This window comes from Nocardiopsis valliformis DSM 45023, assembly GCF_000340985.1.
GTDB classification, from domain to species: domain Bacteria; phylum Actinomycetota; class Actinomycetes; order Streptosporangiales; family Streptosporangiaceae; genus Nocardiopsis; species Nocardiopsis exhalans.
This window is the reverse complement of record NZ_ANAZ01000009.1, coordinates 1-57,071: the sequence shown is the minus strand read 5'-3', so window position 1 is coordinate 57,071 and position 57,071 is coordinate 1. Positions and strand designations below refer to the sequence as shown.

48 protein-coding genes and 1 tRNA gene are annotated in these 57,071 nt (G+C 70.2%); 19 read left to right on the top strand and 30 right to left on the bottom strand.

Going from position 1 to position 57,071, the window contains the following annotated elements; translation table 11 throughout:
- The first annotated feature begins 185 nt into the window (after positions 1 to 185).
- Complete coding sequence (locus tag D457_RS0110275; RefSeq protein ID WP_017580580.1) at positions 186 to 1,553, top strand: serine/threonine-protein kinase; 1,368 nt, start codon at positions 186 to 188, stop codon at positions 1,551 to 1,553.
- A gap of 9 nt (positions 1,554 to 1,562) precedes the next feature.
- On the opposite strand, the gene D457_RS0110270 is transcribed toward D457_RS0110275, so the two are convergent.
- The 4 genes from D457_RS0110270 to mca form a co-directional block, all read right to left on the bottom strand.
- Positions 1,563 to 3,599, bottom strand: coding sequence for a thioredoxin domain-containing protein (locus D457_RS0110270; RefSeq protein WP_026116516.1), 2,037 nt, complete (start codon positions 3,597 to 3,599; stop codon positions 1,563 to 1,565).
- Positions 3,600 to 3,707: 108 nt separating this feature from the next.
- Complete coding sequence (locus D457_RS0110265; protein WP_017580578.1) at positions 3,708 to 4,421, bottom strand: GntR family transcriptional regulator; 714 nt, start codon at positions 4,419 to 4,421, stop codon at positions 3,708 to 3,710.
- Between the two features lie 128 nt (positions 4,422 to 4,549).
- Complete coding sequence (locus D457_RS0110260; RefSeq protein ID WP_017580577.1) at positions 4,550 to 4,873, bottom strand: hypothetical protein; 324 nt, start codon at positions 4,871 to 4,873, stop codon at positions 4,550 to 4,552.
- A gap of 5 nt (positions 4,874 to 4,878) precedes the next feature.
- Entirely contained in the window at positions 4,879 to 5,757 is an 879-nt protein-coding gene (gene mca / locus D457_RS0110255; RefSeq protein WP_026116514.1) for a mycothiol conjugate amidase Mca, read from the bottom strand.
- A gap of 156 nt (positions 5,758 to 5,913) precedes the next feature.
- On the opposite strand from mca, the gene D457_RS0110250 reads away from it, so the two are divergent.
- The 3 genes from D457_RS0110250 to D457_RS32290 all read left to right on the top strand — a co-directional run bounded on the left by D457_RS0110250 (position 5,914) and on the right by D457_RS32290 (position 7,769).
- Positions 5,914 to 6,330 (top strand): DUF4307 domain-containing protein, encoded by a 417-nt coding sequence (locus tag D457_RS0110250; protein WP_026116513.1) that lies wholly within the window; start codon positions 5,914 to 5,916, stop codon positions 6,328 to 6,330.
- Between the two features lie 148 nt (positions 6,331 to 6,478).
- On the top strand, positions 6,479 to 6,979 hold the full coding sequence (gene greA, locus D457_RS0110245) for a transcription elongation factor GreA (RefSeq protein WP_017580574.1): 501 nt from the start codon (positions 6,479 to 6,481) through the stop codon (positions 6,977 to 6,979).
- 184 nt (positions 6,980 to 7,163) lie between these two features.
- The gene (locus tag D457_RS32290; protein ID WP_039831159.1) at positions 7,164 to 7,769 is read left to right on the top strand and encodes an RDD family protein; all 606 of its coding nucleotides are present in this window, start codon (positions 7,164 to 7,166) and stop codon (positions 7,767 to 7,769) included.
- A gap of 18 nt (positions 7,770 to 7,787) precedes the next feature.
- Here D457_RS32290 and D457_RS0110235 read toward each other — a convergent pair whose 3' ends face one another.
- The gene (locus tag D457_RS0110235) at positions 7,788 to 9,158 is read right to left on the bottom strand and encodes an SH3 domain-containing protein (protein ID WP_017580572.1); all 1,371 of its coding nucleotides are present in this window, start codon (positions 9,156 to 9,158) and stop codon (positions 7,788 to 7,790) included.
- Between the two features lie 161 nt (positions 9,159 to 9,319).
- Positions 9,320 to 10,474: an FIST signal transduction protein gene (locus tag D457_RS0110230; protein WP_039831157.1), complete on the bottom strand. Its 1,155-nt coding sequence runs from the start codon at positions 10,472 to 10,474 to the stop codon at positions 9,320 to 9,322.
- Between the two features lie 136 nt (positions 10,475 to 10,610).
- Between D457_RS0110230 and D457_RS0110225 the strand changes: the two genes are divergently transcribed.
- Positions 10,611 to 12,032, top strand: coding sequence for a sigma 54-interacting transcriptional regulator (locus D457_RS0110225; RefSeq protein ID WP_017580570.1), 1,422 nt, complete (start codon positions 10,611 to 10,613; stop codon positions 12,030 to 12,032).
- Positions 12,032 to 13,141 (top strand): VWA domain-containing protein, encoded by a 1,110-nt coding sequence (locus tag D457_RS0110220; protein ID WP_017580569.1) that lies wholly within the window; start codon positions 12,032 to 12,034, stop codon positions 13,139 to 13,141. Before D457_RS0110225 ends, D457_RS0110220 begins: the two co-directional genes overlap by 1 nt.
- A 180-nt stretch (positions 13,142 to 13,321) precedes the next feature.
- Here the strand turns inward: D457_RS0110220 and D457_RS0110215 are convergent, their stop codons facing one another.
- Positions 13,322 to 14,620: a sensor histidine kinase gene (locus D457_RS0110215; protein ID WP_017580568.1), complete on the bottom strand. Its 1,299-nt coding sequence runs from the start codon at positions 14,618 to 14,620 to the stop codon at positions 13,322 to 13,324.
- A 76-nt stretch (positions 14,621 to 14,696) separates the two neighbouring features.
- Complete coding sequence (locus D457_RS0110210; RefSeq protein ID WP_017580567.1) at positions 14,697 to 15,389, bottom strand: response regulator transcription factor; 693 nt, start codon at positions 15,387 to 15,389, stop codon at positions 14,697 to 14,699.
- Positions 15,390 to 15,481: 92 nt separating this feature from the next.
- Between D457_RS0110210 and D457_RS32285 the strand changes: the two genes are divergently transcribed.
- Positions 15,482 to 16,414: an LCP family protein gene (locus D457_RS32285; RefSeq protein ID WP_017580566.1), complete on the top strand. Its 933-nt coding sequence runs from the start codon at positions 15,482 to 15,484 to the stop codon at positions 16,412 to 16,414.
- A 24-nt stretch (positions 16,415 to 16,438) separates the two neighbouring features.
- On the opposite strand, the gene D457_RS0110200 is transcribed toward D457_RS32285, so the two are convergent.
- Entirely contained in the window at positions 16,439 to 17,248 is an 810-nt protein-coding gene (locus tag D457_RS0110200; protein WP_017580565.1) for a GntR family transcriptional regulator, read from the bottom strand.
- An 8-nt stretch (positions 17,249 to 17,256) separates the two neighbouring features.
- Complete coding sequence (locus D457_RS0110195; protein WP_017580564.1) at positions 17,257 to 17,988, bottom strand: GntR family transcriptional regulator; 732 nt, start codon at positions 17,986 to 17,988, stop codon at positions 17,257 to 17,259.
- A 319-nt stretch (positions 17,989 to 18,307) separates the two neighbouring features.
- Between D457_RS0110195 and D457_RS0110190 the strand changes: the two genes are divergently transcribed.
- Positions 18,308 to 18,550 carry a hypothetical protein gene (locus tag D457_RS0110190; RefSeq protein ID WP_017580563.1) on the top strand — a complete coding sequence of 81 codons (243 nt, stop codon included), beginning with the start codon at positions 18,308 to 18,310 and terminating at the stop codon, positions 18,548 to 18,550.
- 237 nt (positions 18,551 to 18,787) lie between these two features.
- Here D457_RS0110190 and D457_RS0110185 read toward each other — a convergent pair whose 3' ends face one another.
- From D457_RS0110185 to D457_RS0110175, 3 genes are all read right to left on the bottom strand, one after another.
- Positions 18,788 to 19,933, bottom strand: coding sequence for a cystathionine gamma-synthase (locus D457_RS0110185; protein ID WP_017580562.1), 1,146 nt, complete (start codon positions 19,931 to 19,933; stop codon positions 18,788 to 18,790).
- 452 nt (positions 19,934 to 20,385) lie between these two features.
- Entirely contained in the window at positions 20,386 to 21,114 is a 729-nt protein-coding gene (locus tag D457_RS0110180) for an acyltransferase (protein WP_017580561.1), read from the bottom strand.
- Positions 21,115 to 21,258: 144 nt separating this feature from the next.
- Positions 21,259 to 22,626 carry a cystathionine beta-synthase gene (locus tag D457_RS0110175; RefSeq protein WP_017580560.1) on the bottom strand — a complete coding sequence of 456 codons (1,368 nt, stop codon included), beginning with the start codon at positions 22,624 to 22,626 and terminating at the stop codon, positions 21,259 to 21,261.
- A gap of 318 nt (positions 22,627 to 22,944) precedes the next feature.
- On the opposite strand from D457_RS0110175, the gene D457_RS0110170 reads away from it, so the two are divergent.
- The 3 genes from D457_RS0110170 (at position 22,945) to D457_RS0110160 (ending at position 25,761) form a co-directional block, all read left to right on the top strand.
- Positions 22,945 to 24,015 carry an SGNH/GDSL hydrolase family protein gene (locus D457_RS0110170; protein ID WP_017580559.1) on the top strand — a complete coding sequence of 357 codons (1,071 nt, stop codon included), beginning with the start codon at positions 22,945 to 22,947 and terminating at the stop codon, positions 24,013 to 24,015.
- A gap of 46 nt (positions 24,016 to 24,061) precedes the next feature.
- Positions 24,062 to 25,282, top strand: a complete 1,221-nt coding sequence (locus D457_RS0110165; RefSeq protein WP_017580558.1) for an acetyl-CoA C-acetyltransferase — start codon at positions 24,062 to 24,064, stop codon at positions 25,280 to 25,282.
- 227 nt (positions 25,283 to 25,509) lie between these two features.
- Entirely contained in the window at positions 25,510 to 25,761 is a 252-nt protein-coding gene (locus D457_RS0110160) for a DUF4287 domain-containing protein (protein ID WP_017580557.1), read from the top strand.
- A 145-nt stretch (positions 25,762 to 25,906) separates the two neighbouring features.
- Here the strand turns inward: D457_RS0110160 and D457_RS0110155 are convergent, their stop codons facing one another.
- From D457_RS0110155 to pruA, 3 genes are all read right to left on the bottom strand, one after another.
- Entirely contained in the window at positions 25,907 to 26,794 is an 888-nt protein-coding gene (locus D457_RS0110155) for a Bax inhibitor-1/YccA family protein (RefSeq protein ID WP_017580556.1), read from the bottom strand.
- A 215-nt stretch (positions 26,795 to 27,009) separates the two neighbouring features.
- Positions 27,010 to 27,936, bottom strand: a complete 927-nt coding sequence (locus D457_RS0110150) for a proline dehydrogenase family protein (protein WP_017580555.1) — start codon at positions 27,934 to 27,936, stop codon at positions 27,010 to 27,012.
- A 203-nt stretch (positions 27,937 to 28,139) separates the two neighbouring features.
- Positions 28,140 to 29,765, bottom strand: a complete 1,626-nt coding sequence (pruA, locus tag D457_RS0110145; protein ID WP_017580554.1) for an L-glutamate gamma-semialdehyde dehydrogenase — start codon at positions 29,763 to 29,765, stop codon at positions 28,140 to 28,142.
- 221 nt (positions 29,766 to 29,986) lie between these two features.
- Here pruA and D457_RS0110140 point away from each other — a divergent pair, with 221 nt between their 5' ends.
- Entirely contained in the window at positions 29,987 to 31,786 is a 1,800-nt protein-coding gene (locus tag D457_RS0110140; RefSeq protein WP_017580553.1) for a PucR family transcriptional regulator, read from the top strand.
- 60 nt (positions 31,787 to 31,846) lie between these two features.
- On the opposite strand, the gene D457_RS0110135 is transcribed toward D457_RS0110140, so the two are convergent.
- From D457_RS0110135 to D457_RS0110105, 7 genes are all read right to left on the bottom strand, one after another.
- A tRNA-Leu gene (locus D457_RS0110135) sits at positions 31,847 to 31,920 on the bottom strand.
- 146 nt (positions 31,921 to 32,066) lie between these two features.
- On the bottom strand, positions 32,067 to 33,443 hold the full coding sequence (locus D457_RS0110130) for an NAD(P)/FAD-dependent oxidoreductase (RefSeq protein ID WP_017580552.1): 1,377 nt from the start codon (positions 33,441 to 33,443) through the stop codon (positions 32,067 to 32,069).
- Between the two features lie 494 nt (positions 33,444 to 33,937).
- A complete protein-coding gene (locus D457_RS0110125) occupies positions 33,938 to 34,948 on the bottom strand; it encodes a Ppx/GppA phosphatase family protein (protein ID WP_017580551.1) in 1,011 nt (336 codons plus the stop codon).
- Positions 34,945 to 35,547 carry a DUF501 domain-containing protein gene (locus D457_RS0110120; protein ID WP_017580550.1) on the bottom strand — a complete coding sequence of 201 codons (603 nt, stop codon included), beginning with the start codon at positions 35,545 to 35,547 and terminating at the stop codon, positions 34,945 to 34,947. Before D457_RS0110120 ends, D457_RS0110125 begins: the two co-directional genes overlap by 4 nt.
- Positions 35,548 to 35,624: 77 nt before the next feature.
- The gene (locus tag D457_RS0110115; protein ID WP_026116512.1) at positions 35,625 to 35,999 is read right to left on the bottom strand and encodes an FtsB family cell division protein; all 375 of its coding nucleotides are present in this window, start codon (positions 35,997 to 35,999) and stop codon (positions 35,625 to 35,627) included.
- A 177-nt stretch (positions 36,000 to 36,176) separates the two neighbouring features.
- A complete protein-coding gene (eno, locus tag D457_RS0110110) occupies positions 36,177 to 37,460 on the bottom strand; it encodes a phosphopyruvate hydratase (protein WP_017580548.1) in 1,284 nt (427 codons plus the stop codon).
- Positions 37,461 to 37,562: 102 nt separating this feature from the next.
- Positions 37,563 to 38,114, bottom strand: coding sequence for a TetR/AcrR family transcriptional regulator (locus D457_RS0110105; RefSeq protein ID WP_017580547.1), 552 nt, complete (start codon positions 38,112 to 38,114; stop codon positions 37,563 to 37,565).
- Between the two features lie 141 nt (positions 38,115 to 38,255).
- On the opposite strand from D457_RS0110105, the gene D457_RS0110100 reads away from it, so the two are divergent.
- Entirely contained in the window at positions 38,256 to 39,473 is a 1,218-nt protein-coding gene (locus tag D457_RS0110100; protein WP_017580546.1) for an FAD-dependent monooxygenase, read from the top strand.
- Between the two features lie 162 nt (positions 39,474 to 39,635).
- Positions 39,636 to 41,087, top strand: coding sequence for an FtsW/RodA/SpoVE family cell cycle protein (locus D457_RS0110095; protein WP_017580545.1), 1,452 nt, complete (start codon positions 39,636 to 39,638; stop codon positions 41,085 to 41,087).
- 203 nt (positions 41,088 to 41,290) lie between these two features.
- Here D457_RS0110095 and D457_RS0110090 read toward each other — a convergent pair whose 3' ends face one another.
- The 3 genes from D457_RS0110090 to cysC all read right to left on the bottom strand — a co-directional run bounded on the left by D457_RS0110090 (position 41,291) and on the right by cysC (position 44,571).
- Complete coding sequence (locus tag D457_RS0110090) at positions 41,291 to 42,061, bottom strand: phosphotransferase family protein (RefSeq protein WP_017580544.1); 771 nt, start codon at positions 42,059 to 42,061, stop codon at positions 41,291 to 41,293.
- A gap of 105 nt (positions 42,062 to 42,166) precedes the next feature.
- The gene (locus D457_RS0110085) at positions 42,167 to 42,952 is read right to left on the bottom strand and encodes a MazG family protein (protein ID WP_017580543.1); all 786 of its coding nucleotides are present in this window, start codon (positions 42,950 to 42,952) and stop codon (positions 42,167 to 42,169) included.
- Positions 42,949 to 44,571, bottom strand: coding sequence for an adenylyl-sulfate kinase (gene cysC, locus D457_RS0110080; RefSeq protein WP_017580542.1), 1,623 nt, complete (start codon positions 44,569 to 44,571; stop codon positions 42,949 to 42,951). The genes D457_RS0110085 and cysC overlap by 4 nt, the downstream gene beginning before the upstream one ends.
- A gap of 472 nt (positions 44,572 to 45,043) precedes the next feature.
- On the opposite strand from cysC, the gene mfd reads away from it, so the two are divergent.
- Entirely contained in the window at positions 45,044 to 48,664 is a 3,621-nt protein-coding gene (gene mfd / locus D457_RS0110075) for a transcription-repair coupling factor (protein ID WP_017580541.1), read from the top strand.
- 125 nt (positions 48,665 to 48,789) lie between these two features.
- Here mfd and D457_RS0110070 read toward each other — a convergent pair whose 3' ends face one another.
- A complete protein-coding gene (locus D457_RS0110070) occupies positions 48,790 to 50,412 on the bottom strand; it encodes a cell division protein PerM (protein ID WP_017580540.1) in 1,623 nt (540 codons plus the stop codon).
- Positions 50,413 to 50,634: 222 nt separating this feature from the next.
- On the opposite strand from D457_RS0110070, the gene D457_RS0110065 reads away from it, so the two are divergent.
- A complete protein-coding gene (locus tag D457_RS0110065) occupies positions 50,635 to 51,204 on the top strand; it encodes a DUF1707 SHOCT-like domain-containing protein (RefSeq protein WP_017580539.1) in 570 nt (189 codons plus the stop codon).
- A 139-nt stretch (positions 51,205 to 51,343) separates the two neighbouring features.
- On the opposite strand, the gene sucD is transcribed toward D457_RS0110065, so the two are convergent.
- The 3 genes from sucD to D457_RS0110050 all read right to left on the bottom strand — a co-directional run bounded on the left by sucD (position 51,344) and on the right by D457_RS0110050 (position 54,194).
- The gene (sucD, locus tag D457_RS0110060; protein WP_017580538.1) at positions 51,344 to 52,222 is read right to left on the bottom strand and encodes a succinate--CoA ligase subunit alpha; all 879 of its coding nucleotides are present in this window, start codon (positions 52,220 to 52,222) and stop codon (positions 51,344 to 51,346) included.
- Between the two features lie 15 nt (positions 52,223 to 52,237).
- Positions 52,238 to 53,419 carry an ADP-forming succinate--CoA ligase subunit beta gene (sucC, locus tag D457_RS0110055; protein ID WP_017580537.1) on the bottom strand — a complete coding sequence of 394 codons (1,182 nt, stop codon included), beginning with the start codon at positions 53,417 to 53,419 and terminating at the stop codon, positions 52,238 to 52,240.
- Between the two features lie 364 nt (positions 53,420 to 53,783).
- On the bottom strand, positions 53,784 to 54,194 hold the full coding sequence (locus tag D457_RS0110050; protein WP_017580536.1) for a cobalamin B12-binding domain-containing protein: 411 nt from the start codon (positions 54,192 to 54,194) through the stop codon (positions 53,784 to 53,786).
- Positions 54,195 to 54,342: 148 nt separating this feature from the next.
- Here D457_RS0110050 and D457_RS0110045 point away from each other — a divergent pair, with 148 nt between their 5' ends.
- From D457_RS0110045 to D457_RS0110035, 3 genes are all read left to right on the top strand, one after another.
- On the top strand, positions 54,343 to 54,693 hold the full coding sequence (locus D457_RS0110045) for a hypothetical protein (RefSeq protein WP_017580535.1): 351 nt from the start codon (positions 54,343 to 54,345) through the stop codon (positions 54,691 to 54,693).
- Between the two features lie 69 nt (positions 54,694 to 54,762).
- Entirely contained in the window at positions 54,763 to 56,232 is a 1,470-nt protein-coding gene (locus tag D457_RS0110040; RefSeq protein WP_275040994.1) for a DNA-3-methyladenine glycosylase 2, read from the top strand.
- Entirely contained in the window at positions 56,229 to 56,822 is a 594-nt protein-coding gene (locus D457_RS0110035) for a methylated-DNA--[protein]-cysteine S-methyltransferase (RefSeq protein WP_017580533.1), read from the top strand. The genes D457_RS0110040 and D457_RS0110035 overlap by 4 nt, the downstream gene beginning before the upstream one ends.
- The last annotated feature ends 249 nt before the right edge of the window (positions 56,823 to 57,071 follow it).

The window sequence follows — 57,071 nt, the reverse complement described above, 5'->3', positions numbered from 1 at the left end:
TCACATTCTCCGCCCCACCATTCACATGGCGCACAGAACCCGAAGGGGCTCCTCCAGTTTCCATGCCCCGAAGGCATCGAGACTACCCGGGGAGGGGATCATATCCACGGAAGTCAACGTGAAGGCGCAGATGGTGTATTAGTGGGCAACGAACGCGTATTCACCCCCAACAGACCGAGGCGGAAATGAGCCAACCGGAGGCCTTCGGACGTTACCGTGTCATCCGGCGCCTGGGTTCCGGTTCCTTCGCCACCGTCTGGTTGGCTCAGGACGATCTGCTGAACTACCCGGTGGCCATCAAGGTACTAGCCGAGAACTGGGCGCACCAGATGGACATCCAGCACCGGTTCCTGGAGGAGGCGCGCATCCTGCGCCAGACCGACTCCACGTGGCTGGTCGCGGTCCACGACGTCGACGTGCTGCCCGACGGCCGCCCCTACATGGTGATGACCTACGCCGACCAGGGCAGCGTCGCCGACCTCATCCACAGAGGTCAGCTACCCTTAGACGAGGCGCTGCGACTGCTCACGGAGATCGGCCAGGGCATCACCGTGCTGCACGGCCACGGCACGATCCACCGGGACATCAAACCGTCCAACGTACTGCTCCAGTCCTCCCCTGTAGGCCAGCGCGTGCTGGTCGCCGACCTCGGTTTCGCGAAGGCGATCGACGAGGCCTCCGGCTTCACCGCGGCAGCCGGAACCCCCGGGTACATGTCCCCCGAGCAGAGCATCCCCGGCGGTGACCTGGACGTTCGCTCCGATGTGTACTCGCTCGGTGCGGTCGCCTACGAGCTCATCACCGGACGGCCGCCCTCCCGCCCGCCGGCAAAAGTCGCCCCTGGCCGGATTCGGCCAGGTTTGCCCCCGGCACTTGACGAACTGATCCTGTCCGCGCTGTCCGTGGACCGGGAGAGCCGCCCGGCCGACGCCAAGACCTTCACCGACCGGGTCAGGGCGATCCGTATGGCGCCCCACCTCCCCGAGGCCGCCCCCTGGTGGCAGCGCTACCGGATGCCCTGGCAGCGGGCGGGCGTCCTCACCGCGGCCTGCGTGCTCATGGCCACCGGGGTGAGCGCCTCCCTCGGCGCACCCGGCATGTCCCTGACCAGCGTCCGCAACGCCACCCAGGAGATACGGGTGGATGTGCCCTCGGTGTGGGCCCGCGAGTTCCACACCGACCACGAGGCCCGCGAGTCCGTCGCCGAGGCCGGAGCCGCCCCCGGGCTGCTCGCGGCCACCGACACCGACGAATGGCACTCCACCGACGTCCCGGCCTACGGGGTGTACGCCACGGTGGTGCCGGGCGCCCCCGGCCTGAGCAGCGTCGCCGACACCCAGCCCTGCGAGGGGCAGCCGGAGGAACGCGCCATCAGCAACGACGGCTGGGAGGGCACGGCCTGGGAGTGGCGCGAGTGCCACGACAACGGGGCCTTCACCTCTGTGGCCGTACACCCGCCGGGCACCCCCAAGACCGTCTACCTGGAGATCCGCCAGCCCGACTACCGCCCGGACGTGGTCGACGAGATCATCGACCGCATAGAGCTCACGTAGCCCTTGGTCTCAGTCCGCGGCCAGCTGGGCTCTGAGGTCCTCGGGGGTGGTGACGGGGAGCTTACAGACGAAGCCCTCGCAGACGTAGGCCGTGGGCTTCCCCTCCACCTGAGTGCGTTGTTCCAGCAGAGGCACTCCCCCGCTTTCGGTGCCGTCGCCGCGGGACAGGACGGTGCCCAGAGGTGCCCAGCGCAGGACCGTACGGACCAGCTCCTCGGTCTCCGGGGCGCCCGGCTCGCCCACTACGGCGACGGCGCGCGGGCCGGTGAGCAGCGCCTCTCCGGTGGCCAGGCCCCAGCCGGCGAAGCGGGGCGCCTTCTCGGCCAGCAGCGGAACCACGGACAAGGCGCCCTCGGCGGCGTTGCGGTGGCGTTCGCTGCCGGTCAGCGCCGCGTAGGACAGCAGCGCGGAGGCGGCGGCGAAGCGGCCCGAGGGAGTGGCGTTGTCCGTGGGGTCCTGGGGACGGCTGAAGAGCTTCTCGGCGTCGTCGGCGGTGTCGTAGAACCCGCCCTCGCCATCGCCAAAGTGTTCCAGGACGGTGTCCAACAGCCCGCCGGCCTCACGTACGTAGCGGGCCTCACCGGTGACCCCGTGCAGGGCGATCAGCCCCTCGGCGAGGTTGGCGTAGTCCTCCAGCACACCTGCGCTGGGGCCGGGGCGGCCGTCCCTGGAGGTGCGCACCAGGCGCCCGTACCGCAGGTGGGTGCCCAGGACCAGGTCCGCGGTCTCCCGCGCCGCCCGGATCCACGCGGGCCGCTCCAGCAGCGCGCCCGCCTCGGCCAGTGCGGCGATCGCCAGGCCGTTCCAGGAGGCCACCACCTTGTCGTCGCGGGCGGGCGGGATACGGTCCTCGCGTGCGGCGAGCAGAGCGGCGCGCACGCGGTCGTAGCGTTCGGGGTCGTCGGGGTCCTCGCGGAGCTGGAGCACGGAGGAGCCGCGCTCGAAGGTGCCCTGCCCGGTCACCCCGAACAGGCTCGCGGCCCAGGCGCCGTCCTCCTCGCCCAGGACCTCGGTCAGCTGGGCGGGGGTCCACACGTAGTAGGTGCCCTCCTCGCCCTCGCTGTCGGCGTCCAGTGCCGAGGCGAACCCGCCCTCGGGTGTGCGCAGGTCGCGCAGTATCCAGTCCGCGGTCTCCTGGGCCACCCGCAGCAGCAGGGCCCGCTCGCCGGCCTCGGCCGGGTCCGTCCCCACCGGCCGCCGGGCCAGGCGAGTGTAGGCGCGCAGCAGCAGGGCGTTGTCGTAGAGCATCTTCTCGAAGTGCGGGATCACCCAGCCGCTGTCCACCGAGTAGCGGGCGAAGCCTCCGCCGATCTGGTCGTACATGCCGCCCCGGGCCATGGCCACGGCGGTGCCGCCCGCCATCAGGGCGGCGGGAGTGGCCTCGTCCGCGCTCTGGAACGGGAAGGTCCGCTCGTGCTGCGCGATGAGGAAGGACAGTAGCATCGACGGCGGGAACTTGGGCTCGTCGCCGTAACCGCCGTTGACGGCGTCGTAGTCGCGGATCAGCGCTTGCACGGCCAGGTCCAGGTCGGCGGCGGTGGGCGGCAGGGAGGTGGCCAGCCTACGCGGGGCGCCGAGCGCCTCCACCACGCGTTTTCCCTGGTCGAGGAGGTCGGCGCGCTTGTCCCGCCACGCGGCGGCCACTCCTTCGCACAGGCGCTGGAAGTGGTCGCGCGGGAAGTAGGTTCCGCAGTAGAACGGGGCGCCGTCGGGGGTGGCGAACACGGTCATCGGCCAGCCGCCCTGGCCGGTCATGGCCTGGGTGGCCTCCATGTACACGGCGTCGACGTCGGGGCGCTCCTCCCGATCGACCTTGATGTTGACGAACAGGGCGTTCATCCGACTCGCGGTCGCCATGTCCTCGAAGGACTCGTGGGCCATCACGTGGCACCAGTGGCAGGCCGCATAGCCCACGGAGATCAGGACGGGGACGTCGCGGCGGCGGGCTTCGGCGAAGGCCTCCTCACCCCAGGGCCACCACTCCACGGGGTTGTCGGCGTGCTGCAACAGATAGGGGCTAGTCGCGTCGCTCAGGCGATTGGGCATGGTTCCACTGTGCCACTTCGCGAACGGTCCCGTTCAGTTGTCCACAGACCGGAATCGGGACGCCGGCCGGAGTGCCGTGGCGGCTTCGCGGGCGACGTCGGCTTCCGGTTACTTGCGGGTGCGGGAGCGGGTGCGGGTGACGTCCACCGGGTCGAAGCACTCCCAGGCCTCGGCGATGGCCAGTGTGGGTTCGAGCCCGGCGGCGATGTGTGCGCGGTAGAGCTCGGCGGCGCCCTCGCTGTTGCGGACCTGGAGCAGCTCGTACAGCCGGACGTGCTCCTCGCGCTGCTCACGGGTGTCGCGGTGCTTGGTGAGGTGGAAGAGCCACTGCACGCGGGAGTTGAGCGGGGCCATCATCTGCTGGAGCAGGGGGTTGCCGCAGGCCGCGAGTACCGCGCGGTGAAAGCCCGCGTTGGCGGCGGCGGTCGCGGAGTCGTCACCGGCGGCGAGCGCGCGGGCTGCGTCGTCGAGGAGTTCACGCATCAGGCGCAGGTCGGCGTCGGTGCGCCGGGTGGCGGCCAGGCGGGCGGCCAGTGTCTCCAGCTCCTCGCGGACCTCGAACAGGCGCACGACGTCCTCGCGCGACCAGCTGGCCACCATGGCACCCTGCCGCGGGACCAAGACGATGAGGCCCTCGGCCTCCAGCAGCCGCAGCGCCTCGCGCAGGGGCACCCGGGAGACACCGAGCTCGGCGGCCGCGTCCCGCTCGGTGATGCGGTGCCCGGGGGGCAGCTCCAGGTCCATGATGCGTGACTTGAGCTGCTCGTAGGCCCGTTCGGTCAGGGACGGGGCGGTCGGGGCAGGGGAGGACTCGGGCGCCATGTCCCCATGGTAGGCCCAGAAACGGGACCGATGAGGGGTACTGCCCGGGCCGGAAAAGCGGACCGGGGCGGACCAAATCCGCGCCCGTGGAACCGCCCCCGCGGGTGCTGGGCGGGGGCGGGCCCGGGTCAGGCCTTGGTGGAGGTGTCCTCGGCGGAGGACCCGCCGGCGGCGGCCTCCGACCCGGAAGCCTTCTCCTGGCCGCTCTCCTCCGTCGCCTCGGTGCTCTCGGTGCTCTCGGTGCTCTCGGTGGCCTCCTGCTCGGCGGCCTCCTGCTCGTCGGCACGCGCCGAGACACCGCGCAGCTTGCCCAACATGTTGCGCATCAGGAAGTACAGGCACACGCCGATCGCGAAGATGGCGAGGAAGCCCATGACACCGGGCGTGACGGTGTCCTTGTCCAACGAGAAGCCGTCGGCCAGCACCGTTGCGGACGTGAGAAGGGTGTTCATACCGCTCATACTCTCATTGCCTCGCGGACACCCGCGAAGAGGTCCTTCTCCGGGACCTCGGTGTCCACGAGCGAACGGACCAGGTGGTAGTCCTCGGTCGGCCAGGCCTGGCCCACGACGTCGTTGGGGACGGCGAACCAGAAGCCGTTCGGGTCGATCTGGGTGGCGTGGGCCTTGAGCGCCGCGTTCGCGGTGTCGAAGTACTCACTGCAGTGCACGCGGGTGGTGATCTCCCAGCGCGGCCGGTCGCGCTCCTTGATGCGCTCCATCCACTCCGCGAAGGGGTTGTCCAGGCCGCGCTCCTCGAGGATCTCGGCCAGCGCCTCGAAGCGCTCGGGCGGGAACGAGACGAAGTAGTACAGCTTGAGGGGCTGCCAGGGGTCACCGGTACCCGGGTAGGCGTCGGGTTCGGCGGCGGCGTCGAAGGCGTGCATCGACACCTTGTGGGTCATGATGTGGTCGGGGTGGGGGTACCCGCCGTTCTCGTCATAGGTGAGGATCACGTGCGGACGAAACCGGCGGATCGCCGCCACCAGCGGTTCGGCCGCCTCCTCGACGGGAAGGGTCGCGAAGCAGCCCTCCGGCAGCGGGGGCAGCGGGTCGCCCTCAGGCAGACCGGAGTCGACGAAACCGGCGAACTCCTGCTCGACCCCGAGGATCTCGCGGGCGCGGTTCATCTCCTCACGGCGGACCTCCGCGATGTTCTCGCGGATCTCCGGACGTTCCATCGCGGGGTTGAGGATGTCGCCGCGTTCGCCACCCGTCATGGTGACGACCAGCACTTCCGCACCCTCCTCCACGTAGCGCGCCATGGTGGCGGCACCCTTGCTGGACTCGTCATCGGGATGGGCATGAACGGCCATAAGACGCAGGCGCTCGGACAACGGAGGCTTCTCCTTGGCTCGGTCGACGGCCACTGAACGCGGCTGTCCGACGCCACCCCGGGTCACGGCGTGGACGACTCACGTGCGGGCCGCGTAGGGGGGCTGTCAGGTCGGGGATATCTTAGACAACACCGTCCCCTTGCTCGGAGATTCCCAATGTCAGCGACCCCGGAAGATGATGCCGTGAACAGTGCCGACACCGCGCCAGCGCTACGCAAGCGCCACGGCAACGGGCCCGTCTTCTTCGTCGTCGCCACGATCTTCGCAGTGGCCGTCAGCGTCGGCTGGGGCTTCTCGGTGATGAGTTACACCGGCCTCAGCGGCGGCGTGTACCACCAGGTGATCACGGTCTCCGCACCCTCAGAGAGCGAAGCGCGCATCTCCTTCGAGGTGAACAGCAAGAACGGGGCCGAGTGCCTCCTGCGCGCCCTCGACAACCAGATGGTCGAAGTGGGCGAGGTCCGGGTCGAAGTGGAGGGCGGGAACCGAATGGTCAATCAGACCGTTGAAACGGTTCGTCAGGCTTCCACGGTAGAAGTGGCCTCATGCAGGGAACAAGGTTCGCAAGACTGATCCACCGAACCTTCCCCTGTCGGACACAGGTACCAAGGCGGAACCCCCGGGAACGCAGCCACCGATGCGTGATCGCGCACAGTGATATTCTCGTAAGTTCAGCTCTGGCCGCCTGGTGGCCATTGCTACTAGTACACAAGGAGTTCCCGTGACCCAGACCCGCGATGACAACGTCACCTGGCTCACCCAGGAGGCGTATGACCGGCTCAAGGGAGAGCTGGACCACCTGTCGGGGACCGGGCGCATCGAGATCGCGGAGAAGATCGAGTCCGCCCGGGAAGAGGGCGACCTCAAGGAGAACGGCGGCTACCACGCCGCCAAGGAGGAACAGGGCAAGATGGAGGCCCGTATCCTCCAGCTCACCGAGATCCTGCGCACGGCGCGGGTCGGCGAAGCGCCCCGCACCGAGGGCGTGGTCGGCCCCGGCATGACCGTCACCGTCAAGTTCGACGGCGACGAGGAGGAGGTCACCTTCCTGCTCGCCTCCCGTGAGGAGAGCGGCTCCCCGATCGACGTGTACTCCCCCAAGTCCCCGCTCGGTGCCGCCATCAACGGCAAGCGCGTGGGTGAGACCGTCAGCTACAACCTGCCCAATGGCAAGAGCCTCGGCGTCGAGATCATCGAGGCGGTTCCGTACAGCGGTTTCTGACGCACCGGCGTTCGGGCTAACCAGGTGTGAAGTTACGACAGGGGCGGCTCCGGCCGCCCCTCGTCGTTGTACCCGAAAGGTTGTGGAGTGCCCTGGGCCCCGGGAGTCGGCTCCGCTGGGTAATCTGCTCTCGAACCAGCTCCCGCACTTGGTGACCTTCTCGACTCTAGGAACTGGCGGCCGTATGTCCTCGCCCTACTGGAACCCCCAGCACCCCAACCAGGGCGGCCAGCCACCGCAAGCCGGTGGTTGGTCCTATGGCGGGCCGCACCCGGGCGGTCCCGTTCCGCCGCACGGCCCGGTCGGACCGATGGACCAGGGCCCGGAACTGCGTCCGGCCGGGTTCGGCCGTCGGCTCACGGCCCGCATCATCGACTACATACTGGCGTTCATCACGGCGACGGCGTTCTTCGTCATCATGATCATCGTGGTCACGGCGCTGACCGGAAACTCGGAGTTCACCGACGCCGAGGGCGACCTCTGGACCTTCCTGCTCTTCTTCGGCTGGGGCCTGCTGCTGTTCTTCTACGACTGGCTCTACCTGGTCACCTGGGGCCGCACCATCGGCAAGATGATGCTCGGCATCAAGGTGGTCAACGCCGAGGACGGCGGCAAGCTCGGCCAGGGCCAGGTGATCGGCCGGTCCGCCGTCTTCTGTCTGCCGCAGTCCGTGCCCGGCCTGGGCCACCTGTTCTCGGCCGTGGAGTCCATGACCATGCTTGGTGACGACCGTGAACGAACCCTGCACGACCGGGTGGCCGGGACCCTCGTGATCCGCACCCGCGCCTGAACCCGGCTCTCGGGCCAACTACTCGACGACACATTCCGGGGCCTCGGAACCGCCGGTGGTGAAGGCCGCCGGGACGTAGTGGCCGTCACCGACGCGGTACCAGACGTCGGTGGTCCCGGAGGGGCCGCTTGCCTGGTCACCCGTGGTCTTGCAGGCCACGTCCACGTTGGCCTTGTGCGCGGCCAGCCCCACGGTGTCGTACTCGGTCCCCGGCCCCTCCCGCACGATCACCGGGTCGCTCTGGCTGGCGGTGACGATCTCGGCACGGGCCCGGTACTCGGCGGTCCACAGGTAGTCCACCTGTACCCACCCGTTGGTGGGCAGCTGGAGGCCCTGGTTGAAGGCGCCGTCGGCGAGGTCGATGCCCGCGGGGTTCTGCACCCGGCGCCCGAAGCCGTCCAGGCCGCTGTTGTGGCTCTCGGTATAGGCGGCCTGGGCCTGGGGACGGCCGCGGTCCAGGTCGCGCCAGGACTCGCGGTCCTCGTTCCAGTGGTCGTCGGTGATGTTCCAGGGGCCCACGTCCCACACCGGCAGGTACGCGCAGCGCGGGACGTGGTTCTCGGTGTCACCGCTGGCAGCGGGGCCCAGGGCGCCGGTACTGCACACCCGGACGGTGTACTCGCCGCCACCGCGGTTAGACAGCCCCCGGCGGGAGGGCAGGGCGACGAAGTGGTCATCGGGGCGGACCTTGTGGCCGTTGGCGGTGGTGTTGCCGACCAGCCCGATACGGGTGGCGAAGAGGCGGGCGGAGAAGGGCTGCGGGACGTCGTCCCCGGTGACCTCCTCGGAAACTTCCCCGGAAGCCTCCTCGAGCTCCTCCTCCGGATCCGGCGCTCCCCCGGGACCCTCGATCGGGCGGACCCGGACTTCGGTGACCGCGGTCGGCTCCTCCGCGCTCCCGTCCGCACCCTCGTTCCCCGGGCCGACCTCGACCCTGAGCCGCACCTCGACCCTGAGCTGGACCTCGGTGACCGTCTCGGGCAGGGTCACCCGGCCGCCGCCCGGAGAGGTCGGGTACCACTCGGTCCACATGCCGTCGGCGCGCACCCCGCGGGCCTCCGTGAGGACGTCCTCCTCGTCCCCGGTGACGCGCACGTCGACGTCGATGGTGTCGGTGGATCCCTCCAGGGCTTGCTCGGGGAAGGTCGCCAGGCCCGTGCGGCGCTCGGCTGTGTCCAGGCGCGGGGAGGCGCCGAGACCAACCGGCTCCGCGCCGTCCAGGCGCAGCTCCCCGGACTCCAGGGACAGTCCGATCCGGTCGGCGGAGGCCAGGTCCTGCTCCAGCCAGGCGGACTCGGCCAGGGCCGCGGTGGGGGTCGCCAGCGGGGCCAGCAGGGCGAACGCCCCGAGAGCCGCGAGGGACGTGGTGGTGCGCCGGTTGTCGGCCATCGTTCCTTCTCTCACCAATCACGCAAAGTGATAAATGCCTTCACTCTTAGTAATCACCCTAATGTGGGCACACTCAAGGAGCTTGTGCCGGGTGTTGGTGATCCGACGGTAAAAGTCCGACTTGGGCGAGTAGTGACGAAGGTGATCCGGACGAAGGTGAATCAGGGGGCGAAGGCCAGCAGGCAGGCGGTGAACCCGTGCACGTGGTTGACCCCGGCGACCGGGCCGATCTCCCCCGCCGCGAAGAAACCCGCCACCGGGCCGACGCCGAGGATCCGGCGGACCGCGAGGACGTCGTGGTCGGCCTGGGCGAACAGCGTCTCGCCACGGCCGTTGCAGGAGAACAGCAGCCCCGCGCCCACCGCGTGTTCGGCGCCGAACTCCGACAGTCTGCGGGCCAGGTCCTCGTCGGCGGTACCGGCGTCGCGGACCTGGAAGCGGACCGTCTGGCCCACCTCCACCATCTCGCCGATGGTGAGCGCGCCCAGGTCCGGGTCCGCGCCGCTGAGCGTCCGGATCAGGAAGTCGCCCTGCTCGTGGTGGTCGGCATACTCGTCCATCGCGATACCGATGTGCAGCCCGCGCGCGGCCAGCTCGCGGTCCTCGTCGGAGAGCTCCTCCACCAGAGTCTCCAGCCGCTCGTAGGCGTTGATCCCGGCCAGCTCCAGCACGAGGTTGCCCTCGGCCTTGGTGACGGTCATGCTCGGCCCGACCGGACGGCAGCCCTGGCTCACCACCGTGCCCAGCACCCCGTCACCACCGATCAGCACCCCGATGGCCCCGTTCTCGGCCACCTCGCCCTCGCAGAACAGCCGCACCGAATCCTCACCGCGCATACCGTCGGCCATGCCCCCGACCAGCGGCAGCCCGTCCAGGGCCGCGGTGGTCTCGCGGACGAACGCCTGGGTGGGGAACTCGTAGGGGTTGGTGAACAGGATCCCGGCCCGGTCGCGCGGGGTGGGCTCGCGCATACCCACCACGGCCAACTGGTCGCCCTCGATCACGGTGTCCAGTCGGAAGGGGGTCAGCTCGACCCCGGGCAGGCGGGCGCTCCAGACGCTGACCGCGCCCTGGCCCTCCACCCCCCGGCCGCCACCGACCACCCCGGTGGCGCTGCACCCCAGGGTGAGCGCGTCACCGGACAGCTCCATGACCCGTTTCCCGGCGAGGGTGACCTCCTCCGGGTCCGCCCCGCTGACGAAGAAGCAGACCAGGTCGGCCGGGCCGTCCATCTGCTCCAGGGCTTGCAGAACCGCGCGCTCGGCCGCGTTCACGAGGTCGGCCCCCGTCGTCAGAGCATCGCCGAACCTAGCCACCAGCCGCCACCCCCGTCTTCACCGGCCGCCGTGGCCGGGCCTGGGAACCTTGCCGTCCCATTCTTCCATCCGGACTCCAAACAGGGGCTTTCCTCCAGCTGGCCCCTCAAACGCCCCGGGGCCTACACTCCCTCACGTGACCCATGCCGCACACGCCCCCGGCGGGCTCCCGCACACACGCGCCGCGCTGCGCGACTCCGGCCACGTCCACCGCTCCACGGCCGCCGAAGTGCGGGAGAACCTGCTGGCCCGGATGGCCTCCGGGCAGCCCCGCTTCCCCGGGGTGCACGGGTTCGACGACACCGTCCTGCCCCAGCTGGAGCGCGCCCTGCTGGCCGGGCACGACGTGGTCCTGCTGGGCGAGCGCGGACAGGGCAAGACCCGGTTGATCCGCACGGTCGCCGGGCTGCTCGACGCTTGGTCGCCAGCGGTCGCGGGCTGCCCGGTCAACGACCACCCCTACTCCCCGGTCTGCCCCTCGTGTGTGCGGCGGTCGGCAGAAGAGGGCGACGAGCTGCCGGTGACCTGGCGGCACCGCGACGAGCGCTACGGCGAGAAGCTCGCCACCCCCGACACCGGTACGGCCGAACTGATCGGTGACGTGGACCCGGCGAGACTGGCCGAGGGGCGCTCCCTCGGCGACCCGGAGACGGTCCACTTCGGCCTGCTGCCGCGCGCCAACCGGGGCGTGTTCTGCGTGAACGAGCTCCCCGACCTGCCCGCGCGCGCCCAGGTGGCCCTGTTCAACGTGCTGGAGGAGCGCGACCTCCAGGTGCGCGGGTACACCCTGCGCCTCCCCCTGGACCTGCTGCTGGTGGCCAGCGCCAACCCCGAGGACTACACGAGCCGGGGCCGCATCGTCACCCCGCTCAAGGACCGGTTCGGCGCCCAGGTGCGCACCCACTACCCGCCTGACCTGGAGCACGAGCTCGCCCTGATCCGGCAGGAAGCGGACCTGCCCGAGGGCACGACCGTCCCCTCGCACCTGGTGGAGACGGTCGCCCGTTTCACCCGGCTGGTGCGCGCCTCCAACCGGGTGGACCAGCGTTCGGGGGTGTCCGTGCGCTTCTCCGTGGCCGCCGCCGAGACCGTGGCCGCCTCGGCGCTGCGCCGGGCGGCGATCGTCGGCGAGGACGTCCCGGTGGCGCGGGTCTGCGACCTGGCCGGGGTGGCCGAACCACTCCTGGGCAAGGTCGAGTTCGAGACCGGCGCGGAGGGGCGCGAGGCGTCGATCCTGGAGACCCTGCTGCGCCGGGCGGTGGCCGAGACCTTCCGGGCCCGGCTGGGCGAGGCCGACCTGGAACCGCTCAGCGACCGCTTCTCGGGCGGGGGCACGGTGGAGACCGGAGACCTGGTGAGCTCCGCCGAACTGCTGCGCCGGGTGGGCGCGGTGCCCGGGTTGGCGGGGTTGATCAAGCGTGCGGCGCCCGAGGAGGCGGACGGACCGCCCTCTCCTGGACTGGCCGCGGCGGTGGTGGAGTTCGCGCTGGAAGGGCTGTACCTGGAACGGCGGCTGTCCAAGGACACCGCGCCCGACGGGGGTGTCTACCGCTTCTGATGAGGTTCCGGTACCGGGCGTACATGGGTGGCCCCGACCCGCTGGCCGACCCCGATCCGCCTCCAGAGGAGGCGGTGCGGGCCGCTGTGGAACTGCTGGAGTTGATCGCCAGGGAGACGGAGGAACCGGGTGGTGCTCTGGCTGCGACTGAGGCGGCCCTGCGGCGCTACGCGGACGGAGAGCGCGGTGCTCTGGACGAGGTGGACGCCAGAGCGCTCCAGGCGGCTCTGGGCAGCGCCGGGTACGGCCCGCTGGACCGGTTGGACTCGGCCGACCACGGGCTGAGCCCACGCGAACTGCGCAGACTGGGCGAGGTGGCGCTGACCGAGATCGAGGCCGCGCGCCGGGCGGCGCCCGGCGGGCACCGGGGCGGTGACGGGGCGGGCGACGAACCCACCGGCGCCGCGGTGCCGCACGACGGGTTCGACCGCCCCCTGAACGCGGTGGCGACGCTGCGCGAGGCGATGCTGCGGCGAGCTGCTGGTCTCGCACCCGGGGAGGCCCTGCGCGCGGAGGACGTGCGCTACACCGAGACCGAACCGGCCGGGGCCGCCGCGGTGTGCCTGCTGGTGGACCTGTCCCACTCGATGGTCGCCCGCGGGCTGCACGAGGCGGCCACCCGCACCGCGCTGGCCCTGCACACCCTGGTGCGCACCCGGCACCCCGAGGACCGGCTTCTGATCATCGGTTTCGGTGACCGCGCCCGCGAGATGACCCCGGCGGAGTTGGCCGAACACGACTGGCGGCGAACCCCCGGCACCAACCTCCAGCACGCGCTTCACCTGGCCCGGCGGTACCTGCGCCGTCACCGGGCGCTGCGGCCAGTGGTCCTGGCGGTCACCGACGGCGAACCCACCGCGCACCTGGGCGAGGACGGCGACGCCCGGTTCTCCTGGCCGCCCGCCCCGCGCACGGTGGAGGTCACCGCGGCCGAACTCGACGCCGCTCTGGGCGAGGGCGCCGAGGTCACGTTCTTCCTGCTCGCCGACGATCCGCGGCTGCGGGAGTTCCAGGGGCTCCTCGAACGCCGCCGAGGCGTGCGCGTGATGCACGCGGACGCCGAGGCACTGGGCCCGCTGGTCGTCGACAGGTATGTGAAACAGCGCTGACTGAGGTAGCGCGCTGACCCCGGCGACGCTGATGGAAACGGAAACAGCGAGGACCGTGCCACCGCAGCCGCAACCACACCGGTCATGCGGGTGTCGACCACGGCCTCCGCCGAGCAGATTTCAGCGGTGATCTTGCTACCAGTAGCAAGTTCGGCGCCGAACTTGCTACTGGTAGCAAGATCACCGCGGGAGGGGCTCGGCGTCGGGGAAGTGGAGGCGGACCAGGGTGCCGCCGTCGGGCGGGGCCTCGACAGTGAGCGCGGCGCCGTGTGCGTCGGCGACCTGGCGAACAATGGCCAGGCCCAGCCCCGAACCCGGGGTGCCGCGGGCGGCGGAGGACCGGTAGAAGCGGTCGAAGACGTGCGGGAGATCCTCGGCGGCGATCCCGGGCCCGTGGTCACGCACGGTCAGCTCACTGCCGAACAGGCTGACCTGGACCGTTCCGTCCGCCGGGCTGAACTTGGCGGCGTTGTCCACGAGGTTGGCCACGGCACGGGTCAGCCGCTCCGGATCGCCCTGGACGACGGTGGCCTCCGCGTGCAGGTCGAATCCGGTCTCCGGTCGGTCGCGGCGCACGGAAACCACGCAGTGCTCCACCACCTCGTCCAGGCGCACCGCCTCGTCGCGGTGCTCCCCGCGGTCGCCGCGGGCGAGTTCGATCAGATCGTTGACCAGCCTGGTCATCGCCACCGTCTGGGACCGCAGGGTGGCCACCACGCGGGCGCGGCGCTCGGGGTCGAGGTCGCGGCCGAGCAGGTCGGTGTTGGCGCGCAACCCGGTCAGTGGGGTGCGGAGTTCGTGTGAGGCGTCGGCGACCAGCTGGCGCTGCGCGGCGGAGGACTCCTCCAGCTCGGCGAGCATGGTGTTGAAGGCGGCGGCGAGGCGGGAGAGCTCGTCGTGGCCGGAAACCTCGATGCGGTGGCCGGGGTCGCGGGTGGCCGCGACGGTCTCGGCGGTCCGGGTCAGCCGTTCCACAGGGCGCAGCACGGTGCGGGCGCTCAGGTAGCCGAGGAACCCGGCGAGGAGCACGCCGAGCCCGCCGGCGGCGGCGATGCGCCAACCGACCCGGGTGACGGAGGCCTGGACGGTGTCGGCGCGTGCGGACACCTGCACGGCGCGGCCCTCGCCAAGGGGCGCTGTGTAGCCGCGGACCGGTAGGTCGCCGATGGCGGCGTCGGAGAAGTAGGGGGCGGCCTCGCCCGCCGCGACGTCGAAGGCCGCGGCGGAGACCGGCGGGGTGAGCTCGCCCGGTGGCGGGTCGACGATCTGGCCGGGGCCGATGATCTGCACGCAGCTGGGCGCGGTGACGTACACGCACTCCCCCGACCCGACCCAGTCCGCGCGGTCGATCTGCCGGGACACGCGGTTGGCCTCCCGGAGCAGGCTCAGATCCAGTTCCGCGTAGAGCTGGTGGCGGACGATCCCGTAGGACACGGCGGCGCCGACCACCGAGAGCGTGGCCACGACCAGGGCAGTCACTACCGCCAGGCGGACTCTCAGGCTCAGGTGGGCGCGGGGTTCTGGTTGGGGCTGCTGCGGTTCTGACTGCTGTGGTTCACACACCGGGGCTCTCCCCACGTTCCTCCAGCACGTAGCCCACGCCGCGCACGGTGTGCACCAGTCGGGCCTCTCCCCCGGCCTCCAGCTTGCGCCGCAGGTAGCCGATGTAGACGTCCAGGGAGTTGGAACCCGGCCCGAAGTCGTAGCCCCACACGTGGTCGACGAGCACGGCGCGGGGGACGACCCGGCCCGCGTTGCGCACGAGCGCTTCGAGCAGTGCGGACTCGGTGCGGGTGAGTTCGAGGGGGCGCTCACCCAGCCGGGCGCGGCCGCCCTCGGTCTCGACGGTGAGCGGACCGTGGCCGAGGGTTCCGCCGTCGTCGGGGTAGGCGCGGCGCAGCAAGGCACGCAGCCGGGCCAGAAGCTCGTCGAGGTCGAAGGGTTTGACCAGGTAATCGTCGGCGCCCGCGTCCAGCCCGGCGACCCGGTCGCCGACGGAGTCCCTCGCGGTGAGGACCAGCACGGGGGTGCGGTCGCCGCGTTCGCGGAGCCTGCGGCACAGGGTGAGTCCGTCCACGAACGGCATCATGACGTCCAGCACAATCACGTCCGGCGGCCAGCGGCGCACCGCCTCCAGCCCGGTACCACCGTCGGTGGCGGCCATCACCTGATAACCCTCGATCTCCAGGGCTTCGGTGACCGCCTCACGCACGGCGGGTTCGTCCTCGACGACCAGTACTCGTTTCACGGTCCCCGAACCTAATCGAGAAACGTGTGTGTGAGCTGGTGACCGGCCGTTTTCTCAGGCAACTCTCAGGTTGGCCGTCTTGAGTCGCTGTCATGACCGAAAGAGAACTGAGTGAACAGACCCGACCGCGGGCCCTGCCCCGGGTCCTGGCCGTCCTCGCGGTCGGCTCGCTGCTGGCGGCAGTGGCGACCGTGGCGTGGGCGCTCGGGGTACTGCCCGGCGGGTCGAAGGGGACCACCGTCCTGGTGATGGGCAGCGACTCCCGGGAGGGTGACAACGCCGCCCACGCACCCGGGGACGACGACTCCGAGCGCGCCGACAGCATCGTGCTAGTTCACCTGGCCGAGGACGGCGGGGCGACCGTGGTCAGCCTGCCCCGGGACACGGTGGTGGAGCGTCCGGAGTGCACGGGGGCCGACGGCGGGAGCGTCCACGGATCGGACGAGCAGCCGTTGAACCAGGCGTTCGCCATCGGCGGCGCGGAGTGCGCGGTCGCCGCCGTGGAGCAGACCACGGGGGTGCCGGTGGACCACCACGCGGTGTTGGACTTCGTGGCGATGGCCGAGCTCAGCACGCTCGTGGGCGGGGTGGAGGTCACCGTGCCGGAGGGGATCGAACCGGGGTTCGCCAACGGCCTGGAGCCGGGGCGGCAGGTGCTGGCGGGCGACGACGCGGTCGCGTTCCTGCGGCTGCGCCACGTGGGCGAGGACCAGAGCGACCTGCGGCGGATCGAGCGGCAGCAGGAGTTCCTGCGCGGGCTGGTGGCGGCGGCCGGTCAGGGCGGGCTGCTGTCCGACCCAGCGCGGGCGGTGGAGCTGGCGTCGGAGTTCACCGAGCGGATCGAGACGGACCCGGGGCTGGCCAACCCGATGACGCTGAGTCGGCTGCTGAACGAGCACCGGGGGGTGGCGGGGGACGACGTAGAGATCCTGACCGCGCCGGTGGTGGATTCGGAGGTCAACCCGCTGGCCTGGGTGGAGTTCTCACCGGACGCGAAGAGGCTGTGGCGACGGCTGGGGGCCTGAGGCGGGGAGGTGCGGGGGCTCGGGTCAGTGCTCGAAGATGTTGACGTCCGAGTGCATCACCCGCAGTTCCTCGGGGGCATCGCCGCCCGCGTAGAGGAGCTGGTGGCGGTTGGCCGGCATGAGGGTTTCGGTGAAGCGCAGCGGGCGCTGGCCCTCGTAGGTGACCCGCTCCTGGACGAGCAGGGGGATGCCGGGGGCGAGCCCGAAGGCGTCGGCCTCGTCCTGGGAAGGCATGCGCGCACCCACGATGTCCCAGTTCCACTCCTCGTGCAGGCCGAGTTCCCTGAGCACCTCGCCGATCCCGCCCTCGAGGTACTCGGGGGACATGAGCGCCGTGTTGCTAGCGATGCTGAACGGAAAGTAGGTGACGTGCGACTGCCACAGGCTGCCGTCGACGAAGTGCTCCGAAGCGCGGATCACGACGAGGCCGCCGTGCGGGCCCTGCTCCTCGGATTCGTTGAGCAGCCGTTTGGCGATCTTGGGCCGCATGGTGTCCAGGCTGACCTTGATCTTCTCGTCGATGTTGCTGTACCCGGCGTCGCGCAGCCGGGAGTGGTAGTCCGAGTCCAGCCGCCCGGGGTCGTCCCGACTGGTCGGGGTGGCCCGGTGGATGATCGGCTGGTGGTCGGCGACGTAGGCGCCCCGGCCGACGTGGATGGCGATGCGGCCCTCGTCCTGGAGGATGCGCATGCCCAGGCGCGCGGTGGCACGTGAGACGTCGAGTTCGTCGGCGAGCTCCTCCTCGCCCGGAAGCCGCTCACCCGGCTGGTAGACGCCCTTGGCCAGGGCCTCCCGCAGGTAGTCGGCGACCACGGTCTTCTTCGTCGTGCTCATTCGCTGTTTCAGTCCCGGTGGTAGGCCTGCAGGTTGCCGTGCTCGAACTGGTAGCGGATGCTGTGCCCCGCATGGACAGTGTGCACCAAACGGATGGGCCGGTCCTCGGCGTAGTCCGTGCGGTGAACGTTCAGCACCGGGACGCCCGGCGGGAGTTCGAGCTGGGACGTCTCCTGGGGGGTGGGCATGCGGGTCTCGAGCTCGTCCACGTAACCGACCTGGCGGTGGCCGTGCTCCATGAGCACCACCAGGGCGCTCTCCACGTCCTCGGGGACCATGAGCGGGGTGCCCTGGACCAGGTCCACCGGGTAGTAGGCGGAGCTGACCGACCCCGAGCGCTCCCCGGAGAAGCGGTGCATGCGCCGGACCACCGTCATGTCGCCCTCGGGGACCCGCAGGCGGCTGGCGATGTCGGGGGTGGCGCTGAGGAGCTGGAGCTCCTCCAGGGTCAGGCCGCTCATGTTGGACTCGTTGAGCCCGTCGGGGCCGCCCTTGGTACGGGTGGCGTAGAAGGTCTCCGGGACCACGTCCTGAACGAAGTGCCCGCGGCCGGGCTTGCTGACGATGAGTCCCTGATTGCGCAGCATGCCCAGGGCGAGGCGGATGGTGTTGCGGGAGGCCTCGAACCGCTCCTCCAGCTGCTTCTCCGAGGGAAGCTGGCCGCCCAGGGGAAGGCTTCGCTCCTGGATCTCCCGTCGCAGCGCTCGGGCGATCTGCCGGTATCTACTTTCTGCCCGCATAAGTCCGCCCTCTAGGGGGTACAAGACCAACAACTTAACTTGTACCAACAAGCTGAGTGGTACACCAGCCAAACAGGTCCGACCGGTTCTGTTGAACCCATCCTAGATGAAGGCCACCCTCAGTACAGGGCGGATCCACCATCTGGCCACCCGAAACGGAGAACATGAAGACGAACATGAGGACGCAGAGACCACCACAGGCACACCCACCCCATACCGACGGAAGAACCCGGACCACATGAGACGCACTCCACCGCCCCCTCGGTTCTCAAGGGGGCCGACCAGGATCTGACCGGCCACTACCCCCAGAGGACAAGCCATGGAAATCGCCTTCGTCATCCTCATCTTCGTCGGCCTGCTGTTGATGGGCCTCGCGGCGGGGTTCCTCCTCGCCATCTCCATCGGCATCCGACGCCGGGACCACCGGGGCAGCTACCGCTCCCTGCGCGAGGAGGGCGACGACAGCGCCCTCTCCCGTTCCAGCCGGGCCTTCCTCGGCCTGCACTTCCGTGACCAGCAGCGCGACCTCCCGGTCCAGAGCCGCACGCCCACCGCGGTCTGAACCGAACCCGTAGCGCTCGCAACACCGACGCTGTGCCCACCCGGCACACAGCACCTGCGGTGAACGCAGCAGGAACCAATGCAGTAGGAATCAACGAGGCAACGGCCGCGACGGGCCCGGCAACGACGCCGGGGAACCCGCGCGGCGACGCCACGCGGCCCCCCGACCGCCGCTGAACCCCCCGTTTGAGAATTCAGACTTCGAGAGCCCCGTTCTGAGGGCTCAGGTTTGCAGGGATCAGCCTTCGAGGGCCTGCAACAGGTCCGCGACCAGGTCGTCACCGGACTCGATACCCACGGAGACTCGCACCAGATCGGCCGGAACCTCCAGCGGGGACCCCGCGGTCGACGCGTGCGTCATCCGCCCCGGGTGCTCGATGAGGGACTCGACCCCGCCCAGGGACTCACCCAGGGTGAAGACCTTGGTCCGCTCGCACACCTCCAGTGCCGCCTTCTCCCCGTCGCGCAGAGCGAAGGAGACCATTCCACCGAAGGAACGCATCTGCCGCTCGGCGATCTTGTGTCCCGGATGGGTGTCCAGCCCGGGGTAGTAGACGCGCCGCACCGCGGGGTGGCCCTCAAGGGCGGCCACGACGCGCTCGGCGTTCTCGCTGTGACGGTCCATCCGCACGCCCAGGGTCTTGACCCCGCGCAGCGTCAGCCAGGAGTCGAAGGGACCCGGGATGGCACCCATGGTGTTCTGGTGGAAGGCCAGCCGTTCGCCCAGCTCGGCGTCGGCCACGACCAGCGCGCCTCCGACGACGTCGGAGTGCCCGCCGATGTACTTGGTCGTGGAGTGCACGACGACATCGGCGCCCAGCGTGAGCGGCTGCTGCAGGTAGGGAGACGCGAACGTGTTGTCGACGACCAGCAGGGCGTCGCCGTCATGGGCGATCTGCGCGACCGTCTCGATATCGGTGATCCCCAGCAGCGGGTTGGTGGGTGTCTCGGTCCACACCACCTTGGTGTTGGGGCGCATCGCGTCCCGGACCGCGTCGACGTCGGTCTGGTCGACCGCGTCCCAGCTAACGCCCCAGCGCTCGACCACCTTGGAGATCAGGCGGAACGTGCCCCCGTAGGCGTCGCCGGGGATGATGATGTGGTCACCCGGGGACAGCACCGTGCGCAGCAGGGTGTCCTCGGCCGCCATCCCGGAGGCGAAGCCCAGGCCTCGCGCTCCGGACTCCAGCGCGGCAAGGCACTCCTCCAGCGCGGTGCGCGTGGGGTTCTTGGTGCGGGAGTACTCGTAGCCCTGTCGCATCCCACCCACGCCGTCCTGGGCGTAGGTACTCGTCTGGTAGATCGGCACAACCACGGCCCCGGTACCGGCGTCCGGCTCCTGCCCTGCGTGGATGGCCAGCGTTTCAAACCCGTCGAACTTCATGTGGCCACAATAGTGCCCGGAGTCCACTCGGAACCCGTTGCCAACAGGCACATCTCAGAATGTGGTCACCCCCTCCACCGCCTGAGCAGACAGCGGGCCTGTGTCCCGGCTGGGCTGCTCCCTATGTTCCGGCTGGGCTCCCTGCGTTGTGTGGGGGAACCCCAGGACCACAGGACCCCGCAGACCCGGGGTGAAGCGCTTGGGGAGTCTGAGCGGGCGAACTCGGCTCCCACAATTCACTTCCCTTCCCCGCTCTGATGGCGCGGAGCTGACTCCCTGCTCCCTGCTCCCTGCTCCCTGCTCCCTGCTCCCTAGCGATGTTCAACCTCGTGAACGCCGTGGAAGGTGTGGGGCGGGCGAGGGAGGCGAAGACCAGGGGACGACGGCCCCTGACGGAGTGACCTCTTCTGTCAGGCGTGTCCGGGCGCCGGCTACGTCAGGGAGCTGGGCTCTCAGGCCGGGGGGAACCTCGTGGGCGAGCCCGGCTCCGGGGGCTCGGTGGGGGCCTCCGGGGGCAGGCCCGTGACCGGGGTGGGCACGCGGGTGGGCGTTCCCATCTCGCGGAGGGGCGGGTCCCAGCCGAGTTCGGGGTCGTGGGTGCGCACCACCTTGCCGGGGATGCCCGCGATGACCGCGTGGTCGGGGTACTTGCCCGGGCGGACGACGGTTCCGGCGGCGACGACGGAGTTCTTGCCGAGGTGGACGCCGGGGAGGATGACGCTGTTGGCGCCGAGCCAGCTTCCCGCGCCGATGCTGACCGGGTCGTCGACGGGCCACTGGAGGCCGACGGGGATGTCGGTGTTGGCGTAGGCGTGGTTCTGATCGGTGATGTAGACGTACGGCCCCGTGTAGACGTGGTCGCCGATGTCCACGGAGCGGTGAGCGACGATGTGTGACCCGCGGCCGATCGCGCAGCCGGAGCCGATACGGACGACGGTTCCCTCACCGAGGTCGTAGTCGGGGCCCATCCCGGCAGCCAGGGTCATGTCACCACCGAGGACGGTGTGCACGCCGATCTCGATCCACGGCTCTCCGTAGAGCGTCGCGGTGGGGAAGGCGATCGCAGACCCGGCTCCGAAGCGCGCGAACTTGCGGGCGGCCTTGGAGTCGGCGCGGATCTCTCCGTGGCTCCGCGCATACGACCAGACGGAGCGGATGATCCAGTTCAGGAGCCGCGACACGGGTGCACCTACTTATTACCGGCCAGTAAATCCTGACGCGAACATTAGCAGTGTCCGAGTATGCGTCATGGTGTCCGGTGCACGAACACCGGGTCCCGAACGGCGCTCGGTTCGAGTGCCGCCCGGGACCGGGAAGGGGCTTGATCAGCCCGACAGGTGGGCCAGCAGGTCCTGCCTGGTGAGAATGCCCACCGGCTTGCCGTCGCGCAGCACGACGAGGGCGCCGGAGGTGCGCAGCAGGCGGACGCAGTCGCTCACCGGGGTACCGGTACCGACGGTGGAGAGCGGCTTGCCCATGTGGGTCTCGACGAGGTCGTCCAGCTCGGCCCGGCCGTCGAAGAGGGCGTCGAGGAGGTCGCGCTCGGCGATGGAGCCGACGACCTCGGCCGCCATGACCGGCGGCTCCTCCTTCATGACGGGCAGCTGGGAGACGCCGTACTCGCGCATGATCGCCACGGCGGTGCCGACGGTCTCGTCCGGGTGGCTGTGCACGAAGTCGGGCATCTCGCCCTCCTTGGCTCCCAGCACCTGGCCGGCGGTGGCCTCCTCGGTCTCCGCGGACAGGAAGCCGTAGTCGGCCATCCACTCGTCGTTGAAGATCTTGCCGAGGTAGCCGCGGCCGCCGTCGGGCAGCAGCACGACGATGACGTCGTCGGGGCCGGCGTCGGCGGCCACGCGCAGGGCGGCCTCGACCGCGAGGCCGCAGGAGCCGCCGACGAGGAGGCCCTCTTCCTTGGCGAGACGACGGGTCATCAGGAACGAGTCCTTGTCGCTGACCGCCACGATCTCGTCGCAGATCGCCGTGTCGTAGGTGCCCGGCCAGATGTCCTCGCCGACGCCCTCGACCAGGTACGGGCGCCCGCTGCCGCCCGAGTAGACCGAACCCTCAGGGTCGGCGCCCACGACCTGCACGGAGCCCTTGGAGGCCTCCTTGAGGTAGCGGCCGGTGCCGCTGATGGTCCCGCCGGTGCCGATGCCCGCCACGAAGTGGGTGATGCGGCCCTCAGTCTGGTCCCAGATCTCCGGACCCGTGGAGTGGTAGTGCGACTCCGGGTTGTTCTCGTTCTCGTACTGGTTCGGCTTCCAGGCCCCGGGGATCTCCGCGGCCAGGCGGTCGGAGACCGAGTAGTAGGACTCGGGGTGCTCGGGCGCGACCGTGGTCGGGCAGACCACGACCTCGGCGCCGTAGGCGCGCAGCACCGAGAGCTTGTCCGGTCCGACCTTGTCCGGGCAGACGAAGACACAGCGGTAGCCCTTCTCCTGCGCCACGAGCGCGAGGCCGATACCGGTGTTACCGGAGGTGGGCTCGACGATCGTGCCGCCGGGCTGGAGCGCTCCGCTCTTCTCCGCGGCCTCGACCATGCGCAACGCGATCCGGTCCTTGACCGAGCCGCCCGGGTTGAAGTACTCGACCTTCGCCAGGATCGTCGGGGCCAACCCCTCGGAGACCTTCCGAAGACGGACCAACGGGGTGTCCCCGACCAGGTCGATCAGTGAGTCGTGTACCCGCAACTTTGCTCCTTTGCATAGTGGCGACCGGGTCTTCGGCCCGCCGGTGTCGGTTCCCCGGTGCGCCCGAGGCAGGTGAGGACCGGTCCGGTCCCCCACATTCTGACTCTAACCTCACCAACCAGCGTCTTCGCCGCTCCCGTAAGCGGTGTGGACCGGTCCGAACCGGCGCTGGCCCCAACCGAAAGCGGTCGCCGCGCCGTTCGAGTTGGCTGTCCCCGAGGCGCCGATTGTCTGCCGTCGGGGTGCGTGACCGCGGGGTGGCCCGACGGTAACGTCGACTGGGAGTCTTCCGACGCTTCGTGGAGTGAGGGGGCACCGATGCTGCGAGCCGCGCGAGCACGACGCATCGCCGCCGCCACCGCCTTCGGTGGCGGCGGGCTCACGCTCGTGGGCGGGGGCACCCTCGCCCTCCTGTATCTCCAGGCCAGACTGGCAAAGAACGCGATCGGGCACACGAAGTGGAAGCGGCCGCGGGCCAACGGCACCTTCGGGGACGGCGAGGGTCCGCCGCTGCGCCTGCTGATGCTCGGTGACTCCACGGCTGCCGGGTTCGCGGTGGCCGAGTCCCGGCAGACCCCCGGAGCGCACCTGGCCGCGGGACTCGCCGCGGCAGCGGACCGCCCGGTGTGGCTGCGCTGCACGGCCACCCCCGGAGCCACATCCTCGAATCTGGCGGCGCAGGTCCAGCACGGCGAAGCACACCTCCCGGACAAGCGCTACGACGTGGCGGTGATCTTCATCGGCGCCAACGACGTTATCCGCCGGGTCCGCCCCAACGACGCCGTGGCCGCGCTGCGGGAGGCCACCCGAGGGCTGGTCGAGCGGGGCACCCCCGTGGTCGTGGCCACCTGCCCCGACCTCGGCACCGTCCGTCCCATCGGCTGGCCGCTGCGCTCGGTGGCCCGGCGGGCCTCCCGGCAGCTCGCCGCCGCCCAGACCATCGCGGTGACGGAGGTGGGCGGGCGCACGGTCTCGTTGAGCGACGTCCTGGCCGAGGACTTTCGGTCAGATCCGATTTCCATGTTCGGGCCCGACCGATTCCATCCGTCAGCGCGCGGGTACGCGCAGGCCGCGTTCGTCGTCCTGCCCTCCGTCTGCGCCGCCCTGGGACTGCTCCCGGAGATCGACGAGAGCGAGCGCACGGCCGGGGTCCTGCCCGTGGACCGCGCCGCCGTGGTGGCCGCACAGACCCCCGGAACCGAGGTCTCGCGCGCCGCTGACCAGGCACCCTCCGGGCAGCACGGCAGCTGGGCCGCGTTCATCCGCGGCCCCTTCCGGCTGCGCGGCGCGCCCAGGCCCGCGACCGCGCCGAGCAGCGCCGAGACCATCGAAAGCGACGACGCGCCAAGGCCGACCCCGGGTGGCGCCGGGAACCGTCGGACAGGTTAACTAGCCAGTAACAAGTCTTGCCGTGCCCCGAACAAGGACGAAGAACATGCCCGAAGCAGTCATCGTCGCAACCGCGCGCTCCCCGATCGGCCGAGCCTTCAAGGGCTCCCTCAAGGACCTGCGCCCGGATGACCTGACCACCCAGATCGTCGGCGCCGCCCTCGCCAAGGTCCCCGAGCTCGACCCGAAGAGCATCGACGACCTCATGCTCGGCTGCGGCCTCCCCGGCGGCGACCAGGGCTTCAACATGGCCCGCATCGTCGCCGTGCAGCTCGGCCTGGACACCGTCCCGGGCACCACCGTCACCCGGTACTGCTCCTCGTCCCTGCAGACCACCCGGATGGCCTACCACGCCATCAAGGCGGGCGAGGGCGACGTGTTCGTCTCCGCCGGCGTGGAGACCGTCAGCCGCTTCATCAACGGCAGCAGCGACAACCCGCAGAACCAGAACCCGCTCTTCGCCGACGCCACGGCGCGCACCGAGAAGCGCAAGGAGGGCGGCCAGGGCGCCTGGACCGACCCGCGCGAGGCCGGAAACCTGCCCGACGCCTACATCGAGATGGGCCAGACCGCGGAGAACGTCGCCGAGATCACCGGCGTCTCCCGTCAGCGCCAGGACGAGTTCGCCGTGCGCTCGCAGAACCTCGCCGAGAAGTCGCTGGACAACGGCTTCTGGGAGCGTGAGATCACCCCGGTGACCCTGCCCGACGGCACCGTGGTCAGCACCGACGACGGCATCCGCCGCGGCACCACCTACGAGAAGGTCTCGCAGCTCAAGCCGGTGTTCCGCCCCGACGGCACCGTCACCGCGGGCAACGCCTGCCCGCTCAACGACGGCGCCTCCGCGCTGGTCATCATGAGCGACACCAAGGCCAAGCAGCTGGGCATCACCCCGCTGGCCCGCATCGTCTCCACCGGCGTGACCGGCCTGAGCCCGGAGATCATGGGCCTGGGGCCGGTCGAGGCCTCCAAGCAGGCCCTGGCCCGCGCCAACATGGCGATCGGCGACATCGACCTGGCCGAGATCAATGAGGCCTTCGCCGCCCAGGTGCTGCCCTCCGCCGACCAGCTGGGCATCGACGTCGACAGCCAGCTGAACGTCAACGGCGGCGGCATCGCTGTCGGCCACCCGTTCGGCAGCACCGGCGCGCGCATCACCGGCACGCTGATCAACGGCCTCCAGTTCCACGACAAGACCTTCGGTCTGGAGACCATGTGCGTCGGCGGCGGCCAGGGCATGGCGGCCATCTTCGAGCGTCTGAGCTAACCAGCGCCTGAGCTGACTTTCGGTCCGCCTGCATCCCAGGCCACGAAGGGGCTTCGGACTCCGGTCCGGGGCCCCTTTTGTCATGTTCGAGGCACCTATGAACGTCCCGCAGGGAAACGTTCTCGCACCCGCAAGGTAAAAGCTGGCGGCCGGGGCTTGTCCAAACCGTGATCCTGATGCAGGGTCGCAGGTAAGTGCCACACGCCCAACGCACTGCGGAGGTGCCTATGTCGGTAACCCACTCGCCGGAGATCCACGCAAAGCTCATCGAACGCATCCCGGCCGTGACCGGCCGAGGACTCCACGAGTGGTTCGACTCGCTCGACAAGGGACCGGGCCTGCTGCGCCCCACGGACCGGTCGTACTGGCTCGCTGACGAGTACAACCTCACCCACGGCTACGCCCAGGCCATCGTCACCGAATACGACCGTCGTCGCAGGAACCGCTCCATCCCGACACCGCGCCGAGAGACCGTCTGACCCGCCCTGACACCTCAGTGCCCGCACTCCGAGCACGGCAAAGGGGCCGCCCCCGGGAAGAACCCGGGCGACGGCCCCTCGTCACGCCGAACGTGTCTACGCGGGCGCGGACGTACCTGAGCGGTACCAGCGGTACCACGCGGTACTAGTCCGCGAACATCGTCTTGATCAGCCAGAGCAGACGCAGGATCTCGATGTACAGCCAGACCAGGGAGACGGTCAGGCCGAAGGCGAACTGCCAGGCAAACTTGCTCGGGATGCCGGCGGCGACGCCCTCCTCGATACCGCGGAACTCGATGGCCAGCGTCAGGGCGGCCAGCACCACGAACACGATGCCGACGCCCAGGCCCAGCCAGGTCGGCTCGCGCAGACCCATGCCACCGGCGATGAAGAAGCTGAGCACGAAGTTGATCAGCATCAGGGCAGCGGCGCCCAGGACGGCGTACGAGACGGCCTTCACGAAACCGTCGGTCACCTTGATGATGCGGTACTTGTACAGCGCCAGCATCACGCCGAAGACCGCGACCGTACCGATCACGGCCTGCGTGACCAGCGAGGTGCCCGCCGATGCGTCACCCAGCTGCGCCGACAGCATGCTGCCGAGCAGAGCCGAGAGGCCACCGACCAGCAGACCCTGCAAGGCCGCGTAGATCAGGATGGCGACCGGGCTGGTCATCTGCTTGAACGCGATCACCAGGCCCAGGATGAGCCCGCCGATCATGCCGATGAACATGAGACCCATGCCGAGGGCGGGGTTGCTCATGAAGAGGAAGTAGTTGATGGCACCGACGATCGCGACGGCGCCCAGGGTCATACCCGTGCGCACGACGACGTCGTCGATGGTCATGGGCTGGTCGGCCGCCGCCTGCTGCGGGTAACCCGGCTGGGGGTAACCCTGCTGCGGGTAACCCGGCTGGCCGTAACCCTGCTGCGGGTAGGGCTGTCCGTAACCCTGCTGCCCATAGCCCTGCTGAGGTCCGGACTGCTGCTGTAGCGCCCGCTTGAGGACGGGGTTGGAACTCCGCATCCGCATGTCTAGTAAAGGCCTTTCACGCGTGGTTTGCTGCCCACAAAGTAACGTACGGCCCCGTCCGCGGGTTCCGGGGACCAGGTCACCGTTGCGAAACGGCACGTGTGAAACGACACGTACCGCAAAAGGGCCACGTCAAAGCAGCGGGGGTCCGCACCCGTGTCACCGGTGCGGACCCCCGCTTTCGGACCCTGTGTCTTCGGGCCTCGTGCCCATCCCTAGTTGCGGGTCACCAGGGACCGCGCGAGGAAGAGCATGTTGGCCGGGCGCTCCGCCAGACGGCGCATGTAGTAGCCGTACCACTCGTCGCCGTAGGGGACGTAGACGCGCATGCGTTTGCCCTCGGCGGCCAGGCGGACCTGCTCGCCGTCCCGGATGCCGTAGAGCATCTGGTACTCGTAGTCGTCCGCGCCGCGGCCGTGGGCGGCGGCCAGCTCACCGGCGATGGCGATCATCCGCGGGTCGTGCGAGGCCACCATCGGGTAGCCGTCACCCTCCATGAGGACCTTCAGCGCGCGCACGTAGGCCTTGTCCACCTCGTGCTTGTCGCGGAAGGCCACGGACTCGGGCTCGTCGTAGGCGCCCTTGCACAGGCGCACCCGCGAACCCTCGCCGCTGAGGTCGCGGCAGTCGGCCTCGGTGCGGCGCAGGTAGGCCTGGAGGACCGCGCCCGTGGACGGGAAGTCCTGGCGCACCTCGCGCAGGATGGCCAGCGTGGAGTCGACGGTGGTGTGGTCCTCCATGTCGAAGGTCACCGTGGTGCCGACCGCCTTGGCGGCCTCGGCGATCCTGCGCGCGTTCTCCAGCGCGATCTTCTCGCCGTCCGCGTTCAGGAACTGACCGACGGCGGAGAGCTTGACCGAGACCTCGGCGCGGTCGCCCAGACCGGCCTCGCCCAGAGCGGCGAGCAGCTCCTGGTAGGCGGTCACGGTGCCGGTGGCCTGGGACAGGTCCGTGGTGTCCTCACCGAGGAAGTCCAGGGTGATGTAGCGGTCCTTGGCCAGCTCGTGGACGGCGGGCAGGGCCTCCTCCATGGTGGCGCCCGCGACGAAGCGGGAGACCATGGCCCGGGTCATGGGAGTGCGCTCGACGATCGTGCGGCAGGTCGTGGACCTGGCGGCGAGCAGCAGGGGCTTACGAAGCATGGTGACCTCGACGAAGACGTGCGCGAGCGGGTTGGGCTGGCGCGGACGATGAACGCGGCCGGTGTGCCGACCGCGCGGTGGGTTCCTCGGGGGGCGCGGGGTCCCCGTTCCCCGGCGGCTCACTCGGCGCGGGCCGCCGGGGAACGGGCCCCGGGTGGCGGCGGACTCCCCTCAGGACGGAGAAGGGGGTACGCCGCCGGTGACTACCCCTGGTGGGGGTAGGAGGAGACCGTCGGCGCGACGAACGTCTCCTTGATGGCGCGCGGGCTGGCCCAACGGGACAGGTTCTGGGCCGAACCCGCCTTGTCGTTGGTGCCGGAGGCACGACCGCCGCCGAAGGGCTGCTGACCGACGATGGAGCCGGTCGGGCGGTCGTTGATGTAGAAGTTGCCGGCGGTGAAGCGCAGGGCCTCGGTCGCCTTGGCCACCGCGGCGCGGTCGTTGGCCAGGATGGCGCCGGTCAGGGCGTAGGCGGAGCCCTCGTCGACGATCTTCAGGACCGACTCGAAGTCGTCGTCCTCGTAGACGTGGACGGCGATGACCGGGCCGAAGTACTCCGTGCGGAACACGTCGTTGGTCGGGTCGGTGCCCTCAATGATGGTCGGGCGCACGAAGTAGCCGACCGAGTCGTCGGCGGTGCCGCCGGCGATGATCTGCAGGGTCGGGTCGGACTTGGCGTCCTCCAGGACCTTGGCCAGCTTGTCGAAGGAGCGGCGGTCGATGACGGCGCCGACGAAGTTCGACAGGTCGGTGACGTCGCCCATGGTCAGGGCCTCGGTCTCGGCGACCAGGTCGTCGCGCATCTGCTCCCACACCGAGCGGGCCACGAAGGCGCGCGAGGCGGCGGAGCACTTCTGACCCTGGTACTCGAAGGCGCCGCGCACGATGGCGGTGCGCAGGATCTCCGGGTCGGCGGAGGAGTGGGCGACGATGAAGTCCTTGCCGCCGGTCTCGCCCACGATGCGCGGGTAGGAGCGGTAGTTGGAGATGTTCTCGCCGACGCTCTTCCACAGGTGCTGGAAGGTCTTGGTGGAACCGGTGAAGTGCACACCGGCCAGCTCGGGGTCGTTCAGCGCAATGTCCGAGACGGCGAGGCCGTCACCGGTGACCATGTTGATGACGCCCGGGGGCATGCCGGCCTCCTCCAGGAGGCGCATGGTCAGCTCGGCGGCGAACTGCTGGGTCGGGGACGGCTTCCACACGACCACGTTGCCCATGAGGGCGGGGGCGGTGGGCAGGTTGCCCGCGATGGCGGTGAAGTTGAAGGGGGTGATCGCGTAGACGAACCCCTCCAGCGGGCGCTGCTCCATGCGGTTCCACACGCCGCGCACGCTCAGGGGCTGCTGCTCCATGAGCTGGCGGGCGTAGGAGACGTTGAAGCGCCAGAAGTCGATGAGCTCACAGGCCGAGTCGATCTCCGCCTGCTGGACGGTCTTCGACTGGCCGAGCATGGTGGCGGCGTTGATCGTGGCGCGCCAGGGGCCGGCGAGCAGCTCGGCGGCGCGCAGGATGATCGCGGCGCGGTCGTCGAAGGACATGGCGCGCCAGGCGGGAGCGGCGGCCTTCGCGGCGGCGATGGCGTCGCGGGCGTCCTGGTGGGTGGCGTTGCGCATGGTGCCGAGGACGGCCGCGTGGTTGTGCGGCTGGACGGCGTCGATCGGGTCGCCGCCACCCATCCGGCTCTCACCGTTGATGCGCATCGGCAGGTCGATGCTCTCGCGGCCGAGCTCCTCGAGCTTGGCGACGAGCTCGGCGCGCTCGGCGCTCCCGGGCGCGTAAGAGAGAACGGGTTCGTTCACCGGCAGCGGGACGTTGGTCACGGCGTCCATGGGCACCTCCCTGGAAAGAATGTCCCTGAACGAGCAGGGTTGGGCTGATTCAACGGTCTCAGAACGTGGACGTCCATACCTTGTGGGCCGGGCCACTCTTTGCCAGCCCTATTTGTTCACCTGGACAAACCAAGGCATGCATGAATACGCGCACCCCGGTTCCCCGCCCTCGCAACTCCAGTAATGTCAGTCCACGCACCCCACCGGCGAGGAACGACATCATGCCTGGTCAAGTAGGAACACATGGCGAAGAGGGCGCGGGCCTGCCGCTCCGCAGGCTGCTGCTGGCCCTCGGCGACCCGATCGTGGACGTGGCCGCGGCGCCCGACGGACTTGATGTTCAGGTGGACAACGTCGTGATCATCGACCCCGAGGACCGGGTGGAGGCCCGCGAGGGTGACCTGGTCCTACTGATCGGGGTGCGCGGCGGGGCGGCCCGGCGGCTGGTCCGGGTGCTGGCCGGGCAGGGCGCGGCGGCGGTCGCGGTCAAGGCCGGCGGGCATTCCCCCGCGGAGGAGACCATCCCGCCGTCCGGTGAGCACCGGGGCCGTTCCCCGCGTTCGGGCGCCGCGGACGAACTGCGGACGCTGCGCGCCGAGGCCCAGGAGAGCGGGGTCGCGCTGCTGGCCGTGCGGCCCGAGGTGCGCTGGGACCAGCTCCAGTCGATCTGCCAGCACATCGTGGACGACGCCCGGCTGACCGCCTCGGAGGACCTGGGCGAGGCCAGCGGCGACCTGTTCTCCATGGCGCAGACCATCGCCCAGCTCACCGGCGGGCTGGTGAGCATCGAGGATTCGGCCAGCCGGGTGCTGGCCTACTCCAGCGGCGCCGAGGTGGACGAGCTGCGCCGCCTGTCCGTGCTGGGCCGCCAGGGCCCCGAGTCCTACCTCGCGCTGCTGCGGGAGTGGGGCGTGTTCACCAAGCTGCGCGCGGGCGAGGAGGTGGTGCGGATCGAGGAGCACCTCGAACTCGGCATCCGCCGCCGCCTGGCGGTGGGCATCCACGCCGGGCGCCAGCCGCTGGGGGCGATCTGGGTGCAGGAGGGCTCCCAGCCGCTGGCCCGGCACGCGGAGGAGGCCCTGCTCGGTGCCGCCCGCACCACCGCGCTACAGATGATCCGCCAGCGCACCCAGGCCAGCGCCGGGCTGCGGCTGCGCGAGGACCTGCTGTCCAGCCTGCTGGAGGGGCGCATCGACGCGGGCGCGCTCGCCGACACCGTGGAGGTGCACACCGAGCGGGCCGCGCTGGTGGTGGCCTTCTCGCTGAGCCAGCCCTCGGCCGGGTCAGCTGGCTCAGGGGGTGGCCCGGAAACCGCGAAACCGGAGGGCGCCGAGGCCGGGGAGCGCCCGGACCGGCCGGTGCGGGAGCTGCGCCGCCGCCAGCTCATCGACCTGGTCTCCGTGCACGCGGCCGCCTACCGGCGCAGCTCCCTGGTGACCGAGCTCGACGGCCGCGTCTACGTGCTGTTGCCGGATCTGGCCCGCACCCCGGGCGGGGACGGCTGGCGCGGGGTGGAGCAGTCGGTGCTGGCGCTGACCCGCAAGACGGTCGCGGCGGCCCGGGCGGCGCTGGGGCTGCGCGTGCAGGCAGCCGTGGGTTCGCTGGTGGAGCGGCTGGGCGACGTCCCCGAATCCCGCGCGGAGGCGGACCGGGTCCTGGACGCCATGGGCCGCGACCTGGACGGCGGCACCGACTGGGAGGTGGCGACCATCTCCGACGTGCGCTCCCGGGTATTGATCAGCGAGACCCTCGCCCACCTGCGCGCCGACCCGTCCCTGCGCGACCCCCGGGTGAACCGCTTGATCGAGTACGACCAGGCGGGCGGCGCCGACCTTGTGCACTCGCTGCTGGCCTACCTGGAGGCCTTCGGCGACGCCCGCGCGGCGGCCGAGCGCCTGCACATCCACCCGAACACCCTGCGCTACCGCGTCCGCCGCGCGGCGGCCGTGAGCGGCATCGACCTGGGTGATCCGGGCGAGCGCCTGTTCACCCAGCTCCAGCTGCTGATGGAACAACAATGAGCCGGCAGCGGCTCCGGGCGTTCATGGTCGCCCGGAGGGGTCCGCAAGAGAAGAGCTGAGTACCCCCGGTCGGACTCGAACCGACACTTGTGACCCTTTTAGGGGGCCTGCCTCTTCCATTGGGCTACGAGGGCGTGCCCATCATACCGGCCAGGCCGATTGCCCACTTTGTTTCGGCTTGGCCGGATGGGGACACGAAACGGCCGGCTTCCGAGGGAAACCGGCCGTTTCGGGTAGGTCATTCGTGCCGTGTCAGGGCGTGCCGAGGTCGGGCAGAAAGTCAGCTGACCCGGCGCAGGCGGCCGTCCTCGACCTGGGGCTGGCTGGCCTCCTCGAAGGCCTGGCGCGGATCCGACATCTCCGGGAGCGCAGCGAAGTCGCGGCGCAGGAAGAAGGCGAGCGTCCAGTCCGAGAGGACCCGCAGCTTGCGGTTGAAGGTGGGCACCGCGAGCAGGTGGTAGGAGCGGTGCGCGTACCAGGCCAGACGGCCGTTCAGCTTGATCTTGCCGAACAGCTGGGCCGCGCCCTTGTGCACGCCCAGACCGGCGACCGCGCCGAGGTTCTTGTGCTTGTAGGCCTTGAGCTTGCCGTTGCGCAGCGTCGCGATGACGTTGTCGGCGAGCACCGGGGCCTGGCGGACGGCGTTCTGGGCGTTGGGCGGGTAGTAGCCGCCATTGCCGTCAGGCACCTGGGCGTTGTCGCCACCGGCGAAGACGTTGTCCGTGCCGTTGACGGTGAGGTACTCGCTGGTGTCTACGTGGCCCTTGGGGCCCAGCGGCAGGTCACTGGCGGAGACGACCGGGCTGGGCTTGACGCCCGCGGTCCACACCAGGGTGCCGGCGTCGAACTCGGCGCCGTCGCTGAGCTTGATGCGCTGGTCCACGGCGGACTCGAGGAAGGTCTTGAGGCGGACGTCGATGTCACGGCGGCGCAGCTGGTTGAGCGCCTTCTCGCCGACCTCCGGGCCGACCTCGGGCAGGATCTTGTCCGCGGCCTCGATGAGGTAGAACTTCACTTCGCTCTGCTCGATCGAGGGGTGGACGCGGACCGCGTCGCGGACCAGGTCCTCCAGCTCGGCGATGGCCTCGGCACCGGCGAACCCGCCGCCGACGAACACGAAGCTCAGCGCCTTGGCGCGCACGGCCTTGTCGTCGGTGGAGTCGGCGATGGTGAGCTGGTTGAGCACGTGGTTACGCAGGTAGGCCGCCTCTTCGACGGTCTTGATACCGATGCCCCACTCGGCCAGGCCCGGGATGGGCAGGGTGCGCGAGACCGCACCCGCCGCCATCACGAGGTAGTCGTAGTGGAGGGTCTCCGGCTCACCCACGTTGGGCTCGTAGCGGACCGTGTTGTCGGCGTGGTCGATGCGCACGACGCGGCCGCCCAGCACGCGGACCCGGTCGAAGACCTTCCGCAGCGGGACCACGACGTTGCGCGGCGAGATGTTGCCGGCGGCGGCCTCGGGCAGGAAGGGCTGGTAGGTCATGTAGGAGTTCGGGTCGATGACGGTGATGCGGGCTTCACCGGACCCGAGCTTCTTCTCGAGTCGCCTCGCGGTGTACATCCCGAGGTAACCGCCGCCGACGATGAGGATGTGCGGGATCTCCGCCTCGTCCCCGCCACCGTGTACCAGCCGGTAGTTCCTGCTCTCGGTCATCGCATTTCCGCCCTAACGGTTAATCTGTGGCGCCCTTGCCTCAAGGGCCGCGAAGGCTGTCACGGTTCTTCGGTCGCCCCGCGCCGGTTGGCGCCGGGTCCCGCTGAGCCGTGGTTCTTACCCCAACTCTTGGGAAGGTTGCTTGTGCATTCTTTCACAAGCACCTCCCGACAGTGAAGGTTCACATCCGTCCACCTTCGGACCATCCCCACGTGCAACGCAGAGATGTTTTCGCAGGTCAGATGGGTTGTGAATGCATTCACAAGGGCCAAACGGGTGACGCGTCTCACCCGAGGGCCCTGCTCTGACCCCCCGAAAGGCCCCTCCGGAGTGACCGAAGTTCCCTTTCCAGGAGGTTAAGCAATGATGAGTACCGGTTTACTCCGGTTCACCCGGGTCACAAGAATCACCCGGACCGCCCCGGTCGACCGGCCCCCGCGGTTCAGCAGAGTCCCCGTCGACCGGACGCCCGGGCGTTCCAGACCGCTACCGGATCACTCCGGTGCGATGAGACTCCACGCGACACCGTCGAGGATGTCGTGCTCGCTCGCGGTGAAGTGGTCGGCGCCGGTACGCGCCAGCACACGGGACAGCACCAGGGCGCCCGCCCCGATCACGTCCACGCGGCCCGGGTGCATCACACCGATCTCCGAGCGCTCCGCGTGCCGGGAGCCCAGCAGCTCGACGGTGATCCGCTCCAGGGCCTCGCCGGAGACCCGCGAGTGGTGGATCCGCTCGGAGTCGTACTCGGGCAGGTCCAGCGCGATCCCGGCGACCGTGGTCGCGGTCCCGGCCACACACACCACCGAACCGGCCTCGCGCAGCGGGACGACCTTCTCCACCTCGTCCAGGGCGGCGTCGATGTCGGCCGTGGCCGCCTCGACCTGCTCCTTGGTGGGCGGGTCAGAGCGCAGGTGGCGCTCGGTCATCCGCACGCAGCCGATGTTCACCGACAGCGAGGCGCGCACCAGGTCCTCGTCCTCGTCCTCGTCCTCGTCCTCGCCCACGCCGCCCAGCACGAACTCCGTGGAGCCGCCGCCGATGTCGACCACCAGGAAGGGCGTGGTGAAGTCGCCGTTGGACTCGCCGTCGGCGGCCTGCGCCTCCAGCTCGGCCGTGGCGCCCACGAAGGACAGCTCCGCCTCGTCCAGACCGGTGACCACCTCGGGCTCCACGCCCAGGATCTCGCGGACACCGTCCACGAACTCCTGGCGGTTGCTGGCGTCCCGGGTCGCGCTGGTCGCGACCATGCGCACCGTATCCGGCCCCAGCTCGATCCCGTGCGCCTCGATCGCCTCGGCGTAGCCGCGCAGCGCGTCGAAGGTCCGCTCCAGCGCCTCCGGGGCGAACGCGCCGGTCTCGTCGACGCCCTGGCCCAGCCGCACGATCTCCATGCGCCGGTCGGCGTCCACCACCTGGACCTCGTCATCACCCAGGAAGACGATGTCGGCGATCAGCAACCTGATCGAGTTGGTTCCGCAGTCGATCGCCGCGACACCGGTCATGAGGCGTTCGTCCCTTCAGTGCCCTCAGGTGCTTCGTCACCCTCGGGGGCTTCGTCGTCCACGCACACACACGGGCCCTTGGCCCACCACTCGGGAAGCTCGGTCAGCGCCTGGGCACCGAACGGGTTGGTGCCCGGCACGGCCAGCTCGTGGCCGACCAGGGCGTGCAGGCACTTGACCCGGGTCGGCATGCCCCCGGTGCTCTGCATCCCCTCGGGCAGCGGCTCCAGACCGTCGGCGCGCGCCTGCTCGGCCCGCTCGTCCAGGTAGGACTCGTGGGCCTTGGTGTAGGCAGCCTGGAGCTCGGAGTCCTCGCCCAGGCGCTCCTGCATCTGGCGCATCCGGCCCTCGTTCTCCATCCGGCCGATCGCCGAGGCGGCGCGCGGGCACGTCAGGTAGTACAGGGTCGGGAAAGGAGTGCCGTCCTCCAGGCGGGGAGCGGTCTTCACCACGTCGGGGAGACCGCAGGGGCAGCGGTGCGCGACGGCACGGACCCCGCGCGGTTGGCGGCCCAACTGGAGTTCGATCGCGGCGAGGTCCTGCTCGGAAGCGGGACCGCCGTCGGTGTGCCCCGGAACGGGCTGATCTGCGGAAGTCATGACCAGCCCAGCATAGTTGCAACAAGGAACCTCCTTACCCGTTGTCCACAGGCGGGAAGGGCCTCAAGCCCCGAGTCTCAGAGACCGTCGTCGGGGCCGGGGCTGTCAGCCTCCTCCACCGAGCGCCACAGCTGGGTGAACCACGGCTCGGTGGGTTCGGCGGGGTCAGCCTCCGCCTCGGCCTCGGTCTCGGGCCGGATGACGATGTAGGCGGTCTCATCGGGGTACTGGTAGTGCAGCCGGGCCCTGGCCTCGCGCTCCACGTACTCCTCGTCGTTCAGCTCCTCCTCGCGCTCCTGCAGGTAGGCGACGTTCTCCTCCATGCGGGCGCGCTCGTCCTGGAGCTGGGCGATCTGGGCCTGCTGCATCACGTACTCGCGCAGCGGATAGGCCAGGCTCAGCGCGACCGCGCACACCACCAGCGCGAGAATCGCCGCCCGGCTGGTGAGCATGGGCCGCACCCTGGAGGTGCGGCCCACACCGGAGTCCTTCTTGCCCGCCTTCACGCCCGCCTTGGCGGTACCTTGACCGGCACCGCCCCGGGCAGCGGCCTTCACAGACCTGTCGGCTTTGGTCGCCTTCTTGGCCTTTGTGGGCTGCTGCTTGGTTTCGCGGGACACTGGGGCAGACTAGCCGCGCTTGGCGAACCTCGGGAAGGCCGACACGCCCGCGTACACGGCCGCGTCGTCGAGCTCCTCCTCGATGCGCAGCAGCTGGTTGTACTTGGCGACCCGCTCACTGCGCGCCGGGGCACCGGTCTTGATCTGCCCGGCGTTGGTGGCCACCGCGATGTCGGCGATGGTCGTGTCCTCGGTCTCGCCGGAGCGGTGGCTGATCATCGCCGTGTAACCGCTGCGCTGGGCGAGGGAGACCGCGTCCAGCGTCTCGGTGAGGGTGCCGATCTGGTTGACCTTCACCAGCAGCGAGTTGGCGGTGTCGGCGAGGATGCCGCGCTGGAGCCGCTCGGGGTTGGTGACGAACAGGTCGTCACCGACCAGCTGGACCCTGTCGCCGAGCTGCTCGGTGAGCTTCTTCCAGCCGTCCCAGTCCTCCTCGTCGAGGGGGTCCTCGATGGAGACCAGCGGGTAGGCGTCGACGAGCTCCGCGTAGTAGGAGGCCATCTCCTCGGCGGTGCGGGTCTTGCCCTCGAAGGTGTACACACCGTCGGCGAACAGCTCGCTGGCGGCCACGTCCAGGGCCAGGGCAATGTCGGTGCCGACCTGGTAACCGGCCTTCTCGATCGCCTCGACGATCAGGTCCAGGGCGGCGCGGTTGCTGTCCAGGTTGGGGGCGAAACCGCCCTCGTCGCCGACGCCGGTGCCCAGGCCGTGCGACTTCAGCACGGACTTCAGGGAGTGGTAGACCTCGGTGCCCCAGCGGACGGCCTCGGAGAAGGTCGGGGCGCCGACGGGCGCGACCATGAACTCCTGGATGTCGACGTTGCTGTCGGCGTGCGCGCCGCCGTTGAGGATGTTCATCATCGGCACGGGCAGGACGTGCGCGTTGGGGCCGCCGATGTAGCGGAACAGCGGCAGGCCGGCCTCCTCGGCGGCGGCCTTGGCCACGGCCAGGGAGGTGCCCAGGATGGCGTTGGCGCCGATCCGGGACTTGTCCGGGGTCCCGTCCAGGTCGATGAGCGCGCGGTCGATGATGCGCTGCTCGTCGGGGGTGTGACCGAGGAGCTCGTCCGCGATCTCGTCGTTGACCGCGGTGACGGCCTTGGTCACGCCCTTGCCGCCGTAGCGCTCGCCGCCGTCGCGCAGCTCGACCGCCTCGAACTGGCCGGTGGAGGCACCGCTGGGAACACCAGCGCGGGTGATGGTCCCGTCGTCGAGCAGAACCTCGACCTCGACTGTCGGGTTGCCCCGGGAATCAAGGATCTCCCGCGCCTGTACTGACTCGATGGACGCCACGATCTCTCCGTCTCTTAGGTGTCTGGGCCCACACTTTCCGGGCCCGGACACGAGACTAGCGACACCGGCCCCGCCGGGGGGAGCCCACCCTCCCAGATTGGTCTAGTCCATACCGGACGTTCCGGCCCTCAGCGCCGCCAGGGCGATCTCCACGGCGGCCTCGCGGTGGGCCGCGGCATCGCCGGGCGGGAGTACGACCGCGATGTCCTGGATTCCGCCGAGGGCGACCACGGCGCCCATGCGCGCCGGGGTTCCCGGGTTTTCCCCGACCAGGGCGGCGTCGAGCCGACTGCGCCAGTCCATGAGCAGCTCGACCAGACCGGCCTCGGCCAGCGACCCCAGGTCGTTGAGCAGGGCGTGCATGAGCGTGCCGTGGCGCACACACAGGTCGAAGTAGGCGCCCAGGAGTTCGCGGGGCTCGTCGACCGGGCCGTCGAAGCGCCGGACCATCTCCTGCGCGTCCTGGCGCAGCGGGTCGACCAGTGCGCGGAGCAGGTCGCCCTTGGACGGGAAGTGGTAGTAGAGCGCGGCCTTGGTGATGTCCAGGCGTTCGGCGATCTCCCGCAGGCTCGTCTTCTCGTAGCCCTTCTGCCCGAAGAGGTCCAGGGCCACCGCCCTGATCTCGGCCTTCGTGTCGCTCTGCGCCCTGGGCACCCGTGCCGCTCCCGTCTGTCACCGCTCTCGCCACTGCTGCGGTGAGCCTATCCCAGACTTTCCGACCGGTAAGTTACTTGACGCCCGGTAAGTAACTTTTTACTGTGGAAGGCCCACGACACAAGGAGCTCTGACGGCCCCATGACCGCCGTTCGAACCGTCCTCGTCTCCGGCGCCAGCATCGCCGGGCCCGCCCTCGCCCACTGGCTGCACCGGTACGGCATCCGGGCCACCGTCGTCGAGAAGGCCCCCGCGCCACGGATGGGCGGCCACGCCATCGACATCCGCGGCGCCGCCGTGGACGTCGCCGAACGCATGGGCGCACTGGACGCCGTCCGCGCCCACCTCACCGAGACCAGTCGGACCTGCTTCGTGCGGGCCGATGGCCGCGTCCGCTCCGACATCGGCGCCGCCGTGGACACTGACCACGACCGCTCGCTGGAGATCGTGCGCGGCGACCTCACCCGGATCCTGCACGAACCCACCACCGCCTACACCGAGTACCTCTACGAGGACTCCATCAGCGGGCTGGCGGAGACCCCCGACGGGGTGCAGGTGACTTTCCAACGCGCCGAACCGCGCGTGTTCGACCTGATTGTGGGCGCGGACGGGCTGCACTCCAACACCAGGCGGCTAGCCTTCGGCCCCGAGGACACCTACGGTCGCTACCTGGGTGCCCTGTTCAGCATCTTCACCGTTCCCAACCACCTCGGCCTGGACCGTGAGGCACGCCTGTACAACGAGCCCGGCAAGGGCGCCGGGATGATTCACTCCCCGCGCTTCGACGGCGCCAAGGCGTTCTTCCTCGTCCACGAGCGCGAGCTGAACGGGATCGACCGGGCCCCGGAGGAGGAGCAGAAGGCGTTCCTGCGCGAACGTTTCACCGGGGCGGGCTGGGAGTGCGAGCGGATCCTGGCGGGGATGGCCCACCCCCCGGACTTCTACTTCGACTCGGTGAAACAGATCCACATGGACCGCTGGTCGCGGGGGCGGGTCACCCTGCTCGGGGACGCCGGGTACTGCCCCTCCCCCATGTCCGGCCAGGGCACCACCCTGGCCTTGGTCGGCGCGTACGTCCTGGCCCAGGAGCTGTCCCGGCACGAGGACCTCACCCCTGCGCTCGAAGCCTATGAAGGGGGGATGCGCCCCTATGTCAAGGCCAATCAGGACATCGCCGACACGGGGATGGGCTTCCTCGCGCCGCGTACCCGACTGGGGCTCGCCACCCGCGACACCCTGCTGCGGTTCAGCGGGCTCCTGGCCCGGCTGTCGGGCCTGGACCAGCGGGTAGCCAGAGCGGCCGAGGGGTTCGATCTGGACGCTCCGCCGCCGAACCGGGTTCAGGTGGACGTGAAATGAGCTGAAGTGAGCACTAAGTCCGATTAGTACCGGTTAAACCAAACCGCCCGGAAGTGGCCGCCCCGCTTGCCCGCCCCGCACCCGTGTCTATAGTTCCTATGCGGGCTATGTCCCCCTCCCGCCCTGACGGCAAGGCCCCGGCGCGAACGGTAGAGGACAAGCATGGCCAATCCGCCCACCGAAACCGCGGACGGGGCGCTGCCCCCGGTACGGCAAAGACGCGCGGAGCTGGTGCTGCTCCTCGCCGCGATCGGGGTGACCTTCGCGGCCCTGCTCCTCGCCTCGCTCTCGGTGACCGGCGAGATCGACTCCCGGGTGATGGTCTACGGGCTCGCGCTCGGGGCCGGGGCGCTCGGCCTGCACGTCCTGCTGCGGTTCGTGGCGCCCTACGCCGATCCCGTACTGCTCCCGGTGGCCACGTCGCTGTCCGGTGTCGGGGTCACCATGATCTGGGCGCTGCAGATGACCCGCAACTTCGCCCCCGGCCACGGCGAGGCCGACCGGCAGCTGCTGTGGGCCCTGATCGGTATGGGCCTGTGCGCGGGCGCGGTGTTCTTCATCCGGCAGCCGCGCCGCCTGACCATGTACACGTACCTGATCGCGCTGGTCGCGCTCGTCCTGCTGCTGCTCCCGCTCTCACCGTTCGGCCACGAGGTGCTCGGCGCGCGCCGGTGGATCATGATCGGCCCCTTCACCATGCAGCCCTCGGAGTTCGCGAAGGTGCTGCTGGTGATCTTCCTGGCCTCCTACCTGGGGCGCCAGCGCGACGTGATGGCGCTGGTGACGCGGACCTTCAAGATCGGCCCGGTGAAGGTGTTCAGCGCGCCGCGGGCCCGCGACCTCGCGCCGATGGCCGTGGGCTGGGGCGTGGCGATCCTGCTGCTGGTGGGCACCCGGGACCTGGGGACCTCGCTGCTGCTGTTCGGCACGTTCCTGGCGGTGCTGTACGCGGCCACCGCCCGCAAGTCCTGGGTGCTGATCGGCCTGGTGGCCTTCTCCGCCGGGGCGTACGCGGCGTACCTGCTGTTCGGGCACGTGCAGAACCGGGTGCGGATCTGGCTGAACGCCTTCGACGAGGAGGTCTACCACAGCGAGGGCGGCAGCTTCCAGGTGGTGGAGGGCATGATCGCCCTGGCCTACGGCGGGATACTGGGGACCGGTTTCCACGGCGGCGAGGCACAGAACATCTTCGCCGCGGACAGCGACCTGATCCTGGTGTCGATCGGCGAGAAGCTGGGGCTGACCGGGCTGCTGGCGGTGCTGCTGTTGCTGTTCCTGTTCGCCCAGCGCGCCCTGCGGATCGCCCTGGCCTGCAAGGACGTGTTCCTCAAGCTGACGGCGTTCGGCTACGGGTTCCTCATCGCGTTCGACGTGTTCATCGTGCTGGGCGGCCTCACCCTGATCATCCCGCTCACCGGTATGACCACCCCGTTCCTGTCGGCGGGCGGGTCCGCGCTGATGGCCAACTGGCTGGTCGTGGGCCTGCTGCTGACCATCAGCGAGACAGCCCGCCGCCCTCAGGAGACGTTCAGCTCGGGAATGGCGCCCGGGGACCCCTCCACCGAGGTGATCAACGTGCGCGACCTGCCCCACGGCGTCCGGGACCGCCGCTGAACTCCCCGCGCCCCTAGATCGTCGATGGTGCTCCTGGAACTCCTGAGCCCATGCCGAGGGGCCTCTCCCCCGCAGGCCGAAACCCGACCGGTGGCCTGTCCTGTGCTTCCGAAACCCTCTCATCCCCGGTGATCTTGCTCCTGGTAGCAAGATCATCTTCGGGGAGGGGACCGGAACCCTCTCGGTTTCCCTCCCCTGCGGCCTCACATCCGGGCCCTCAGCACGTCGACCTCACAGCCCGGCGCGAACGGGTCGAAGCCGTGCTCGCTCAGCCAGCGGACGATCAGCAGGCTCCGTAGCGACCACCACCCGTGGATCGCGTCGAGGTCGATGTCGGTGCCGTAACCGGTGAGGAGGTCGTCGAGGCGGTCCTCGTGTCCGAGCGTGAAGGTGGCGAGGTCGTACAGGGGGTCGCCCCGGCCCGCCTCGGACCAGTCGATGATGCCCGTGACCTCGTCGCCTTCGAGGAAGACGTGCGCGATCTGCAGGTCGCCGTGCGTGAACGCGGGGGTCCACGGCCGGAGTGCGGCCTCGGCGACCCGGCGGTTGCGGGTGACCAGGTCAGCGGGTAGGAGGCCGCTGCGCACGAGCGCCTCGCACTCCTTGTCGAGTTCCGCTGCCAGCGCCGTGGTGTTCCGGCCCGCCTGCCCGGTCCGGGGCGGTAGCGGCGCTTCGTGCAGCTTCCGGATGGCGGCGCCCGCCGCGGCCCACGCCGTCGGCGACCCGGTCGACGTCCCGCCGAGGCTCCCGAGCGTCGTCCCCGCAACCGCGGAGATGGCGAGCACGGGCGGCTTGCGCCACAGGACCTGCGGGGTCGGGACCGGCGCGAGGGAGATCGCCTCGACCTCGGCATCGATGCGCGCCTGGTCGGTGTCCACCTTCAGAAACACGTCGCCGACGCGCAGGGTCGCGCGCTCGGAATGGGCGACGACGACCTCGATCTCGTCCACTGGCTCGTGCAAGGGCTCGTCCATGGGCGCCCAGTATTCCGGGGAGGATCGCCCATGTCACCGGGTTTACCGCGTGCGATGGCGCGGCTGAGCGCGCCTCGGAACCCAACGGCCCGCGGCGTCACCCGCTCACTCGCCGGTCTTCGACCAGTACCCCCGCCACTCCTGCTCGCTCAGCTCACGGGGCTCGTGGCCGTCCGCGCGGGCGGCCTCCTCTGCGGCACGCACCCGACCGTCAAAGCGGCGGGCGGCCAGGCGGAGATCGGTTTCGGGGTCGCGACCCTGGTCGCGTTCGGCGGCGATGGCGGCGAACAGCTCTCCGCCCTCGGCGCCGTCGTCGCCCACGAGATCAGCCGGGAAGCCGTTGCGGACCGCGCGCTTTTGCAGCTCGTAGGCGAGCAGCACGGCGGGCTGGGCGAAGGGCACCCCGTCGAGTACGGAAGTCTCCCCACTCCCCCCGTTGGCCTTGGCCTTCTCCGCGCGCTCGGCCGCCTTGATGGCCTCCCAGTTCGACCACACCTCGTCGGTCCCGGACACGTTCACACCGCCGAAGACGTGCGGGTGGCGGCGGGTCATCTTGTCGATGATGGCGTCGGCGACGTCGTCCACGGTGAAGCGGGCCGGGTCGCCCTCGGGGCGCTCAGTACCGATCGCGGCGTGGAAGACCACCTGCAGCAGGACGTCGCCGAGCTCCTCGCGCAGCTGCGGGTAGTCGCCGTCCTCGATGGTCTCCAGGGTCTCGTAGGACTCCTGGATCAGGTACTTGGCCAGGGACTCGTGGGTCTGCGAACTGTCCCAGGGGCACTCCCGGCGCAGGGTCTCCATCACCTCGACCAGCCGCAGCACCCGGTGGCCGGGCACCGGCCGGTCGGACGCCGAGGGGTCGGGCGCCGGGGGGTTCGGGGTTTCACTCATGCTCGATCCTCGCTCACGTGCTGGTCGGAGGGCAGCCAACCGCCCTCGCGCAGGGCCTCCATCACCAGGGCCACCGACTCGGCCGGGTCCGTGCCCACGGTGTCCACCACCAGGTCGGCGTCGGTCGGCTCCTCGTAGGGGTCGGAGATACCCGTGAACTCCGGGATCTCCCCCGCCCGCGCCTTGGCGTACAGGCCCTTGCGGTCGCGGGCCTCGCACTCCTCCAGCGGCGTGGCCACGTGCACCAGGAAGAAGTCGCCGAACTCCTCCACCATGGCGCGGAACTCGGCCCGGCCCGCCGCGTAGGGCGCGATCGGCGCGCACACGGCCACCCCGCCGTGCCGGGTGATCTCCGAGGCCACGTAGCCGATACGGCGGATGTTGAGCTCGCGGTCCTCCCGGGAGAACGTCAGCCCCTTGGAGAGCATGCGGCGCACCAGGTCGCCGTCGAGCAGGGTGACCGTGCGCCCGGATCTACGGATGCCGTCGCACACCCCCCGGGCGATGGTGGACTTGCCCGAACCGGACAGCCCGGTGAACAGCAGCGTGAGACCGCGCTCGGTGCGCGCCGGGCGCAGCCGGGCCAGTTCGGCGCCGACCCGGGCCGGGGTGAACCAGGACGGCAGTTCGCGGCCGTGCGCGAGCTCCGCCTCAACCTCGTCGTCGGTGAGCTCCGCGCGGACCTCGCGCGGGTCCACGTGGGAGTAGGGCTTCCAGAGCGCCTCCCCCGAGTCGTACTTCCAGGGTTCGGGGTCAAGGACGGTCAGCGGCGGCTTGAACGCCATCACCCGCTCGGTCTCGGGCCCCCGCCCGCCAGCCTCGACCAGCAGGTGGGTGGCGCCGTAGGCGGCGGCGACGTGCCCGGCCAGGGCGGCGTCGTGTTCGGTCCAGGCCCCGCCCAGCGGTCCCGCGGAGCGCGCCTCAGACCGGGGCAGGGTGACCACCGCGAAGGAGCTCCGCGGCGGCAGCAGCGGTTCGGCGGCCAACACGGCGGCGGCCAAGCCCTCGTCGTGCAGGCCGGTGTCGAGGATCACCAGGACCTCGGCGCGTTCGCCACCGCGGCCCAGCGCCTCGGCTTCGGCGCGGATCTGGTGCAGGGCCCGGTGGTGCAGGGGGCGGTCGGTGACCACGGCCAGCAGTGACTGGTCCGAGGAGGGTTCGAGCTCGCGCTGGGCGCGCACCTCGGCGGGGGTGGGGCGCAGCTCCCGCAGCACCCCGTACGTGGGCGGGCGCAGCAGCGTGACGTCACCGGCCAGGTGGTGCCGAACCCCGGTGCCCTCGGCAGAGGACCCCCCGTCAGAGGACTCCCAGTGCTCGCGCACCGCCAGCTCAGCGAGCGGGGCACCCTCCAGGTCGGTGAGGGTGAGCCGCTCCTGACCCACCAGCTCCTCCGGCACCTCCAGGGTGACCGGAACCGGCCAGGGGCGACCGTCCGGCAGACGGCCCCCGCGCGCCACCGACTCCGCTTCCTCACGGGTCATGAACCCCGCCAGCGGGTAGGCGCCGCTGAGGATGAGTTCCAGGTGGGCAAGCCCGTCCGGACCTGGGGCGAAGACCGGTGTGTCCGGTCGGCCGGTGTCCCCGACCGACCCGTTCCCCTGCCTGTGGGCTCTCACCACGCGTTTCCTCTCCTCGGACTGTTCACTGGAGCTCTACCAAGAAACGCGTCTAGCGTATGCCCGAACGGGTCCCCCACCCCGCGCTGCGCCTCCTGATTCGGAATAGCGCCAGCTCAGAGCGGGTTCTCATGAACGTGACCCGCCCTGTTCCCCCGGGGTCGGGGCCCGGGCGACCCAGCAGCGAACCCGAACCGCCGACCCCCGAACCCGGCCCGCGCGTGACGGGGGGACTGGATAAGCTGAGGGGAGCCGGGTGGCCACGCCCATCCAGACACGGCCGCCCACACCGACACCGCTCACGTACGGACCGTCCCCAGCGACCCGCGGGACGGCGGCACCCGTGCCCGCCGCACGCACGCGGGTGTCGGAGTCAGGGCAGGCCGCGGAGGGGATCGCGGCCACAACGGCCTTCGCCACCGCACAGACCCGCAGGACGCGACGCCTGATCCGGACCACTTCCATCACTGGTGCTATGAGCCTCATTGGACTTCTCGCCGACGTCTCCACGGACCCGGCACTGCACAGCGCGATCGAGACCGCCCGAAGCGGCCGCGATCCCCATCTCGACCTCGTCGCCCCGGCGGCGCTGCGACCCTTCATGGTGGGGGCGCTGGCCGCCGACGCCCCCGTGGGCGCGCACCGGCCGGTCCTCGCCGTCACCGCCACCGAGCGGGAGGCCGCGGACCTGACCGACGCGCTCGGCTCACTGCTGCCCGAGGACTCGGTCGCACTCTTCCCCGCCTGGGAGACGCTTCCGCACGAACGCCTCTCCCCGCGCTCGGACACCGTCGGCCAGCGTCTGGCGGTGCTGCGCAGACTGGCGCACCCGGACCCCGCCGACCCGCTCACCACCCCTCTGCGCGTGGTGGTGGCCCCGGTCCGCAGCGTCCTGCAACCGCTGGTCGCCGGGCTCGGAGACCTGGAGCCGGTGCGGATCCGCCCCGGTGACGAGGTAGAGCTGGAGTCGGTGGTCAGCGCCCTGACCAACACCGGCTACGCCCGCGTGGACCTGGTGGAGAAGCGCGGCGACATGGCCGTGCGTGGCGGCATCCTGGACGTCTTCCCACCCACCGAGGAGCACCCGCTCCGGTTGGAGTTCTGGGGCGACACCGTCGAGGACATCCGTTACTTCCAGGTCGCCGACCAGCGCTCTATCTCCCCCACCGAGGGCGGCGAGGGCGCCGACGCGCGCACCAGCGCCGCTTCGGGGCTGTTCGCCCCGCCGTGCCGGGAGCTGCTGCTCACCGAGCCCGTGCGCGAGCGCGCCCGGGCCCTGGCCGACGAGCACCCCTCGCTGGCCGAGGTGCTCAACAAGATCGCCGACGGCGTGTCCGTGGAGGGCATGGAGGCGTTCGCCCCGGTGCTCGCCGAGAACATGGAGCCGTTCCTCAACTACCTGCCCTCGAACGCCATGGTGCTGGGCTGCGATCCCGAGCGCATCCGCACCCGCGCCGTGGAGCTGGAGGCCACCAGCGCCGAGTTCCTGGACGCGTCCTGGATCAACGCCGCCTCGGGCGGTGAGGCCCCCATCGACCTGGGCGAGTCCGCCTACATGTCCATCGCCGAGCTGCGGACGATCGCCACCGACCTGGGCCTGCCCTGGTGGGGGCTGACCCCGTTCAGCGCCGGTGAGGGCGCCGCGGACAAGGCCGCGGGCGAGGAGGACGACGCCATCGTGGTGGGCGCGGTGCCCGCCGACTCCTACCGCGGTGACACCGAGCGCGCCCTGGCCGACGTCAAGGGCTGGCTGCACGACAACTGGAGCGTCGTGCTGGTCACCCAGGGGCACGGGCCCGCCGAGCGCCTGGTGGCGATGCTCAAGGACGCCGGGCTGGGCGCCACACTCAGCGCCGACCTCGCCGAACCGCCCAAGGAGGCGATCGCGACCGTCACCACCGGGCTGGTCGACCACGGCTTCCTGCTGCGGTCGGTGCGGACGGTGGTACTCACCGAGACCGACCTGGTCGGGCAGAAGTCCTCCACCCGGGACATGCGCCGCATGCCCAGCCGCCGTAAGGGCACGGTCGACCCGCTCCAGCTCAAGCCGGGCGACTACGTCGTGCACGAACAGCACGGCGTGGGCCGCTACCTGGAGATGGTCAGCCGCCAGATCCACGGCGCCACCCGCGAGTACCTGCTCATCGAGTACGCGCCGTCCAAGCGCGGCCAGCCCGGCGACCGCCTGTTCGTGCCCACCGAGCAGCTCAGCGAGGTCACCCGGTACGTGGGCGGCGAGGCGCCGACGCTGTCCAAGATGGGCGGCGCCGAGTGGAGCAAGGCCAAGAGCCGGGCCCGCAAGGTCGTCCGCGAGATCGCCGGCGACCTGATCCGCCTGTACTCGGCGCGCCAGGCCTCCCCGGGGCACGCCTTCGGCGCGGACACCCCCTGGCAGCACGAGCTGGAGGACGCCTTCCCGTACGTGGAGACGCCCGACCAGCTGGCCGCCATCGACGAGGTCAAGAAGGACATGTCCAAGTCGGTCCCGATGGACCGACTGATCTGCGGCGACGTGGGTTACGGCAAGACCGAGGTGGCGGTGCGCGCCGCGTTCAAGGCGGTGCAGGACGGCAAGCAGGTGGCGCTGCTCGTGCCCACCACCCTGCTGGTCCAGCAGCACCTGTCCACCTTCTCCGAGCGCTACGCGTCCTTCCCGGTCACGGTCAAGCCGATGTCGCGGTTCCAGACCGACGGCGAGGTCGAGGTGACCCGCGAAGGGCTGCGCAGCGGCGAGGTCGACGTGGTCATCGGCACGCACCGGCTGCTGTCGCAGGAGACCCGGTTCAAGGACCTGGGCCTGGTCATCATCGATGAGGAGCAGCGCTTCGGTGTCGAGCACAAGGAGTCACTGAAGCGGCTGCGCACCCAGGTGGACGTGCTGGCGATGTCGGCCACGCCCATCCCGCGCACCCTGGAGATGGGTCTGACGGGCATCCGCGAGATGACCACCATCCTCACCCCGCCGGAGGAGCGCCACCCGGTGCTCACCTTCGTGGGGCCCTACGAGGACAAGCAGATCACCGCGGCGATCCGGCGCGAGCTGATGCGCGAGGGACAGGTGTTCTTCGTGCACAACCGGGTGGCTTCCATCGACAAGGTGGCCGCCACCATCAAGCGCCTGGTCCCCGAGGCCCGAGTGGCGTACGCGCACGGCCAGATGAACGAGCAGCAGCTCGAGAAGGTCATGGTCGACTTCTGGGAGAAGAACTTCGACGTGCTGGTCTCCACGACCATCGTCGAGTCCGGCCTGGACGTGCCCAACGCCAACACGCTGATCATCGACCGCGCCGACACCTACGGGCTGTCCCAGCTGCACCAGCTGCGCGGCCGGGTGGGCCGTGGCCGCGACCGCGCCTACGCGTACTTCCTGTACCCGCCGGAGCGGCCGCTGACCGAGACCGCCTACGAACGCCTGGCGACGGTGGCCCAGCACACCGAGACCGGCGCGGGCATGTACGTGGCCATGAAGGACCTGGAGATCCGCGGCGCGGGCAACATCCTGGGCGCGGAGCAGTCCGGGACCATCGCTGGTGTGGGCTTCGACCTGTACGTGCGCATGGTCGGCGAGGCCGTGGCCGAGCTCAAGGGCGACCCGGAGGCGGTCGCGGAGGTCGAGACCAAGGTCGAGCTGCCGATCAACGCGCACATCCCGCACGACTACGTGCCGGGCGAGCGGCTGCGGTTGCAGTCCTACAAGCGGATCGCCAGCGTCACCAGCGAGGCGGACATCCTGGCCGCCTACGAGGAGCTCACCGACCGCTACGGCGCCCCGCCGCAGCCGGTGGACAACCTCATGGCGGTGGCCCGCTTCCGGGTCCTGGCCAAGTCCGCGGGGCTGGCCGACGTGGTCATGCAGGGCAACCAGATCCGATTCTCACCGGTGGAGCTGCGCGAGTCCCAGGAGCTGCGGCTGCGGCGGATGTACCCCAAGTCCATCCGCAAGGAGGCCGCCAAGACCCTCCTGGTACCGGTCCCCAAGGCGGGTGGGATGGGCGGCAAGCCGCTGCGCGACCTGGACCTGCTCAAGTGGTGCACGGACCTGGTGAACAACATCTTCGAACCGGACAAGCGCAAGGTTCAGCCGAAGGGCGAGTAGGCGGGCAGGGAACGTACGGAGGGCACGGTCTCACGGCCGTGCCCTCCGGCGTCTGTCACACCTCGGTCGCCTCCAGCAGCGCGCCCAGGTCCGCGCGAACCCGTTCGTCCGTTCTGATGGTCGAGTCAGCTGCGCTGGTCGATCTCGTCCGGGGAGGCCTCGTAGGTGATGCCGTACATCTCCTCCTCGGACTCCTCGTCCGTCCTCCCCCGGCGCCACCAGCCGCCCTCGGCGCGTTTGGCCGCGCGACGCTGCTCCCGCAGTTCACGGCGGGCCTCCTTACGGGCCTCGCGCTCGGTCGCGCGGTCCCGCCTGCGCGCCTCACGGGCACGCCGCACCCGGGCACGGCGTTCGACGATGTCCTGCTCCGGTGTCGGCTCCGCGGTTCCCTCGGCGAGCCCGTCGGCGGTCTCCTCCTCGCGGGGGCGCAGCGCCGTGACCGTGGCCAGGCCCTTGCCCACCGGGACGTCGTCGGGCAGCTCCACCACCGGCAGCGCGGGTTCGGGGCGCTTGCGCTCCTTGGCCTCCCTGGCCTCCTCCCGCTGGACGGCCACCTCCCGGGTCAGCTTGCGCGTGTACCACCAGTTCGCGATCCACGCCGCCACCGCCGCGGCCACACCCACCTCCAGAGCGGCCACCAGGCCGACCTGCCAGGCGGAGGGCCCCACCTCGCTCAGCCGCTGCGCCCCCAGCGATCCGCCCGCGGTCCCGGCCAGGGCCGCGCACAGCATCCCCGTGGTCACCCCGCACACGAACCCCCACAACGGCGCGGCCTCGCTCACGACGTCCGGCGCACTGCGCTGGGTCAGCACCCCGCCGATCGCACCCGCCACGAACGGCACCACTAGCGCCACCAGGGACAGCACCGGGGCGGCGCCGTTGGCGGGCAGCGCCGCCAGCATCGGCATCGCGGGCAGCGCCCCCACCGAAACCCCGGTCGGCGCGACCACCGTCGCCTCGCCCATCGCGAAACCCGGACCGAGCGCGTAACAGACCGCGAAGACCACCGCGTTCGGCAGGTACGCCAGCTGCACGATCAGCAGGAGCGCCCCGCCGACCACCCCCGGCGCGAGCGAGCGCGTGATCTCCACCGCCTCGGGCAGGTTGATGGCCAACGCCACCAGGAAGAGGAGGAGTCCGCCGACCAGCAGGGCGCCCGTGGACGCGAGCATGCCGACCAGCAGCGACCTCGACCGCGCGGGCATGAGGTCGAGCAGGTCGCCGGTGGCCACGCCCTTGTCCTTCATGAGCTGGCGGAGCACGCCCAGCCCCCCGGCGAGGAACGCGATCACGAAACCCATCAGGAGCGCGCGCGGCATGCTCGGAACGACCTCGTCGGTCTGCGCCAACAGCGCGAGCGTGCCCGCCACCGCCGCGTAGGGACCGGCGATCGCCAACGCCGCCCGGTACACGTGCCGCAACCGCCCGATCTCGCAGCTGCGCGCCAGCCAGCGCCCGAATCGGTACAGCAGCATCCCGGGCAGCAGCACCAGGCCCATGGGCAGCAAGCTCATCTGCCCTTCGGCGAGAGTGAAGGAGACGTGGTGACCCACCAGCCAGGCCAGGACGGCACCGCGCAGGAGGTCGACGATGTCCTCGCTGAAGGTGTCGTGCGGGGCCGCGACCCAGCCGACCATGGTGAGGGTGACGATCACCGCCAGCCCGATACCGGCGGCGGAGGCGGCGGCGATCCCGCCCGTGGAGTAGATCGGGCGGACGGGCGCCTCCCGCGCGGATGCGGCAGACACGCCCCCGGAACCGGCGTCAGTGGTGGTCTTGGACCGCTTCGACTGCCGGCCTCGGTCGGGGGGAGATCCTGGCGTACTCACCCGACTTATGGTGCCAGGGGCCGGAATGCTCCGTGGTATCCCGGCCGCGCGTGTCGTGTCCGCATCGCCGCTGTGGAACGGGGAACAAACGAGATACGTCGTAACATGTGGACCCGGTCACCCCCGTACGAAGGACGCCTGATGGCAGAGCCCGACCCCGACCGCCGCTACCGGCTCTCTGACACCGAACGCGACGAAGCGCTCGGGAACCTGCGGGTGGCGTTCGAAGAGGGGCGGTTGGACACCGAGGAGCACGAGCGGCGCATGGACGCAGCGCTCCGAGCGGTCAACAACACCGACCTGCTCCCGCTCTTCGAGGACCTGCCGCGCAGGCTGGTCCCCAGCGCCGTCACCGGACCCGAACCGGTCGGCCCCGCGCCCGCCGTCCCCGAGACCCGCGGAGGCGAGGGTTCGAGGGCCGCCGAAGCCAGGACGGCCTCGGGTGAGGTGGACTGGCGTGAGGAGTACCGGCGTGACGTGACCCGGGGCGAGCGCGGCAACGGGGCGAACATCGCCGGGCTCGCCGGGTGGGGCGGGTTCCTCCTACTGATCTGGGGCACGCCCGCCTTCATGAGCGGCAGCGTCTCCGCCATCACGGTCTTCCTCGGGTTCTTCTGCCTGCTGGTGCTCGGGCCGCTCGCCGGGCAGCTGATCGCCCAGCGCAACCGGCGGCTGCGCGACAACCCGCCCGGGCAGCTCGGCGGCAGCTGAAGCGTGCGGCGATCGACCGACTCACCCGAAAAGCGGCCCACGCAGAAACGGCTCCGCCCCACCGACCGGGAACCCGGTGGCGGGGCGGAGCCGTTCTGAACGAAAGCCCTGCGGGGCGCAGTCCCTCTAGAAGCTGTCTCTAGAAGAGGTCGCGCACCAGCTGAGCGGTCTCGCTCGGGGTCTTGCCGACCTTGACGCCAACGGCCTCGAGGGCCTCCTTCTTGGCGGCGGCCGTGCCGGAGGAACCGGAGACGATGGCGCCGGCGTGGCCCATCGTCTTGCCCTCCGGGGCGGTGAAGCCCGCGACGTAGCCGACGACCGGCTTGGTCACGTTGGCCTTGATGAAGTCAGCGGCGCGCTCCTCGGCGTCGCCACCGATCTCACCGATCATCACGATCACGTCGGTGTCCGGGTCGGCCTCGAAGGCCGCCAGGGCGTCGATGTGCGTGGTGCCGATGATCGGGTCGCCACCGATGCCGACGGCGGACGAGAAGCCGATGTCGCGCAGCTCGTACATCATCTGGTAGGTGAGCGTGCCCGACTTCGAGACCAGACCGATGCGGCCCGGCTTGGCGATGTCGGCCGGGATGATGCCGGCGTTGGACTGGCCCGGGGTGATGAGACCGGGGCAGTTCGGGCCGACGATCCGGGTCTTGTTGCCCTTGGAACCGGCGTAGGCCCAGAAGGCGGCGGTGTCGTGGACCGGGATGCCCTCGGTAATCACGACGGCCAGACCGATCTCGGCGTCGATCGCCTCGATGACGGCGTCCTTCGAGAACTTCGGCGGAACGAAGATCACGGTGACGTCGGCGCCGGTGGCGGCCATGCCCTCGGCGACGGAGCCGAAGACGGGCACCTCGGTGCCGTCGAAGTCGACGCTCTGCCCGGCCTTGCGCGGGTTCACGCCACCAACGATGTTGGTGCCGGACGCGAGCATACGGCGGGTGTGCTTGGTGCCCTCAGAGCCGGTCATGCCCTGGACGAGCACCTTGCTGTCCTTGTTAAGGAAGATAGCCATGGTGTGTTCCGTCCCCTACTTCGCCGCGAGCTCGGCGGCCCGAGAGGCGGCGCCGTCCATCGTGTCGACTCGACTCACGGCCGGGTGGGCGCGCTCGTCGAGGATCTGGCGGCCCAGTTCGGCGTTGTTGCCGTCCAGGCGCACAACCAGCGGCTTGCTGACGTCGTCGCCGCGCTTCTCCAGAAGCTCCAGCGCCTGCACGATGCCGTTGGCAACCGCGTCGCAGGCGGTGATGCCACCGAAGACGTTGACGAACACGCTCTTGACGGCGGGGTCGCCCAGGATGATCTCCAGGCCGTTCGCCATCACCTCGGCGGAGGCACCGCCACCGATGTCGAGGAAGTTGGCGGGCTTGACGCCGCCGTGGTTCTCACCGGCGTAGGCGACCACGTCCAGGGTCGACATGACCAGACCGGCACCGTTACCGATGATGCCGACCTCGCCGTCGAGCTTGACGTAGTTGAGGCCCTTGGCCTTGGCGGCGACCTCGAGCGGGTCACCCTCCTCGGCGAAGGTCAGGCTCTCCAGGTCCTGGCGGAACTCGGCGTTCTCGTCCAGGGTCACCTTGCCGTCGAGGGCGACGACCCGGCCGTCCTTGGTCAGGATGAGCGGGTTCACCTCCGCGAGGGTGGCGTCCTTGCCGACGAAGGCGTCCCAGAGCTTGGTGATGATCTCCGTGGCACCCGCGGCGGCGGCCTCGGGCAGGTTGCCCGCCTTGGCGATCTGCGCGGCGACCTCGGTCGGAGCACCCTTCAGGGCGTCGATCGAGATCTTGGCGACGGCGTCGGGGTTGGTCTCGGCGACCTCCTCGATCTCCACGCCGCCCTCTTTGGAGCAGATGGAGAGGAAGTCACGGTTGGCGCGGTCGAGCAGGAAGGAGAAGTAGTACTCCTCGGCGATGTCACTCGCCTCTTCGACCAGGACACGGTGGACCGTGTGGCCCTTGATGTCCATGCCGAGGATCTGCTCGGCCTTGGCCTGGGCGTCCTCGGGGCCTTCGGCGACCTTGACGCCACCGGCCTTACCACGACCACCGGTCTTGACCTGGGCCTTCACGACGACGCGGGGCTTGCCCGCGGCGGCGAACTCATCAGCGATGGCACGGGCCTCAGAGGCCGTGCTCGCCACCTTCCCCTGGGGTACGGGAACCCCGTACTCTGCGAAGAGTTGCTTCGCCTGGTATTCGAACAGGTCCACGAGGGTCCGTCCTTGTAACTCGCTGGCTCAGTGTGTACCGGGGTGGCATGTCCGGATCGGCGGTGACTCACCTGATAGGTGTCACACGACGCATACCCCGGTGGGGCTGAGCCGCCTACAGAGATCGAGATCGCCGCGGCCTTGCCACCCGCGACATGCGCAAAGCTTAGTCGCCTGAGATCTGGCCGCCGGACACCAGGGTCGTGTTGGCCGTGTGTTCCCTGCCCCAAAAGCCGCTCATGCGGCGTTGGGCCGCGCACACGTGGGAAAATATGTGACCAGCGACACGGCGAATAACACCGATCCGGTGCCGTTCCAGCCCACTTCGGACTTCTGTCGAGGTGCGACGAACGTCACGATGTGGTCAGGCCGCGTGGGCGGGCCGGATGTTCTCGCTGACCCACTCGGCGATCTCCGCGGTCGGCGCCCCCGGGGTGAAGATCCGGGCCACGCCCATCGCCTCCAGCTCCGCGATGTCGGAGTCGGGGATGATGCCCCCGCCGAACACCCGGATGTCGGTGGCGTCGTTCTCGCGCAGCAGCTCCATGACCCGCCCGAACATGGTCATGTGGGCGCCCGAGAGCACCGACAGGCCGATGGCGTCGGCGTCCTCCTGGAGCGCAGCGGCAACGATCATCTCCGGGGTCTGGCGCAGACCGGTGTAGATAACCTCCACTCCGGCATCACGCAGGACCCGGGCGACGATCTTGACGCCCCGGTCGTGCCCGTCCAGTCCCGGCTTCGCGACGATGACGCGCGCGGCGGTCTCGGCCATGGCCTACCCCTTAACTACGTCCCCCGCGGATACCCGACGCCCCTTGTGAGGGCTTCACCGGACACCTCGGAGGGAGATGATGAACTCGAGTGAAGAGTAACGCAGCTCACTCAGGGATGCGGGGCACGGGGGCGGGTATCTTCCGAGCATGAACGACCACGTCACCGGATTCGAGCAGATCAGCACCGAAGACCTACGAGAACGCGCCGTGGAGCTGGCACGGCAGCGATGGGACGTACGTTTCTTCTGGCGCCTGCTGGGGCTGATCCCGGCGGCCGAGGCCGTCGCGGGCAACAGGGAGGCCAGCGAGGCCAGCGTCGCCCAGGCCTCAGGGTTCCTCTATGAGGCGCTCTCCTCCGAGAACGACCCCCACGTCCAGGAGGCGCTGCGCCCCGTCTACATCGAGTACCTCAGCGAGCACGGAAAGGATGCCGGGAGCGAAAGCACAGAGAGCAGGGGCGCGGCTGAGGGCGGGGAGGCTCCGGAAGGCAAGGACTGACCCCGGCGAAGTCCATGTCCGAAAACCGCCAGCACCGGGTCGCCCGCATCGGTGACCATGGTGATTGTGATGGACGACGAGCAGCGCTACCGCGCGGTACACAGCAGGGACTCCCGCTTCGACGGGGTCTTCTACACCGCCGTGCGCACCACCGGTATCTACTGTCGGCCCAGCTGTCCCGCGGTGACCCCGCGCCGGGAGAACGTGTGCTTCTACCGGACCGCGGCCGCCGCGCAGGAATCGGGGTTCCGCGCGTGTAAACGGTGCCGCCCGGACACCGTTCCCGGCTCACCCGAATGGAACGTGCGGGCCGACGTGGTCGGCCGAGCCATCCGGTTGATCCACGACGGAGCCGTCGACCGGGGCGGGGTGGGAGCGGTCGCCGACGCCCTCGGCTACAGCGAACGCCAGCTGAACCGCCTACTCTCGGCCGAGGTGGGCGCCGGCCCGCTGGCCCTGGCCAGGACCGAGCGGGCGCACACCGCCCGCATCCTGGTGGAGACCACGGACATGCCGATGGCCGACGCCGCCTTCGCCTCCGGGTTCGCGAGTGTGCGGCAGTTCAACGAGACCATGCGCGCGGTGTTCGACCGCTCGCCGTCACAGATGCGTGCGGCGGCGGGGCGGAGCGGATCGGTACCCGCTCCCCCGGGTGCGGTGGCGCTGCGCCTGCCCTACCGGGGGCGGATCGACCTGGCCGGGATGCTCTCCTTCCTCGGCGACCGCGCGGTCCCGGGGGTGGAGGAGTACACAGGTGGGGTGTACCGGCGGACGCTGCGGCTGCCGAACGGACCCGCTGTCGTGGAGCTCTCCGGGGTGGACGGGCACGTGCTGTGCCGGTTGTGGTTGTCCGAGCCGCGTGACCTGGCCAGCGCGGTGCGGCGCTGCCGGAGCCTGCTGGACCTGGACGCCGATCCGGAGGCCGTGGCCGAGGTGTTGGGGACGGACCCCGTACTCGGCCCCGTCCTCCAACAACGCCCCGGTGTTCGCGCCCCCGGGCACGTGGACCCGGCCGAACTCGCGACCCGAGCTGTCCTTGGACAACAGGTCTCCGTGCGGGCCGCGCGTACTCTGGCGGGACGCCTGGTGAGCCGGTTCGGGAAGCCGCTGGCCGTCCCGGACGGCGGGCTCACCCACACGTTCCCCTCTCCGCAGGCCCTGGCCGCCGCCGACCCGACTGAACTGTCCATCCCCGTCGCACGGGGGCGGGCGCTGATCAACGTGGCGGACGCGATCGCCTCAGGTCAGGTAGACCTGGGCCCGGGCTGCGACCGGGACGAAGCGGAGCAACGCCTGATGGAACTGCCCGGGATCGGCCCGTGGACCTCCGGATACGTACGGATGCGCGGACTCGGGGACCCGGACGTTTTTCTGCCCACTGACCTCGGGGTGCGCCAGGCTTTGGAGCATGCGGGGCTGAGGGCGACCCCGTCCGCAGCGGCCAGGAAGGCCAAGGAGTGGAGCCCCTGGCGCTCGTACGCCACCCACCTGCTGTGGGTCTCGCTCAACACAACGACAGCGCCGAGAGGGATCGAATGAACACCGAACAGGACGTACTTCCGCTGGACCTGCCCCAGGAGCCGGCTGCCCCGCCCCGGGAAACAGCGGTGCGCTTCCGCGAACCGCTTCCGGGCCCGACTTACTACACAACAATAAGTTCGCCGTTGGGCGAGCTGACGCTGCACGGCGACGGAGAGGCCCTGGGCGGGGTGCTGACCCCGCCCAAGGAGGGCGTCAGCAGGACGGTCCCGGAGAACTGGGTGACCGACGCGAAACCGTTCACGGAGGTGGAGCAGCAGCTGACCGCGTACTTCGCGGGGGAGCTCAAGGAGTTCGACCTTCCGTTGGCCCCGGCCGGGACCGCCTGGCAGCTGCGGGTGTGGCGGGCGCTGACCACCATCCCGTACGGGGAGACCGCCGGTTACGGCCAGCTCGCCGAAGAACTGGGTCGGCCGACGGCCTCCCGGGCGGTCGGCATGGCCAACGGGAGGAACCCGATCAGCATCATCGTCCCCTGCCACCGCGTCATCGGCGCCAACGGAAGCCTGACGGGTTACGCGGGCGGGCTGGAGCGCAAGCAGTACCTGCTGGGCCTGGAACAGAGCCAGACCATGGAACGCAGAGCCTAAAAGCGACACAGCCCCGAAAACCGGACAACCCACCCCTCCCCTTCCGTGATCTTGCTACCAGGAGCAAGTTGGGCGCCGAACTCGCTCCTGGTAGCAAGATCACGGAGAACCTGACGGAAGCCAACGAAGTACCCGCACACGGGTAAAACAACCCCCGCCATTCACATGTTCACAAACCCCAGCAACAAAAAAGGAGGAGGCCCGTTCCGAAGAACGAACCCCCTCCCCTCAAGAAAAACCGTGGCGGCG

Excerpts from the sequence above, each read along its gene's own strand:
- D457_RS0110160 (WP_017580557.1), top strand. The coding sequence starts at position 25,510 with ATGTCGGTAACCCACTCGCCGGAGATCCACGCAAAGCTCATCGAACGC.
- D457_RS0110190 (WP_017580563.1), top strand. The coding sequence starts at position 18,308 with ATGGAAATCGCCTTCGTCATCCTCATCTTCGTCGGCCTGCTGTTGATG.
- D457_RS0110165 (WP_017580558.1), top strand. The coding sequence starts at position 24,062 with ATGCCCGAAGCAGTCATCGTCGCAACCGCGCGCTCCCCGATCGGCCGA.
- D457_RS0110115 (WP_026116512.1), bottom strand. The coding sequence starts at position 35,999 with ATGCTCACCAGCCGGGCGGCGATTCTCGCGCTGGTGGTGTGCGCGGTC.
- D457_RS0110065 (WP_017580539.1), top strand. The coding sequence starts at position 50,635 with ATGGCAGAGCCCGACCCCGACCGCCGCTACCGGCTCTCTGACACCGAA.
- D457_RS0110275 (WP_017580580.1), top strand. The coding sequence starts at position 186 with ATGAGCCAACCGGAGGCCTTCGGACGTTACCGTGTCATCCGGCGCCTG.
- D457_RS0110260 (WP_017580577.1), bottom strand. The coding sequence starts at position 4,873 with ATGAACACCCTTCTCACGTCCGCAACGGTGCTGGCCGACGGCTTCTCG.
- D457_RS0110235 (WP_017580572.1), bottom strand. The coding sequence starts at position 9,158 with ATGGCCGACAACCGGCGCACCACCACGTCCCTCGCGGCTCTCGGGGCG.
- D457_RS0110100 (WP_017580546.1), top strand. The coding sequence starts at position 38,256 with ATGACCGCCGTTCGAACCGTCCTCGTCTCCGGCGCCAGCATCGCCGGG.
- D457_RS0110265 (WP_017580578.1), bottom strand. The coding sequence starts at position 4,421 with ATGGCGCCCGAGTCCTCCCCTGCCCCGACCGCCCCGTCCCTGACCGAA.
- D457_RS0110125 (WP_017580551.1), bottom strand. The coding sequence starts at position 34,948 with ATGACCGGTGTCGCGGCGATCGACTGCGGAACCAACTCGATCAGGTTG.
- D457_RS0110045 (WP_017580535.1), top strand. The coding sequence starts at position 54,343 with ATGAACGACCACGTCACCGGATTCGAGCAGATCAGCACCGAAGACCTA.
- D457_RS0110150 (WP_017580555.1), bottom strand. The coding sequence starts at position 27,936 with ATGCTTCGTAAGCCCCTGCTGCTCGCCGCCAGGTCCACGACCTGCCGC.
- D457_RS0110120 (WP_017580550.1), bottom strand. The coding sequence starts at position 35,547 with ATGACTTCCGCAGATCAGCCCGTTCCGGGGCACACCGACGGCGGTCCC.
- D457_RS0110200 (WP_017580565.1), bottom strand. The coding sequence starts at position 17,248 with ATGAGCACGACGAAGAAGACCGTGGTCGCCGACTACCTGCGGGAGGCC.
- D457_RS0110095 (WP_017580545.1), top strand. The coding sequence starts at position 39,636 with ATGGCCAATCCGCCCACCGAAACCGCGGACGGGGCGCTGCCCCCGGTA.
- D457_RS0110035 (WP_017580533.1), top strand. The coding sequence starts at position 56,229 with ATGAACACCGAACAGGACGTACTTCCGCTGGACCTGCCCCAGGAGCCG.
- D457_RS0110130 (WP_017580552.1), bottom strand. The coding sequence starts at position 33,443 with ATGACCGAGAGCAGGAACTACCGGCTGGTACACGGTGGCGGGGACGAG.
- D457_RS0110155 (WP_017580556.1), bottom strand. The coding sequence starts at position 26,794 with ATGCGGATGCGGAGTTCCAACCCCGTCCTCAAGCGGGCGCTACAGCAG.
- sucD (WP_017580538.1), bottom strand. The coding sequence starts at position 52,222 with ATGGCTATCTTCCTTAACAAGGACAGCAAGGTGCTCGTCCAGGGCATG.
- D457_RS0110085 (WP_017580543.1), bottom strand. The coding sequence starts at position 42,952 with ATGAGTGAAACCCCGAACCCCCCGGCGCCCGACCCCTCGGCGTCCGAC.
- D457_RS0110140 (WP_017580553.1), top strand. The coding sequence starts at position 29,987 with ATGCCTGGTCAAGTAGGAACACATGGCGAAGAGGGCGCGGGCCTGCCG.
- D457_RS0110250 (WP_026116513.1), top strand. The coding sequence starts at position 5,914 with ATGTCAGCGACCCCGGAAGATGATGCCGTGAACAGTGCCGACACCGCG.
- D457_RS0110220 (WP_017580569.1), top strand. The coding sequence starts at position 12,032 with ATGAGGTTCCGGTACCGGGCGTACATGGGTGGCCCCGACCCGCTGGCC.
- D457_RS0110270 (WP_026116516.1), bottom strand. The coding sequence starts at position 3,599 with ATGCCCAATCGCCTGAGCGACGCGACTAGCCCCTATCTGTTGCAGCAC.
- mfd (WP_017580541.1), top strand. The coding sequence starts at position 45,044 with ATGAGCCTCATTGGACTTCTCGCCGACGTCTCCACGGACCCGGCACTG.
- D457_RS32290 (WP_039831159.1), top strand. The coding sequence starts at position 7,164 with ATGTCCTCGCCCTACTGGAACCCCCAGCACCCCAACCAGGGCGGCCAG.
- D457_RS0110040 (WP_275040994.1), top strand. The coding sequence starts at position 54,763 with ATGGACGACGAGCAGCGCTACCGCGCGGTACACAGCAGGGACTCCCGC.
- D457_RS0110090 (WP_017580544.1), bottom strand. The coding sequence starts at position 42,061 with ATGGACGAGCCCTTGCACGAGCCAGTGGACGAGATCGAGGTCGTCGTC.
- D457_RS0110170 (WP_017580559.1), top strand. The coding sequence starts at position 22,945 with ATGCTGCGAGCCGCGCGAGCACGACGCATCGCCGCCGCCACCGCCTTC.
- D457_RS0110185 (WP_017580562.1), bottom strand. The coding sequence starts at position 19,933 with ATGAAGTTCGACGGGTTTGAAACGCTGGCCATCCACGCAGGGCAGGAG.
- pruA (WP_017580554.1), bottom strand. The coding sequence starts at position 29,765 with ATGGACGCCGTGACCAACGTCCCGCTGCCGGTGAACGAACCCGTTCTC.
- D457_RS32285 (WP_017580566.1), top strand. The coding sequence starts at position 15,482 with ATGACCGAAAGAGAACTGAGTGAACAGACCCGACCGCGGGCCCTGCCC.
- D457_RS0110195 (WP_017580564.1), bottom strand. The coding sequence starts at position 17,988 with ATGCGGGCAGAAAGTAGATACCGGCAGATCGCCCGAGCGCTGCGACGG.
- D457_RS0110050 (WP_017580536.1), bottom strand. The coding sequence starts at position 54,194 with ATGGCCGAGACCGCCGCGCGCGTCATCGTCGCGAAGCCGGGACTGGAC.